The organism is Mesorhizobium sp. WSM4847, from assembly GCF_055811335.1.
This window is the reverse complement of the sequence record NZ_JBVVPY010000003.1, coordinates 225,102-282,772: the sequence shown is the minus strand read 5'-3', so window position 1 is coordinate 282,772 and position 57,671 is coordinate 225,102. Positions and strand designations below refer to the sequence as shown.

Annotated in this window: 49 protein-coding genes, 1 tRNA gene and 2 pseudogenes (2 of these 52 cut by a window edge); 22 read left to right on the top strand and 30 right to left on the bottom strand. The window is 64.0% G+C overall.

Translation table 11 applies throughout. The annotated features are described in order from the left end of the window. From AC0L28_RS05900 to AC0L28_RS05890, 3 genes are all read right to left on the bottom strand, one after another. On the bottom strand, nt 1-751 hold the 5' portion of the coding sequence (locus tag AC0L28_RS05900) for an SAM-dependent methyltransferase (protein ID WP_023800100.1). The gene continues 518 nt to the left of window position 1, outside the view; 751 of the gene's 1,269 nt are visible here — the first part of the coding sequence; its start codon is at nt 749-751; its stop codon lies beyond the left edge, outside the window. Between the two features lie 432 nt (nt 752-1,183). Then, entirely contained in the window at nt 1,184-2,545 is a 1,362-nt protein-coding gene (locus AC0L28_RS05895; protein WP_128168594.1) for a pilus assembly protein, read from the bottom strand. Nucleotides 2,546-2,888: 343 nt separating this feature from the next. Then, nucleotides 2,889-3,758 (bottom strand): transglutaminase-like domain-containing protein, encoded by an 870-nt coding sequence (locus AC0L28_RS05890; RefSeq protein WP_023800101.1) that lies wholly within the window; start codon nt 3,756-3,758, stop codon nt 2,889-2,891. Between the two features lie 172 nt (nt 3,759-3,930). Between AC0L28_RS05890 and AC0L28_RS05885 the strand changes: the two genes are divergently transcribed. Further along, nucleotides 3,931-4,596 carry an HAD-IA family hydrolase gene (locus AC0L28_RS05885; protein WP_023800102.1) on the top strand — a complete coding sequence of 222 codons (666 nt, stop codon included), beginning with the start codon at nt 3,931-3,933 and terminating at the stop codon, nt 4,594-4,596. A 180-nt stretch (nt 4,597-4,776) separates the two neighbouring features. Here AC0L28_RS05885 and AC0L28_RS05880 read toward each other — a convergent pair whose 3' ends face one another. Next, entirely contained in the window at nt 4,777-5,016 is a 240-nt protein-coding gene (locus tag AC0L28_RS05880; protein ID WP_473476150.1) for a DUF1674 domain-containing protein, read from the bottom strand. A 123-nt stretch (nt 5,017-5,139) separates the two neighbouring features. On the opposite strand from AC0L28_RS05880, the gene htpX reads away from it, so the two are divergent. The 4 genes from htpX to purH all read left to right on the top strand — a co-directional run bounded on the left by htpX (nt 5,140) and on the right by purH (nt 11,110). After that, a complete protein-coding gene (gene htpX / locus AC0L28_RS05875) occupies nt 5,140-6,153 on the top strand; it encodes a zinc metalloprotease HtpX (protein ID WP_023800104.1) in 1,014 nt (337 codons plus the stop codon). Continuing rightward, a complete protein-coding gene (locus AC0L28_RS05870) occupies nt 6,144-7,544 on the top strand; it encodes an RsmB/NOP family class I SAM-dependent RNA methyltransferase (RefSeq protein ID WP_473476147.1) in 1,401 nt (466 codons plus the stop codon). The genes htpX and AC0L28_RS05870 overlap by 10 nt, the downstream gene beginning before the upstream one ends. A 133-nt stretch (nt 7,545-7,677) precedes the next feature. Beyond that, entirely contained in the window at nt 7,678-9,402 is a 1,725-nt protein-coding gene (locus AC0L28_RS05865) for a heparinase II/III family protein (protein ID WP_128168599.1), read from the top strand. A 91-nt stretch (nt 9,403-9,493) separates the two neighbouring features. Continuing rightward, nucleotides 9,494-11,110, top strand: a complete 1,617-nt coding sequence (gene purH, locus AC0L28_RS05860; protein ID WP_473476145.1) for a bifunctional phosphoribosylaminoimidazolecarboxamide formyltransferase/IMP cyclohydrolase — start codon at nt 9,494-9,496, stop codon at nt 11,108-11,110. A gap of 160 nt (nt 11,111-11,270) precedes the next feature. Here the strand turns inward: purH and AC0L28_RS05855 are convergent, their stop codons facing one another. Continuing rightward, a complete protein-coding gene (locus tag AC0L28_RS05855) occupies nt 11,271-12,647 on the bottom strand; it encodes an MFS transporter (protein WP_023800108.1) in 1,377 nt (458 codons plus the stop codon). Between the two features lie 282 nt (nt 12,648-12,929). Continuing rightward, a complete protein-coding gene (locus AC0L28_RS05850) occupies nt 12,930-17,738 on the bottom strand; it encodes an NAD-glutamate dehydrogenase (protein WP_473476143.1) in 4,809 nt (1,602 codons plus the stop codon). A 135-nt stretch (nt 17,739-17,873) separates the two neighbouring features. On the opposite strand from AC0L28_RS05850, the pseudogene AC0L28_RS05845 reads away from it, so the two are divergent. Next, nucleotides 17,874-18,041 (top strand): annotated as a pseudogene (locus AC0L28_RS05845) (peroxidase-related enzyme); the annotation flags it as partial. A gap of 159 nt (nt 18,042-18,200) precedes the next feature. Further along, nucleotides 18,201-18,524: a YciI family protein gene (locus AC0L28_RS05840; RefSeq protein ID WP_023800470.1), complete on the top strand. Its 324-nt coding sequence runs from the start codon at nt 18,201-18,203 to the stop codon at nt 18,522-18,524. 9 nt (nt 18,525-18,533) lie between these two features. Here AC0L28_RS05840 and AC0L28_RS05835 read toward each other — a convergent pair whose 3' ends face one another. Further along, nucleotides 18,534-19,148 (bottom strand): LysE family translocator, encoded by a 615-nt coding sequence (locus tag AC0L28_RS05835; RefSeq protein WP_023800471.1) that lies wholly within the window; start codon nt 19,146-19,148, stop codon nt 18,534-18,536. Between the two features lie 300 nt (nt 19,149-19,448). Beyond that, on the bottom strand, nt 19,449-21,278 hold the full coding sequence (typA, locus tag AC0L28_RS05830) for a translational GTPase TypA (RefSeq protein ID WP_287241253.1): 1,830 nt from the start codon (nt 21,276-21,278) through the stop codon (nt 19,449-19,451). A gap of 200 nt (nt 21,279-21,478) precedes the next feature. Here typA and AC0L28_RS05825 point away from each other — a divergent pair, with 200 nt between their 5' ends. Next, nucleotides 21,479-21,754, top strand: a complete 276-nt coding sequence (locus AC0L28_RS05825) for a hypothetical protein (RefSeq protein ID WP_023800473.1) — start codon at nt 21,479-21,481, stop codon at nt 21,752-21,754. Between the two features lie 274 nt (nt 21,755-22,028). Here the strand turns inward: AC0L28_RS05825 and AC0L28_RS05820 are convergent, their stop codons facing one another. After that, complete coding sequence (locus AC0L28_RS05820) at nt 22,029-23,597, bottom strand: alkaline phosphatase D family protein (protein ID WP_128248086.1); 1,569 nt, start codon at nt 23,595-23,597, stop codon at nt 22,029-22,031. A 279-nt stretch (nt 23,598-23,876) separates the two neighbouring features. After that, nucleotides 23,877-25,160, bottom strand: coding sequence for an MFS transporter (locus AC0L28_RS05815; protein ID WP_128248087.1), 1,284 nt, complete (start codon nt 25,158-25,160; stop codon nt 23,877-23,879). Nucleotides 25,161-25,242: 82 nt separating this feature from the next. On the opposite strand from AC0L28_RS05815, the gene AC0L28_RS05810 reads away from it, so the two are divergent. Together AC0L28_RS05810 and AC0L28_RS05805 are read left to right on the top strand one after the other, a co-directional pair. Continuing rightward, on the top strand, nt 25,243-25,842 hold the full coding sequence (locus AC0L28_RS05810) for a TetR/AcrR family transcriptional regulator (RefSeq protein ID WP_027154597.1): 600 nt from the start codon (nt 25,243-25,245) through the stop codon (nt 25,840-25,842). 45 nt (nt 25,843-25,887) lie between these two features. Further along, nucleotides 25,888-26,481, top strand: coding sequence for a hypothetical protein (locus AC0L28_RS05805; RefSeq protein WP_128248088.1), 594 nt, complete (start codon nt 25,888-25,890; stop codon nt 26,479-26,481). A gap of 245 nt (nt 26,482-26,726) precedes the next feature. Here the strand turns inward: AC0L28_RS05805 and ppa are convergent, their stop codons facing one another. The 5 genes from ppa to AC0L28_RS05780 form a co-directional block, all read right to left on the bottom strand. Beyond that, entirely contained in the window at nt 26,727-27,260 is a 534-nt protein-coding gene (gene ppa, locus AC0L28_RS05800) for an inorganic diphosphatase (protein ID WP_023800478.1), read from the bottom strand. Between the two features lie 112 nt (nt 27,261-27,372). Continuing rightward, the gene (locus AC0L28_RS05795; protein WP_128168610.1) at nt 27,373-27,879 is read right to left on the bottom strand and encodes a GNAT family N-acetyltransferase; all 507 of its coding nucleotides are present in this window, start codon (nt 27,877-27,879) and stop codon (nt 27,373-27,375) included. A 116-nt stretch (nt 27,880-27,995) separates the two neighbouring features. After that, nucleotides 27,996-28,634 carry a TPM domain-containing protein gene (locus AC0L28_RS05790; RefSeq protein ID WP_128248089.1) on the bottom strand — a complete coding sequence of 213 codons (639 nt, stop codon included), beginning with the start codon at nt 28,632-28,634 and terminating at the stop codon, nt 27,996-27,998. Between the two features lie 8 nt (nt 28,635-28,642). Next, nucleotides 28,643-29,470, bottom strand: a complete 828-nt coding sequence (locus tag AC0L28_RS05785) for a TPM domain-containing protein (RefSeq protein WP_473476136.1) — start codon at nt 29,468-29,470, stop codon at nt 28,643-28,645. Nucleotides 29,471-29,555: 85 nt separating this feature from the next. Beyond that, entirely contained in the window at nt 29,556-30,188 is a 633-nt protein-coding gene (locus AC0L28_RS05780; protein WP_128168612.1) for a LemA family protein, read from the bottom strand. 161 nt (nt 30,189-30,349) lie between these two features. Here AC0L28_RS05780 and AC0L28_RS05775 point away from each other — a divergent pair, with 161 nt between their 5' ends. The 6 genes from AC0L28_RS05775 to AC0L28_RS05750 all read left to right on the top strand — a co-directional run bounded on the left by AC0L28_RS05775 (nt 30,350) and on the right by AC0L28_RS05750 (nt 35,606). Further along, nucleotides 30,350-30,592, top strand: a complete 243-nt coding sequence (locus AC0L28_RS05775) for a hypothetical protein (protein ID WP_128168613.1) — start codon at nt 30,350-30,352, stop codon at nt 30,590-30,592. Between the two features lie 7 nt (nt 30,593-30,599). Further along, complete coding sequence (pdxY, locus tag AC0L28_RS05770) at nt 30,600-31,484, top strand: pyridoxal kinase PdxY (RefSeq protein ID WP_473476133.1); 885 nt, start codon at nt 30,600-30,602, stop codon at nt 31,482-31,484. After that, nucleotides 31,481-32,236 (top strand): DUF429 domain-containing protein, encoded by a 756-nt coding sequence (locus tag AC0L28_RS05765; protein WP_473476131.1) that lies wholly within the window; start codon nt 31,481-31,483, stop codon nt 32,234-32,236. The genes pdxY and AC0L28_RS05765 overlap by 4 nt, the downstream gene beginning before the upstream one ends. A 154-nt stretch (nt 32,237-32,390) precedes the next feature. Beyond that, nucleotides 32,391-33,035, top strand: a complete 645-nt coding sequence (locus AC0L28_RS05760; RefSeq protein ID WP_473476130.1) for a carbonic anhydrase — start codon at nt 32,391-32,393, stop codon at nt 33,033-33,035. Nucleotides 33,036-33,044: 9 nt separating this feature from the next. Further along, nucleotides 33,045-33,455, top strand: a complete 411-nt coding sequence (locus AC0L28_RS05755) for a nuclear transport factor 2 family protein (RefSeq protein ID WP_473476128.1) — start codon at nt 33,045-33,047, stop codon at nt 33,453-33,455. Between the two features lie 96 nt (nt 33,456-33,551). After that, the gene (locus tag AC0L28_RS05750; RefSeq protein ID WP_473476125.1) at nt 33,552-35,606 is read left to right on the top strand and encodes a M3 family metallopeptidase; all 2,055 of its coding nucleotides are present in this window, start codon (nt 33,552-33,554) and stop codon (nt 35,604-35,606) included. A gap of 85 nt (nt 35,607-35,691) precedes the next feature. Here the strand turns inward: AC0L28_RS05750 and AC0L28_RS05745 are convergent, their stop codons facing one another. Both AC0L28_RS05745 and AC0L28_RS05740 read right to left on the bottom strand, forming a co-directional pair. Continuing rightward, entirely contained in the window at nt 35,692-36,021 is a 330-nt protein-coding gene (locus AC0L28_RS05745) for a DUF167 family protein (protein WP_473476123.1), read from the bottom strand. A 10-nt stretch (nt 36,022-36,031) separates the two neighbouring features. Beyond that, entirely contained in the window at nt 36,032-36,322 is a 291-nt protein-coding gene (locus AC0L28_RS05740) for a YggT family protein (protein ID WP_023800489.1), read from the bottom strand. 161 nt (nt 36,323-36,483) lie between these two features. On the opposite strand from AC0L28_RS05740, the gene AC0L28_RS05735 reads away from it, so the two are divergent. The 6 genes from AC0L28_RS05735 (at nt 36,484) to AC0L28_RS05710 (ending at nt 43,016) form a co-directional block, all read left to right on the top strand. Next, nucleotides 36,484-36,559, top strand: a tRNA-Ala gene (locus tag AC0L28_RS05735). Between the two features lie 513 nt (nt 36,560-37,072). Beyond that, nucleotides 37,073-37,987: a sugar phosphate isomerase/epimerase family protein gene (locus AC0L28_RS05730; RefSeq protein ID WP_023800490.1), complete on the top strand. Its 915-nt coding sequence runs from the start codon at nt 37,073-37,075 to the stop codon at nt 37,985-37,987. Nucleotides 37,988-38,033: 46 nt separating this feature from the next. After that, on the top strand, nt 38,034-39,068 hold the full coding sequence (locus AC0L28_RS05725) for an ABC transporter substrate-binding protein (RefSeq protein ID WP_287171807.1): 1,035 nt from the start codon (nt 38,034-38,036) through the stop codon (nt 39,066-39,068). Nucleotides 39,069-39,276: 208 nt separating this feature from the next. Beyond that, a complete protein-coding gene (locus tag AC0L28_RS05720; protein ID WP_473476120.1) occupies nt 39,277-40,815 on the top strand; it encodes a sugar ABC transporter ATP-binding protein in 1,539 nt (512 codons plus the stop codon). Beyond that, nucleotides 40,812-41,783, top strand: a complete 972-nt coding sequence (locus AC0L28_RS05715) for an ABC transporter permease (protein ID WP_473476118.1) — start codon at nt 40,812-40,814, stop codon at nt 41,781-41,783. Before AC0L28_RS05720 ends, AC0L28_RS05715 begins: the two co-directional genes overlap by 4 nt. A gap of 252 nt (nt 41,784-42,035) precedes the next feature. Continuing rightward, nucleotides 42,036-43,016 (top strand): ABC transporter permease, encoded by a 981-nt coding sequence (locus AC0L28_RS05710; protein WP_287137716.1) that lies wholly within the window; start codon nt 42,036-42,038, stop codon nt 43,014-43,016. Between the two features lie 357 nt (nt 43,017-43,373). On the opposite strand, the gene AC0L28_RS05705 is transcribed toward AC0L28_RS05710, so the two are convergent. From AC0L28_RS05705 to arsH, 13 genes and pseudogenes are all read right to left on the bottom strand, one after another. Then, nucleotides 43,374-43,808 carry an FKBP-type peptidyl-prolyl cis-trans isomerase gene (locus AC0L28_RS05705; RefSeq protein WP_287137720.1) on the bottom strand — a complete coding sequence of 145 codons (435 nt, stop codon included), beginning with the start codon at nt 43,806-43,808 and terminating at the stop codon, nt 43,374-43,376. Nucleotides 43,809-44,128: 320 nt separating this feature from the next. Continuing rightward, a pseudogene (locus AC0L28_RS05700) lies at nt 44,129-44,323 on the bottom strand (ATP-binding protein); the annotation flags it as partial. Between the two features lie 937 nt (nt 44,324-45,260). Continuing rightward, nucleotides 45,261-46,067 (bottom strand): cytochrome c oxidase subunit 3, encoded by an 807-nt coding sequence (locus AC0L28_RS05695; RefSeq protein WP_473476116.1) that lies wholly within the window; start codon nt 46,065-46,067, stop codon nt 45,261-45,263. Beyond that, the gene (locus tag AC0L28_RS05690) at nt 46,064-47,638 is read right to left on the bottom strand and encodes a cytochrome c oxidase subunit I (protein WP_473476115.1); all 1,575 of its coding nucleotides are present in this window, start codon (nt 47,636-47,638) and stop codon (nt 46,064-46,066) included. The genes AC0L28_RS05695 and AC0L28_RS05690 overlap by 4 nt, the downstream gene beginning before the upstream one ends. After that, nucleotides 47,635-48,459, bottom strand: coding sequence for a cytochrome c oxidase subunit II (coxB, locus tag AC0L28_RS05685; protein ID WP_091592347.1), 825 nt, complete (start codon nt 48,457-48,459; stop codon nt 47,635-47,637). Before coxB ends, AC0L28_RS05690 begins: the two co-directional genes overlap by 4 nt. Nucleotides 48,460-48,464: 5 nt before the next feature. Continuing rightward, nucleotides 48,465-50,078, bottom strand: coding sequence for a GMC family oxidoreductase (locus AC0L28_RS05680; RefSeq protein WP_473476113.1), 1,614 nt, complete (start codon nt 50,076-50,078; stop codon nt 48,465-48,467). After that, nucleotides 50,075-50,623: a sugar dehydrogenase complex small subunit gene (locus AC0L28_RS05675; RefSeq protein ID WP_128181332.1), complete on the bottom strand. Its 549-nt coding sequence runs from the start codon at nt 50,621-50,623 to the stop codon at nt 50,075-50,077. The genes AC0L28_RS05680 and AC0L28_RS05675 overlap by 4 nt, the downstream gene beginning before the upstream one ends. Nucleotides 50,624-50,945: 322 nt before the next feature. Continuing rightward, complete coding sequence (gene ampH / locus AC0L28_RS05670) at nt 50,946-52,076, bottom strand: D-alanyl-D-alanine-carboxypeptidase/endopeptidase AmpH (protein ID WP_287302763.1); 1,131 nt, start codon at nt 52,074-52,076, stop codon at nt 50,946-50,948. A gap of 487 nt (nt 52,077-52,563) precedes the next feature. After that, a complete protein-coding gene (locus AC0L28_RS05665; protein ID WP_473476111.1) occupies nt 52,564-54,063 on the bottom strand; it encodes a helicase HerA domain-containing protein in 1,500 nt (499 codons plus the stop codon). A gap of 105 nt (nt 54,064-54,168) precedes the next feature. Next, nucleotides 54,169-55,401 (bottom strand): arsenite efflux MFS transporter ArsK, encoded by a 1,233-nt coding sequence (arsK, locus tag AC0L28_RS05660; protein WP_473476109.1) that lies wholly within the window; start codon nt 55,399-55,401, stop codon nt 54,169-54,171. Further along, nucleotides 55,398-56,822 carry an NAD(P)-binding domain-containing protein gene (locus AC0L28_RS05655; protein ID WP_473476107.1) on the bottom strand — a complete coding sequence of 475 codons (1,425 nt, stop codon included), beginning with the start codon at nt 56,820-56,822 and terminating at the stop codon, nt 55,398-55,400. The genes arsK and AC0L28_RS05655 overlap by 4 nt, the downstream gene beginning before the upstream one ends. A 51-nt stretch (nt 56,823-56,873) precedes the next feature. Further along, a complete protein-coding gene (locus tag AC0L28_RS05650) occupies nt 56,874-57,194 on the bottom strand; it encodes an ArsR/SmtB family transcription factor (RefSeq protein ID WP_091592333.1) in 321 nt (106 codons plus the stop codon). A 77-nt stretch (nt 57,195-57,271) separates the two neighbouring features. Next, nucleotides 57,272-57,671, bottom strand: the 3' portion of a protein-coding gene (arsH, locus tag AC0L28_RS05645; RefSeq protein ID WP_473476277.1) for an arsenical resistance protein ArsH. It continues 317 nt past the right edge of the window; the window shows 400 of its 717 coding nt (coding positions 318-717); its start codon lies off the right edge, out of view — the gene reads right to left on this strand; the stop codon is at nt 57,272-57,274.

The following is a 57,671-nucleotide window of genomic DNA, read 5'->3' as shown; positions in this document are numbered from 1 at the left end:
CGGACAGCTCGGCATAGGACTTTATCTCGATGGTGATGCGATCCTCCAGTCCCTCAGCACGGATGCGCTCGCGGGCGAGCTGGGTCTGGGCTTCCGACAGCGAGACGCCATGGCCGACGACGCCGTAATTTTTCGCGGCATGGATGAGCATGGCTCCCCAGCCGCAGCCGATGTCGAGCAGCCTTTCGCCGGGCTTCAGCCGCAGCTTGCGGCAGATATGATCGAGCTTGTCCTTCTGCGCCTGGTCGATGCCATTGGCGAAATCGGTGAAATAGCCGCAGCTATAGACCATGCGTTCGTCGAGGAAGAGCCGGTAGAAGGCGTTCGAGATATCGTAGTGGTGCTGGATTGCCTGCCTGTTCGACCCGCTGACGAAGGGGTTGCGCCCGGAAAGGTCGGTCCGCGCCGTCATCTGTTTTCGCGAAAACAGCACGGCTGGCAGGTCGCGCAGGACCGCGAGCTTGGGCAACGACTTGAGCTTCGCCCTGAGCTTGCCCTGCGCAGGCAGAGCGTAGAAATCGAACAGCGACCCGTCTTCCACGTCGATGGTCTTGGAAATCCACATTTCGATCAGCGTCGAGAGGTTGGGCCGCCGCATCACCTGCCAGACGATGTCCTGGTCGTTGATGGTGACCACGGGGCCGGTGGCTGGGCCGATCCGCTCGCCGTTCCACAGCTTGACCGCGAAACCCGGCTTCAACGTCTCGATAACCGTTCGAACGATCCGTGCGGCTCTCTCGGCTGCCTCCATCCGCGTTCCTCCTGCTCAGCCCCTGGCGGTCCGGCAGCGACATTGCCTGTCCGATCGGATAGCCGCAAGCAGTTAGCGGCAAACGCGCACCGCATTTTCACGATGGCGCCTTGCCATTTGCAGATCGACACCCCATCATGAGGGCGTGTTCAACAAATCGAAAGGAGGTGATCCGATGTCGAGTGATTTCGTTTTCCAGAACGTGGCCTCAGCGGATTGCACTTTCGGGAAGCAGTCTTCCCGTTAAGGCGCGAGATGCGCGGCTGGCGACGCCTGGAGCGCCGCGCGTCCTTTGGATGCGCAAAGGACGCTCCAGCACTTTAAGTCACGTCGCTGCCATGAGCCGCGCCATGGACGGAAACACGGAAGGCCGCCGGCTTCGAAAGAAGTGGCGGCCTTTTCCTTGTCCGGATCCTGCCTGGTCAATGCCCTCTATTTGGTCAATGCCAGGCTTTCGATGTTGCGCGCTATATCCTGGAAAGCCTGGTTGAGCTCCGTCCCGTTCGCGGCCTGATAGAAGTGCTTGATCTTGCCGGTATCCGGGCTCGCGCAATTCTGCAGTGTCGCCTGGGCATTCTCCTCGTTGAGATCGAAACCGATGGTGAAGATTTCGATGCCCTTGTCGCGCATGGCGGTACAGAGCGTCTTGGCTGCCGTGCGGGTCGGTTCCTTGCCGGCATCATTGTAGACCTCACCGACAGTGCTGGCATCGAAATAGGACAGGTTGAACTCGCCGTCGGTCATCAGGATCGCGATTTTGGCGACCTTTTTCGGATCCGCCTTGGCCGGCCGCTGCGACGCGTTCATCACACTGCCCCAGTTTTCCGAAAGCATGTACCAGGTCCACTGCACGCCGATATGGCCCGCGGTGCCGCCCGATGCGACAAAGTTCTTGATGACGTTCTTGAGCGCCACGGCGTCCGCCGTCAGCGGCTTCAACGCGGCGACCGGGCAGGCAGCCGTGCCGGTCGGCCAGGCGAAGAACGACAACAGGTAATCGCGATTGATCATGCTGATGTCGGGACCTACATCCGAATATTGATAGGTGCCCTTGCGCTCAGTGGCGCAATTGTCCGGACGCGTTAAGCCGGAGACATACTGTATAGCGCCATTGCCGGGCGCCTGCTTGCGCTGGCTGGTCGAGGCTTCGACGTAGACGCTGCTGCCGGCAAGCGCGCCGGCATTCACCGAATTGGCGTAGGGCACGATGGAGACTCGCACTCGGGGGCTGGCGGGGTCCTGACCGCCCAGGAAGCTGTCGACCGCGTTCGCTGCGGCCGTCCTCAGGTCGATTATTTTCTGGCCGGCCATTGAACCTGTGACGTCGAGCATCATCGCCACTTCGATCGTCTTGTCCGAATAGACTGCCGTCGTCGATGCGGCAATGCGCTTCATGTCGCCCATGCCGAAGATTGGAAAATAGAGGCCAAGATCGACATGGATCTCCGCCTGAACCGTCTTGGCGATTTTGTCGATGGTCAATTTGTCGAGGACGATCCGATCAGCCTGCAGCATGCCCGCTCGGCTGTTGGCATCGAGAAACGCCTGCACCGACTTGTTGGCGTCGGCCTCGTTGATGACGCCGGTGGTCAGGTCGCGTGCCGTCGAGGTCACCGCCGCATCGACCACGCCCTGTAAGCTCGATTTGGTGTTGTAGAGCTGGGAAACATTGACGGCAAAGCCAACGCCAAGCGCCAGCACCGACGCGACCATGCCGAACAGAACCGCCAAATTTCCGCTTCGATCTCGGGCAAAGCCGCCGATCGCGTGAACAAGACCCCCAAAACGCCGCATGCTTTCGCCTCCATTCGCCACGACCTCGAAGCCGTGTGAAGGCCGCATTGCAGGATTCCGGCCGGACGGCGTCGTCAACGCAGCAAAAGCCAGCGGCTCATCGTCAAGCCATTGTTTTTGCTTTGTTTCGAAATGCGGCAATGTAAACAACTGGTAAACGACAAGCCGCTGCGGCAGTTTCGGGTTTACCAAGCGCTTACCATGATCCCGACGTCTGCCGTGGAGCACAACAGCCCGATCCCGATCCGGCACAGAGGGTCTGTGCCGAAGCGGATCAGGCGCATCATATCCGTAGGACAGCCCGATGATCGTAACAGCCGGACGCGCTGGACGCGCTGCGCCGCTATGTCAGCATCTGCGCGCTGGCCGTCCTGTCGACGCCGCGATGAGGCGGGTTGAACAGATTGCTTTCCTGCTCGTAGGTCCAGACCTTGAACAGGCTGAGCCGGTGCGGGCCGAAACTGTGCAGCAGCGGCACGTCGGTCGCGTCGCGGCCGCGCGCGATGACGACGCGGCCGATCCTCGGCATGTTGTGGCGGGGGTCGAACGTGTACCACTTGCCGTCGAGGAACACTTCCAGCCACGCCGAAAAATCCATCGGTGCCGGGTCGACCGGCACGCCGATGTCGCCGAGATAACCGTTCACGTAGCGGGCTGGGATGTTCATGCAGCGGCAGAGCGTGATCGCCAGATGAGCGAAGTCGCGGCAGACGCCGACGCGCTCCTCATGCGCCTGCGCCGCCGTGCGGGTCGGGCGCGCATAGCCGTAGCCGAACGACAGACGGTTGTGGACATAGTCGACGATCGCCTGCACCCGGGCCCAGCCGGATGGAACAGGCCCGAAAACCTGCCAGGCCAGATCGCTGAGATGATCGGTTTCGCAATAGCGACTGCCGAGCAGATAACAGAGCACCTCGTCGGGCAACTCCGCCACCGGCACTTCCCTGGCCAGCGTGTTGACCTCGTCGGTCTCGCCGCTGTCCTCGACGACGGCGTCGTAAAGAATGCGAAAGCCTCCGCCAGGCGCGGTGAAGCGGCGGCAGGTGTTGCCATAAAGATCGTGATAGAGCCTGGTTGGGACGGAAGGCGAGGTCAGCACGCGCGTTTGCCGCTTGATGTCGGCCTGGCGCTGCTTGTGGATCTCGAGCAGCGAAATCACCGGGGTGGATTCAGCACAGTCGATGGCGATTTCGTAGCCGAGCCGAATCAGCATTGCGGATCCCCTCTTGTGAGTGTCGTGGAAGACGATTGGATTAACGCGAGATGGCCGGCCGTGGTTCCCTGGTCTGTCGAAAAAGGCGATCTCGTGCCTTCCCATGCCGCCGGTGCGACGTTACGGTCGATCGACAGGCTTTGGTTCCTTCCGAAACAACTTGGGATAGCAGATGTTCGCAGGCAGAAAATTCGCAGCCTTGCTGTTCGATATGGACGGCACGGTGGTCAATTCGATTGCCGCGGCAGAAAGGGTCTGGGCAGATTGGGCACGCCGGCAAGATCTCGACGTTGCCGCATTCCTGCCAACGATCCACGGCGTGCGAGCGATCGAGACCATCGCTCGGCTGGCGCTTCCAGGCGTTGACCCGATGCGTGAAGCCGATGCGCTTCTGCAGGCCGAGGTGGCCGATATCGACGGCATCCTTCCAATCGCCGGCGCCGCGGCGTTTCTGGCGTCGCTGCCACCCGAGCGCTGGGCAATCGTCACTTCGGCGCCGCGCGAGCTGGCTCTGCTGCGCATCGCGGCCGCCGGCATCCCGCTTCCCGCCACCCTTGTCGCGGCCGAGGACGTTTCCCGCGGCAAGCCGGCGCCGGATTGCTTCCGGCTGGCGGCCGAGCGACTGGGCGTCGACGCGCGCGACTGCCTCGTTTTCGAAGATGCGCCCGCCGGGATAGCGGCGGCCGAGGCCGCGGGAGCCACCGTCGTGGTGATCAGCGCCACGCACCAGCATCCGTTGCAAACGCCGCATGCTGCGATCGCCGGTTATGACGGGATCGGCGTCACCGTCGACGACCGCGGCTGGATTGTCCTCGGCGCGGAGCGCGCTGCGGCTTAGGGTATGTTGAGATTCAGGTCAGGCCGAGCCGGAGTCGAAGACGGGCGCGAAGCGACCAGACTAGGTGGGTTCCGAGAACCGGAACGGAGCGGACTTTCAGGTCCGTGAGAAGCGCAGGAATCCGCTGTTCGCAGGCCGGCATCACCTGAATATCGACATACCCTTAGAAATCGCTGGCCCTTAGAAATCGCTGGTCAGGCCCTTCACTTCCCAATCGCCATAGCGGCCGGGTTCCCTGCCGCCACGGCCGCCGAGTTCCCGGGGCATCGCGGCTTCCCGCTGGCGATAGTGTTCGCGCCGTGCTTCCGCTTCCGCCAAAGCGCGGCGGGCTGCCGGTGTCAGCGTCCTTTGCGGCACGTCGTGACCGGGGCCGGCGTCTGCATTGCTGGTTTCGCCTGATATATTGGCTTCGTCGATCATGCGATATTCCCGGCGATTGAAACATGGCCCAATTGAAACAGGGCCACACGTTTCCCATCATATAGCGATGAGCCGACAAGGATCGACCCTTTTTGCGGAAGGCCGGCAGAAACGGAGCAGACAATGAACACACTTCGCACCGCCATGCTTTTGGCAGCGATGACCGCGCTGTTCATGGGCGTCGGCTATCTGATCGGCGGATCGGGCGGCATGGTGATCGCCCTGCTGATTGCCGCCGCCATGAATCTGTTCAGCTATTGGAACGCCGACAAGATGGTGCTGTCGATGAACCGCGCGGTCGAGGTCGACGAAAGGAACGCCCCGGAATATTACGCCATCGTGCAGAGCCTCGCCAGACAGGCCGGCCTGCCGATGCCGAAAACCTATCTGATCGACAACCCGCAGCCCAACGCTTTCGCCACCGGCCGCAATCCGGAGAATGCCGCGGTCGCCGCCACCACCGGGCTGTTGCAGCAACTGTCGCATGAGGAAGTCGCGGCGGTGATGGCGCACGAGCTCGCCCATGTGCAGCACCGCGACACGCTCACCATGACGATCGTCGCCACGCTTGCCGGCGCGATCTCGATGCTCGGCAATTTCGCCTTCTTTTTCGGCGGCAATCGCGACAACAACAATTCGCTTGGCATTATCGGTGTGCTGGTGGCGATGATCGTGGCGCCCTTTGCCGCGATGATCGTGCAGATGGCGGTCAGCCGCACCCGCGAATACGAGGCCGACCGGCGCGGCGCCGAGATCTGTGGACAGCCGCTCTGGCTTGCCTCGGCCCTTGACAAGATCGCTCGCGGCGCCGAACGCATCCGCAACCCGGATGCCGAGCGCAATCCGGCAACTGCCCACCTCTTCATCATCAATCCTCTTTCCGGCGAGCGCATGGACAGCCTGTTTTCGACCCACCCGAGCACCGACAACCGCATCGCTGCCCTGCAGGCGATGGCGCAGGACATGGCCGGTGGCGCATCCGCCTCCGCGCGGCCGCAAACGCCGATGCCGCGGCAGGCAGACGAACAGCGGCCTTCGGGCCCGTGGGAGAAAGCTGAGCAGCCGGCTGAACCGGCCAGGCCGAAGTCCAATCCCTGGGGCCGCAATCCGACCGGACCCAAGGGTCCGTGGTCGTGAGCGAAGCGAAACGCCGGCACCGAATTTCAGGCGATCATGAAAACAATGCACCGAGCCCCGGCGAACCTATTGCCGGCCTGGCCGCGCGCAAGGCCGCGGCACGATTGCTGGCCGCCGTCATCGATGCGAGGACGCCGCTGGACGGGCTGACCGACCACGAGAACGGCCATCCGCAATACAAGGCGCTCGACCTGCGTGACCGGGCGCTGGTGCGCGCCATACTGGTCACTGCGCTGCGCTTCCGCATGACCATATCAGGGTTGCTGGCCCGCCGCCTGGAAAAGCCGCTGCCACCCAACGCCACCGCGCTTTCGCATATTCTGCATGTAGCAGCGGCGCAGATCCTGTTCCTCGATATTCCCGACAGCGCCGCAGTCGACCTTGCCGTGACCCACGCCAAGTCCGATCCGCGCACGGTGCGCTTCTCCGGTCTCGTCAATGGCGTGCTGCGCACGCTGGCGCGATCCAAGCAGGCCGAACTGGCTGCAGCGCTTGCCGCCACCGACGAAGCGCCGAAATGGTTTTCCGACCGGCTGAAAGCCGCCTGTGGCACTGAAAAAGCCAGGCAAATCCTCGCCGCCCACAGATACGAGGCGCCGGTCGACTTCACGGTCAAGACCGATCCTGCGCTGTGGGCGGAGCGGCTCGGCGGCATCGTGCTGCCGACCGGCACTGTGCGCGTGGAGAAACTCAGCGCCTCGGTCACTGAACTGCCCGGCTTTGAAGACGGCGCCTGGTGGGTCCAGGATGCCGCCGCCAGCCTTCCTGCCCGGCTTTTCGGCGACGTGAGGGGTTTGCGCGTCGCCGATCTCTGCGCCGCCCCCGGCGGCAAGACCGCTCAGCTCATTCTCGGCGGCGCCACGGTCACCGCGATCGATTCCTCGAAGAACCGGTTGGCGCGGCTCTCGCAGAACCTCGAACGGCTCGGTCTGTCCGCAGAGGTTGTCCAGGCCGATCTGCTCAAATACGAGCCGGAACAACTGTTCGACGCCGTCCTTCTCGACGCGCCCTGCTCCTCGACCGGCACGGTGCGGCGGCATCCCGACGTGCCGTGGACGAAGACGGCGGCCGACATCGAAAAACTCGCCGATCTGCAACGCAGGCTGCTCGCCCGCGCCGTCAGCCTGGTCAGGCCTGGCGGGCGCATCGTCTTTTCCAACTGCTCGCTCGACCCGCTCGAAGGCGAGGCGCTCCATCGCGCCTTCCTCGCCGGGACGGCTGATGTCGTCGACGACCCGCTCCGCCCGGGCGAGATCGCCGGCATCGATCCGTTCCTGACGCCGCAGGGCACTCTGCGCACCACGCCCGCAGATCTGGAGCTCGGCTCACCGGAACGGTCCGGCCTGGATGGCTTCTTCGCCGCCCGCATGCGCAGAACCGGCCAACGCTGAAAATTTGAAGACTGTTTTAGGAAGAATCCTGCGGAAAACAGGCTGAATTTCAAGGCCTCCGTGGAATTCACCTTCGCATAAGTTCTTGAATCACATAAGCTTGTCTTCGGATTGGGCGCTATGAGGAGGGCTTTTGGCGATCGCTGCCGGCAGCACGACGCGTCTATGGACGCTTGTCGCGAAGGAGTTCTGGCGCAAGACGCGCCGGCGCCTGCGTGGCGGGCCGATCCATCGCTGGCGCTACTCCGGCCGCACACCGGAACGCGTGTTGATCGCTCCGCCAGACCTGCGCCTGGCCGACCGACAGATTGCGCTCGAGATTTATTATGGCCGCTATCCGCTGTCGGGACATCTGGTAGAGACCGGCGGCAAGTCGCCCTTCCAGATTGCCGTGGCCAATCCCGGCTGGCAAAAGGCCCTGCACGGCTTTCGCTGGCTGCGCCATATGCGCGCCGCCGGCACCGAGCTTGCCGCCGCCAATGCCCGCGCGCTGGTCTCCGACTGGATCACCATCCATGGCAGCAATATTTCCGGTGTCGCCTGGGAGCCCGGCACGACGGCCAAGCGCGTCATTGCCTGGCTGCAGCATTCCTCGGTGGTGCTGCAGGGTGCTGAATTTCCCTTCTACCGGGCCTTCCTGAAATCGCTGGCCATGCAGATCCGCTATCTCAGGGCGATGGCACGCGAGATGCCGGACGGCAAGGACAGGCTGCGCGCCCGCATCGCGCTTGCCTTTGCCGCTCTGTCGCTACCGGCGCCGGCATCGGCGCTGCGCGGCGCGACCCGCAACCTCGCCGAGGAACTCGACCGTCAGATTCTCCCGGATGGCGGCCATATTTCGCGCAATCCGATGGCCGTGCTTGAAATCCTCGCCGACCTTCTGCCGCTGCGCCAGACCTATGCCAATCAGGCCGAAACGCCGCCGGCGGCGCTGATGGGCGCCATCGATCGCATGCTGCCGGCGCTGCGTTTCTTTCGCCACCAGGACGGCAGCCTCGCCCGCTTCAACGGCATGGGCGCGACCATCCACAACCGCATCGCCACCATTCTGCGCCACGACGACACCGCCGGCGCGCCATTGCTGCACGCACCGCATTCGGGCTACGAGCGCCTCTCCATGGGCGGCGTCACCGTGATCGCCGATACCGGCCCGCCACCGCGCATCGATGTTTCCAACGCGGCGCACGCCGGATGCCTTTCCTTCGAGCTGTCTTCCGGCCGCCGCCACTATGTCGTCAACGCCGGCGTGGACACCTATGGCGCCGCCGAATTCCGGCCGCTTGCCCGCGCCACGGCCGCCCATTCGACAGCCACCATCAACGACACCTCGTCGGCGCGTTTCAGCCACTCGCTGCGCGTCAACGATCTGCTCGGCACGCCGTTGATCGGCGGCCCGCAGCATGTGCCTTGCAAGCGCACCGACCAGCAAGGCACACAGGGTTTTCTGGCTCGCCATGACGGCTATGTCGCGCGCTTCGGCTTGCTGCATGAGCGCGAACTGAAATTGTCGACGAACGGCAATGTGCTCGCCGGCAGGGATCGCCTTCTGCGGCCGGGCAATGCTGCAATCCGCAACAACGGCCGCGATTTCGTCACCGTGCGCTTCCACATCCATCCCGACATAGGCCTGCTCAAGGACGAGCACGACCGTCTGGTGCTGACCGCCGATGAAGCCGACACATGGGTGTTCACCTGCACCGAGGTGGCGCCCGAGGTCGAAGAATCCATTTATTTCGCCGGTCTTGGCGGCCCGCGCCGCAGCCGGCAGATCGTGCTGGCCTTCAAGGCGTCAGAGATTTCCGAAGTCCATTGGCAACTGACACGGACGGCCATCGCCGGTCATCCGGCAAAAAGCTGAGACTGCGGTTAGTCCCGCAGTTTGATTTCCAGGCCTCATGTGCTACGGCGCGCGGACACTGTCCCAACCAGCCGTGAAAGGCCGCCAGCCCATGGCCGTCGCCGCCAAGAACATTCCCGCGCCCGACCTCGTTCCCGTTCGTCGCGCGCTGCTTTCCGTTTTCGACAAGACCGGGCTCATCGATTTCGCCAGGGCGCTGGCCGCGGCCGGCGTCGAGCTGGTCTCCACCGGCGGCACGGCAAAGGCGATCGCCGAGGCAGGCATGGCTGTGCGCGACGTCTCCGAACTCACCGGCTTTCCCGAGATCATGGACGGCCGCGTCAAGACCCTGCATCCGTCCGTGCACGGCGCGCTGCTTTGCGTGCGCGACGATCCCGAACACGCCGCGGCGATGCGCGATCATGGTATTGAGCCGATCGATCTCGTCGTCTCCAATCTCTACCCTTTCGAGGATGTCCGCCGCTCCGGCGCCGCTTACGCCTCGATCGCCGAGAACATCGACATAGGCGGCCCGGCGATGATCCGCGCTTCGGCCAAGAACCACGCTTACGTCGCCATCGTCACCGATCCCGAGGACTATGCCTCGGTGCTCAACGCGCTGGAGATGAATTTCGGCTCGCTCTCGCTGGATTTCCGCAAGAAGCTGGCGGCCAAGGCCTTCGCCCGCACCGCGACCTATGATGCGGCGATTTCCGGCTGGTTCGCCGAAGCGCTGGAGATCGAACATCCCACCTGGCGCGCCTTCGGCGGCAGGCTCGACCAGGTGATGCGCTACGGCGAGAACCCCCACCAGGGCGCCGGCTTCTACGTCGATGGCGACAAGCGGCCGAGCGTCGCGACGGCGCGCCAGCTTCAGGGCAAGCAGCTTTCCTACAACAACATCAACGACACCGACGCCGCCTTCGAACTGGTCGGCGAGTTCGATCCGGCCCGCTCCGCCACCATCGCCATCATCAAGCACGCCAATCCGTGCGGCGTCGCCGAGGGCGCTTCGCTGAAGGCGGCCTATGCCAAGGCGCTTGCCTGCGATCCGGTGTCGGCCTTTGGCGGCATTGTCGCGATGAACCGGACCCTCGATGCCGAGGCAGCCGAAGAGATCGTCAAAACCTTCACCGAGGTCATCATCGCGCCGGCCGTTTCCGAAGAAGCAATCCGCATCGTCGCCGCCAAGAAGAACCTGCGCTTGCTGGTCACCGGCGGCTTGCCCGATCCGCGCGCAGCCGGCTCCACCGTGAAATCCGTTTCCGGCGGGTTGCTCGTCCAGGGCCGCGACAATGCGGTGATCGACGACCTCGACCTGAAAGTGGTGACCCAGCGGGCGCCGACGCGGGCCGAAATGGCCGATCTCAAATTCGCTTTCCGCGTCGCAAAGCACGTCAAGTCGAACGCCATCGTCTATGTCAGAGACGGTGCCACCGTCGGCATCGGCGCCGGCCAGATGAGCCGGGTCGATTCCTCGCGCATCGCCGCGCGCAAGGCGCTCGACGCGGCCGAGGCAGCCGGCCTGGCCGAGCCGCTGACCAAGGGTTCTGTCGTCGCCTCGGACGCCTTTTTCCCGTTCGCCGACGGGCTGCTGTCGGCGATCGAAGCCGGCGCCACCGCCGTCATCCAGCCGGGCGGCTCGATGCGCGACGACGATGTCATCGCCGCCGCCGACGCCCACGGCATCGCCATGGTGTTTACCGGCGTCAGGCATTTCAGGCATTAGGCGCCTCTCCCTCCCCCTCGTGGGTCCCTCGTGGGGAGGGTCGGCAAACGATCTTTGCGAAGCAAAGTTCGTGAGACGGGGCGGGGGCAGCGCCGCCCCCACCCCGCTCCGCTTCGCGGATCGACCCTCCCCACAAGTCCCCACAAGGGGGAGGGTAAGCTCACTCCGCCGGCTGGTCCGCCGGATACGGCGTGCGGATCAGGATCGCCAGGCCGACGCCGAGGAACAGCACGATTGCCGCCATGCCCAGCCGCGACGAGCCGCTGGCCAGGGTGATCGTGGCCACCAGGAATGGCGCAGCAAAACTGGTCGCCCGTCCGGCCAGCGCGTAGATGCCGAAATAGCGGCCCGATTCGGCCGCGGTGACGCTGCGCGCCATGTAGGAGCGCGACGATGCCTGCACCGGCCCGAAGCCAAGCCCGATCAGCAGACCAAAGAAGATGTAGGCTTTTTCCGCCGGCGTACCGAACAACCCGCCGCTATCGGCTCCGGGCATCATCCAGACACCGAACAGCGTGTAGCCTGGCCCGGTCGAGACGATGCCGATCGTGGCGAGGCTGAGCAGGACAAGCGCAATCATCACTATGGCCTTGGAGCCGAGCGCCACGTCGAGGCGTGCGGCCATCAGGCAACCGACGATGGCGACGACGTTGAGGATGATGCCGAACAGGCCGATCTCGGTGATCGACCAGTGGAACATCGCCGCCGCAAAGGCACCGCCCAGCGCAAGCAGCGCGTTGACGCCGTCCTGATAGATCATGCGGGCGACGAGAAAGCGGAAGATGCCGCTGCGCTGGCGTATTTCGCCCAGCGTCGATTTCAGTTCCGACAGTCCCTCGCGCACCGCCGGTCCAAGCGGAATGCCCTTCACCGCATCCGGTGTGAAAAAGAACATCGGCAGGATGAATAGAAAATACCAAGCCGCCGACAGTGGGCCGGTGGCGCGCGCGTCCTCGCCGAGCTTCGGATCGAGCCCGAAGAGCGGGTCGAGGCCGGCGATCGTCTTGCCGGTTTCCGGCGAACTGGCCATGAAGGCGACGACGAAGATCAGCGCAATCATCCCGCCGAGATAACCAAGCCCCCAGGCCATATTCGAGATGCGGCCGATTTCGCTCTTCGGCACCAGACGCGGCATCATCGAATCATTGAACACGGTCGAGAATTCCGCCGCGACCGAAGCCAGCGAGAAGAACAGCACGACCAGGAAAAGGTTCGAACCGGGAGCAGCGAACCATAGCAGGCAAAGACTGGTGATCTTGACCGCGGCGAAGAGTGCGATCCACGGTTTTCGCGGGCCGGTCTGGTCGGCGATCGAGCCGAGGATCGGCGATAGCACGGCAATGGCCAGACCCGCCGCGGCGATGCCGTAACCCCATGCCGCCTGGCCCGTTTCGGGATTGCTCGCCATGCGCGAGACGAAGTAGGGACCGAAGATGAAGGTGGTGATGACTGTGAAGAACGGCTGCGCCGCCCAGTCGAACAGCATCCATCCCCAGATGCCGCGTTCCGGCGCTCGCTGCACTGCTACCTCGGCCATATGCCCTCCTGCCCCGTTCGCTTGGCCCGCGACCGGCGCCATGTCTGCATGTTTCCGGTGCTCACGCAAATGACAGGGGTCGCGCCGCCCCTCATTGCCCTGCCGGGCATTTCTCCCCGTATAGGGACGGGGAGAAAGACATTGTCATCGGCGGTTTCGCGAACGGCTGCCGTTGCAGAAAAGGCGCTGGCGTTGCAGCAAGTTCCTTCTCCCCGTCACTATACGGGGAGAATGTGGCGGCAGCCGGATGAGGGGCAGCGCCGGCCTTGTGAAGCGAACAGTTCACAGCGCCGTCAGGTCGCTGATCAGCCCCGATGCCACCGACAGCCGCGACACGGTGATGTCGCCGCCCTCGGTCAGCGCCTGCAGCCGCTCGCGGATGCGCCCGACCCTCTCGCCGCCGGCCTCCAGCCATGCCGCCACCGGGTCCGCCGCCCCGGCATGGCCGGTGAGCGCCGCCACGGCGATGCCGCGCCTGGCTGCGCCGATCGTGTCGGTGGCGCGGAAAAGCGCCAATTGATCGTAGTAGTCGGACGGCGCGATCGAGCGCGCCGCATCCTCGACGCGCGGAATGCGGAAGGCATCGCTGACCGCGAAAAACGCCTTCGCGGCGGCGATGATGTCGGCATTCGCCGTTCGGGCCGTCAGCGCGATGTCAGGCACGACGCCGGCCACATCGGTCAGCGCCAGATGTTCTGCCAGCTGTTCGGGCGCGCCGCCCTTGGCCAGACCATGCCGCCGCTCCTCTATCCGCTCGCGCGAGAAGGCCGGAAGCAGCGAAGGGAGCTTCGGCTCCAGTGCCTTGCGGGCGTTCTGCAATTCGGCGATCCGTTGGCCCAGCGGAGCGGTGCTGGTATCGTTCTTGAGATACCAGCCGCTGGCGACATAGGTAAGCCGACTGACGGCTTGATAAAGGTCGAGCTGCACCTGCCCGTCGATCTGGTTGTCGAGCGCGTCGATCTGGCGATAGAGCGCCGGCAAGCCAAAGCCGTCGCGCACCACAGCGAAGGTCCGGACCACGTCGGCCGCGCTGCGACCGGTTGCTTCCTGCAGCCTGTTGACGAAGGGTGGGCCGCCGCGATTGACCAGATCGTTGGTGACGACACGGGCGATGATTTCGCGGCGCAGGCGATGGCCATGGATTTCGGCCGCGAATTTCTTCGTCATCCGGTCCGGAAAATAGCCCATCAGGTCACGGTCGAAATGCGGATCGTCCGGCACGTCGCTGGCGACGATGTCGGAAAACAGCACGATCTTGGCATAGGCCAGCAGCACGCCGAGCTCGGCCCTGGTCAACGGCTCGCCGCGCGCCTCGCGCTCGGCAAGGCCTGCCGGCGACGGCAGAGCTTCGACATTGCGGTCGAGCAGGCCGCGCGCCTCGAGCGCTGCCATGAAACGGCTCTGATGGGCGATATCGGCAAGGCCGCGCTTGCGGGCAAGGGACAACGCCAGCGTCTGCTCGTAATTGTTGGACAGCACCAGCGCGCTCACCTCGTCGGTCATTTCGGCGAGAAGCTTGTTGCGCGCTGGGCGGGTCAGCGCCCCCTTGCGCATGGCGGAAGCCAGCGCGATCTTGATGTTGACCTCGACGTCGGAGCAGTTGACGCCGCCCGAATTGTCGATGGCGTCGGAATTGCAGCGCCCGCCATTCAGCCCGAACTCGATGCGGGCCCGCTGCGTCGCGCCAAGATTGGCGCCCTCGCCGATGACCTTGGCGCGCACTTCGAGCGCAGTCACCCGAATGGCATCGTTGGCGCGATCGCCAGCGTCCTGGTTGGTTTCCGTCGATGCCCTGAGATAGGTGCCGATGCCGCCGAACCACAAAAGGTCGACCGGCGCCTTGAGGATGGCGCTCATGATCTCGACCGGCGAGGCGGTCGTCTTGCCGAGGCCGATCGCCGCGGCCGCGGCCGGCGGCAGCGTGATCGATTTCTGGCTGCGCGAGACGATGATGCCGCCTTCGGACAGTTTTGTCTTGTCGTAGTCCTGCCAGCTCGAACGGGCGAGGGCGAACATGCGCCGGCGCTCGGCCATCGAAACCGCCATGTCGGGAGCGGGATCGATGAAGATGTCACGATGGTCGAAGGCGGCGATCAGCCGGGTCTGCTCGGACAGGAGCATGCCGTTGCCGAACACGTCGCCCGACATGTCGCCGACGCCGACAACGGTGAAGGGTGTGGTCTGGATATCGCGGTTCATCTCGCGGAAATGCCGCTTGACCGCTTCCCAGGCGCCCTTGGCGGTGATGCCCATCTTCTTGTGGTCGTAGCCGGCCGAGCCGCCGCTGGCGAAGGCGTCGTCGAGCCAGAAGCCATGCTTCTCGCTGATGGCGTTGGCGGTGTCGGAGAAGGTCGCCGTGCCCTTGTCTGCGGCGACGACGAAATAGGGGTCGTCCTGGTCGCGCCGCACGACCTGAGCCGGCGGAATGACGCCGTCCAGGCCGATATTGTCGGTGATCGACAACAGGCTGGAGACGTAATTCTTGTAGGCGGACGCGCCGGCTTCGAAGATGGCGTCGCGGCCGGCGCCCATCGGCAGCTTCTTCGGATAGAAACCGCCCTTGGCGCCAACCGGCACGATCACCGCGTTCTTGACCTGCTGCGCCTTGACCAAACCGAGCACCTCGGTGCGGTAGTCCTGGGCGCGGTCCGACCAGCGCAGGCCGCCGCGCGCGACCGGGCCGAAGCGCAGATGCACGCCCTCGACCTCGGAGCCGTAGACGAAGATCTCCCGCCACGGCCGCGGCGCCGGCAGGCCGTCGACCGCTTGCGAATCGAGCTTGATCGCCAGCGACTGGCCCTTCTCCTTCAGATCGGGAACGAAATGATTGGTGCGCAGCGAGGCTTCGATCAGGTTGAGGTAGCGACGGACGATGGTGTCGTCGTCGATGTTGGGAACCTCTTCCAGCGCATCCCTGATCTTGGCCTTGAGGTGCCTGGCCGCGACCGCCCCGTCCGTCTGCGCCGTCGGTCCGAGGCGGGCGACGAACAGCTCATGCAGGCCACGCGCGATCTCCGGATAGCGGTTGAGCGCGGCGGCAATGAAATCCTGGCTCTGTGGGATGCCGGCCTGCTGCAGATAGCGGCCGTAGGCGCGCAGGATGGAAATCTCGCCCGACCACAGGCCGGCGGTCTGGGCAAGGCCGTTATAGCCGTCATTGTCGATGTCGCCGCGCCAGACGGAAAGGAACGCGTCTTCGAACAGCGCGCCGCGGTCGCCAAGGTCGATTGGCTTGCCGTAGCTGTTTTCGAGTTCCATGTCGTGGATGAAGACCATGCCCGGCTGATCACTATTGATCATGTCGGAAGCCTCGTCCCCGACCTCGAAGGTGCGCTCGCTGATAACGCGGAAACCGATGTTCTCCAGCACCGGCACCCGTCGCGACAGCGCCACCGGGCTGCCATGGTGATAGATCTTCAGCGCCGCCTGATGCGGTTCCTGGTTGGCATGACGATAATAGTCGATGGCGATCGGATTGGCCGCGCTGATCCTGGCGATGCGCCCGGCATCGGCCAGCGCCTCCGCCGGTGAGAAGCTGTCGCGATAGCTTCCCGAGAAGCGCGAGGCGATCGCCGTGAGCGCCGCATCGGCGCCGGTCTCTTCGGCGGTCTCGCGCAGAATGTCGTCCCAGGTCCGCACGATGGCGCGGATCGCTGCCTCGATCGTCGCTTGGTCGACCTTCGGCGTCCTGCCGCCGGAACGGCCGATGATGAAGTGGACACGAGCCAGCCCGCCTTCCGGGAAGGCCGGGTAGTAGGCCGAAAGCCGGCCCTGGAACATCGTCTTCAGATAGGTGCCGATCTTCTCGCGCACGACGCTGTCGTAGCGGTCGCGCGGCACGAAAACGAGGATCGAGACGAAACGGTCGAACTGATCGGCGCGCACCAGCGCCCTGACGCGCGGCCGCTCGATCAGCCCCAGAATGGCTTCGGCGTGCTTGCGCAGGATCGGCACCGGAACCTGGAACAGCTCGTCGCGCGGATAGCTCTCCAGCACGTTGATCAGTGCCTTGCCGGAGTGGTCTTCAGGGTTGAAACCGGATTTGGCGATGATGGTTTCGGCTTTCGACCTGAGATAGGGGATCTTCATCACCGAGCGCGTGTAGGCGGTCGAGGTGAACAGGCCGACAATGCGCAGCTCGCCGGCAAGCACGCCCTTGGAGGTGTAGGTCTTGACGCCGATGTAATCGAGATAGATGCGGCGGTGCACCGACGATTTGGCATTGGCCTTGGTGACGATCAGCGGTTCCGGCCCGTGCAGGAAGGCGCGGATTTCCGGCGTCGTCGACACCGCTTCGGTGCCGCGCCGCAGCACCAGCACGTCGGGATCGGAGAGGATGCCGAGGCCGGGCTTTTCGGTGCGCTCCAGGGTGCCGCTCTTCTCGCCGCCGGTATATTTGAACTCGCGCATGCCGAGGAAGGTGAAATTGTCGTCGCGCAGCCATTCGAGGAGGGCGATCGCTTCGGTGACGTTGGCCTTGTCGAGCGGCACCGGAGCGTAGCGGAACTCGGAGATTGCCTGGTCGAGGCGGGCCAGCATCGGCTTCCAGTCGGTGACGGCGGCGCGCACCTGGCCCAATATTTTCTTCAGCCGGTCAGCCAATGCCTCGGCCTGCTCGGACGAAACACGGCCGATATGGACGTGGATGACGCTCAGCCGTTCATGACTGTGATCGCCCTTGGCGAAGCCGCCATCGCCGAGGATTTCGTCGACGCCGCTCTTGCCGTGCCTGACGACGATGACCGGATGGGTAACCAGCAGCGGTTCGCCAGCGCTCTCGGTGATCTCGCCGAGGATGGAATCGAACAGGAACGGCATGTTGTCGTTGACGACGGTGATCACCGTCATCGGCCTGCCCTGGCGCACGACACCGGAATCAACCTCTATGGCGACGACGCAATCGCCCTTCTTGTGCCTGGCGACGGCGCGTCCGGCGAGATCGGCGGCGCGTTCGAGGGCGGTGACCTCATAGGCGGCGACATCTTCGGCCGGCGCACGGGCCAGCAAGTAATCGGCAAGCCTGCCGGGTTTCTCGCTGCCCTTGGCCGTGCTTATCTTTTTCAACTGGCTTGCAGATTTCAGGCCGGCCATGTCGCTAAATCCCTCCCTCATATGTTTTGCGACTATGGTAGCAGATGACCGATATTTGGCGACAAAGGTTTGACCGCTTGCGACGAAATGTCGGGATTCGCCGGTGGGTCACCGAAAATGAGGAGAAAATCCGCCATAAAAGACAAAATCATCGCACTTGACCTCGCGCCTGCGGAACTGAGCGAAGCGACGAAAGCCTATTTCGCCAAATGCGAGGAGAAGCTCGGCCTCGTTCCCAATGTGCTTTTGGCCTACGCTTTCGATGAGACGAAGCTGCGCGCCTTCACCGACATACCACGCGATGGCGCGGTGAGAGCATGGCGGTTGCGAGCCAACCGGACCTCACATTAGTGATTCGCATTCTCGTTGCTTGTTTTTCGGTTTGGTCCGATGATCGCCCTGCGGCGTGACCGCATGTCGGTTCGACGCCCGCCGATCAACGGAAGATCAACGGAGGAGAACATGGCGAAATTTCTCTATGTCTATCACGGCTCCGGCAAGATGCCGACCGACGACGCCGAACGGCAAGCGGCGATGGATGCCTGGAACGGCTGGTACGGCAAGCTTGGCTCGGCCGTGGTCGACGGTGGCAATCCGGTCGGCATGTCGAAGACCGTGCTGCCCGGCGGCAAAGTCGAGAACAATGGCGGCAGCAATCCGACCGCCGGTTACACAATCATCGAAGCGAACGACATCGACGATGCCGTCGCCAAGGCCAAGGATTGTCCTATCCTGAAGGACCCGGGTTTCAGCGTCGAGATCGCGCCGATCATCGAAATGGGCTGACGCACCGGCTCAGGATCGAGCCGCAATCGCCGCCGCGGCACCGGCCATGGTGGTGGCGCTGACGCGGTTGGCGATCTTCATCGCCCGCCTGCTCTTCAAGAGTTTTCGCGCCTGCGCTGCCGCCAGCACCCAGGCCAGATCGATGGCGACCAGAACCACGGCCATGGTCAGCGTCAGCTCGATCCAGCCGACGACCGTCACTGAGGCGAGATCGATGATGGTTGGCAGCAGCGCCAGGTAGAACATCATGATCTTGGGATTGCCGAGCGTCACCGCCATGCCGGCAAAGAACAGTTTGACGGCCGACTCCTCGCGCGGCATCTCGCCTTCGCGCGCCTCGACCGGGGCCGTCCACATCTTCCAGGCGAGGTAGGCGAGATAGGCGACGCCGACCCATTTCAGCACGACGAAGGCAAGATGGAAGGTCTGCGCCACCACCGCCAGCCCGAACACCGCCAGCGACAGCCAGATGGCCTCGCCGATCCACATGGCGAGCAGGAATGGAAACACGTCGCGAAAGCCCTTTGCGATAACCCGCGCCACCAGGGCGGCAATCGAGGGGCCGGGCGAGCCCGCGGCGACGAAAAGGGCGGCGGCGAAGATCAAAAGCGAGGTGACGTGCATGTGAGTGCCTTCGAGCGTCAGAGAGCCCAAGGATACCCGATCAGCGGCGGTTTGGCACCCCTGCAGCTTGCAGAGAACTTTGCCCTCTGAACAGGCGTCGGCGCTGCCCCTCATCTGGCTGCCGCCATCTTCTCCCCGTCAACGGGGAGAAGGGCGCTGTCATCGACGGTTCCGCCAATTACCAGCGTTGCAAGAAATGAACGCCGAGGGTGCGCTCAGCGGTCTTCTCCCCGTTCACGGGGAGAAGGTGCCGGCAGGCGGATGAGGGGCAGCGCCGATCCCCTTCAATGAGACGTCGCCTTACGCCGCGCCGACCACTTTCGCCGATTTCTCAAAACGCTTGCGCTCGTTCGGGTCGAGATAGAGCTTGCGCAGACGAATGGTCTTCGGCGTCACTTCGACCAGCTCGTCGTCCTGGATCCAGGCCAGCGCGCGTTCCAGCGTCATGCGGATCGGCGGCGTCAGCTTCACCGCCTCATCCTTGCCGGCGGCGCGGATGTTGGTCAGCTTCTTGCCCTTCAGCACGTTCACTTCGAGGTCGTTGTCGCGTGAATGGATGCCGATGATCATGCCCTGATAGACCTTGACGCCCGGATCGATGACCATCGGGCCGCGGTCTTCCAGGTTCCACATGGCATACGCCACTGATTCACCCTGTTCGTTGGAGATCAGCACGCCGTTGGTGCGGCCCGGCAGCTCACCCTTGTAAGGCTCGTAGGCATGGAACAGCCGGTTCATGACGGCGGTGCCGCGGGTGTCGGTCAGCAGTTCCGACTGGTAGCCGATCAGGCCGCGCGTCGGCGCGTGGAAGACGATGCGCTGGCGGTTGCCGCCTGACGGGCGCAATTCGACCATCTCGGCCTTGCGCTCCGACATTTTTTGCACGACGACGCCGGCATGTTCCTCGTCGACGTCGATGACGACTTCCTCGACCGGCTCGAGCAACTCGCCGTTCTCGCCCTTCTGCATGACGACGCGCGGCCGCGACACGGCAATCTCGAACCCTTCGCGGCGCATCGTCTCGATCAGCACGGCAAGCTGCAATTCGCCGCGGCCGGAGACGAAAAACGAATCCTTGTCAGGCGATTCCTCGATTTTCAGCGCGACATTGCCTTCGGCCTCGCGCAGCAGGCGGTCGCGGATGACGCGGCTGGTCACCTTGTCGCCCTCGGTGCCGGCCAGCGGGCTATCGTTGACGAGGAACGACATCGTCACCGTCGGCGGATCGATCGGCTGCGCATGCAGCGGCTCGGTCACCGACGCGTCGCAGAACGTGTCGGCGACGGTGCCCTTCGACAGGCCGGCGATGGCGACGATGTCACCCGCCTGCGCCTCGTCGATCGGCTGGCGCTCGAGCCCGCGGAAAGCCAGGATCTTCGAGATACGGCCGGTTTCGACCTGGGTGCCGTCATGATGCAGCACCTTGACCGCCTGGTTGGATTTCAGCGTGCCGGATTCGATGCGGCCGGTGATGATGCGGCCAAGGAACGGATTGGCTTCCAGGATGGTGCCGATCATCCGGAACGGGCCGGGGTGGACGGTCGGCGCCGGCACATGCTTGATGACGAGGTCGAACAGCGGCGCCAGACCCTGGTCCTTCGGACCTTCGGGGTTTTCCGACACCCAGCCGTCGCGGCCCGAACCGTAAAGGATAGGGAAGTCGAGCTGCTCGTCGGTCGCGTCGAGCGCTGCAAACAAGTCGAACACTTCGTTGACCACCTCGACGTGGCGGGCGTCCGGCCGGTCGATCTTGTTGATGACGACGATCGGCTTCAATCCGACCTTGAGCGCCTTGCCGACGACGAATTTTGTCTGCGGCATCGGCCCTTCGGCGGCGTCGACCAGCACGATGGCTGAATCCACCATCGACAGGATGCGCTCGACTTCACCGCCGAAATCGGCGTGGCCGGGGGTGTCGACGATGTTGATGCGGGTGTCCTTCCAGTCGACCGAGGTCGCCTTGGCCAGGATGGTGATGCCGCGTTCCTTTTCGAGGTCGTTCGAATCCATGGCGCGTTCGGCAACGCGCTGGTTGTCCCGGAACGAGCCGGACTGTTTCAGGAGCTGGTCGACGAGGGTGGTTTTCCCATGGTCGACGTGCGCGATGATCGCGATATTACGAATTTTCATGTTGTGGTCTCGGGAGCGTTGCAGGCAGCAGGCCAAAAGGCGCTGCCTCTTTCGGTTGGGCGGCTCATACAGGGTTTTTCGCAATTGCGAAAGAGGAGGCGTGCCACCAAATAGATGGTCACCAAATCTTAAGCGTCTTGGTGTGAAATTGAATTATTAACCAAAGCGGAACCTTTCACGGTCGGGACAGTTCAAATTTCATGAGCAAAACGGGCATCAGATACCGGCCAATCCTTGCATGGGCTGCCCTCGCCGTCCTGCTTGCGGCAGGCGTGGCACAGTCGGCCGCGACGTCGACGGAGCCTGCCCTGCCGTCCGACACCCGAACGGCGGAGCAGTTGTTTGCCGACGCTCCCGATGGCGTCGACCCGGTGGTGACCGGGCCGGTCAGCGCCGCCTTCAAGCAAAGGCAGGAGGCCGCCAACTGCGACAGCGCTGTTTGGCCCAATATTCCAACCGTTTGCTATCCGGATTAGGACTGCTTTCCGCACATTGTCGGAAAGGTCGGATCGACCCTTCCTGAAGTCTTGCCAACGCCGGCGCAGCCCCCCATCCGCCTGCCGGCACCTTCTCCCCGTAAACGGGGAGAAGCCCGCTGCGCGAAATGTCGGCTCTCCTTCTGCAACGTTCGCGATTAGCGAAATCTTCGATGCGGGCCACTTTCTCCCCGTTTACGGGGAGAAATGCCCGGCAGGGCAATGAGGGGCAGCGGGACGTCACCCAGGATTGATACAAAGTGACCCAGTCCCCTCACGCCGAATGCACCGGGTCGAGCGTGATCTTGTAGAGTTCATTGTCGTCGCGATCCATCAGCCGCACCGTCATCTGTTCAGTGGCGCCGTCGATGTCGACGAGGCCGAAGAACTGCAGGCCGGCCGAGGGTGGCAGGTTCTGCCCCTGCTCGGCGGTTGGCGCCTTGATGAATTTCAGCTCCGGGCCGAAGGTCATGTCGAAATCATTGGGTCCATAGGTGCCGGCATGGAGCGGACCCGAGACGAATTCCCAGAACGGATTGAAGTCCTGGAACTGCGCCTTGTCGGGATTGTAGTAATGCGCCGCCGTGTAGTGCACGTCGGCGGTCAGCCAGACGGTGTTGGTGATGCCGGCATTCTTTATGTAGCGAAGGAGGTCGGCAATTTCCAGTTCGCGGCCCTTGGCCGGGCCATTGTCGCCATTGCTGACGGCCTCGGCGCCGGCCTTGTTGGTGGCGTCGTTCCAGACGACGAGACCAAGCGGCATGTCGGCGGCGATGATTTTCCAGGTCGCGTTGGAGTTTGCCAGTTCGCGCTTCAGCCACTTCATCTGCTGTTCGCCGAGGATGCGCGATTGCGGCGTCACCGTATCCTGCATGCCAGGACCGTTGGCGCCGCGATAGGAGCGCATGTCGAGGAAGAACACATCGAGCAGCGGCCCGTAGGCGATCTTGCGATAGACGCGGCCCGGTTCCGACGGCTCGTAGCGGATCGTCGTCATCTCGTGGAAGGCGCGTGCCGCGCGTGCCGCCAGCACATGGATATTTTTTTCCGAGTAGCGGTCGTCGGCGCTCAGGTCCTTCGAATCCGACCAGTTGTTGACCACCTCGTGGTCGTCCCACTGGTAGAAGGTCGGGCAGATGGCGTTGAGCCCCAGCACGTTCTTGTCCATCATGTTGTACTTCCACTGGCCGCGGTACTCGTCCAGCGTCTCGGCAACCTTGCGCTTTTCGTCGATGAGGACCTTGTTCTTCCACTTGCTGCCGCCGGGCAGCTCGACCTCGTCCTTCATCGGGCCGTCGGCATAGATTGTGTCGCCGGAATGCAGGAAGAAGTCGGGCGTATGCTTGCCGATCGTGGCATAGGTCTTCATGCCGGTGTCGTCGATGCCCCAGCCCTGGCCGGCGGTATCGCCCGACCAGGCGAATCGGATGTCGCGTTTCGAGGCCGGCGCCGTGCGGAAGCGGCCGATGATCGGCTCGGAGACGGCGTTGATGTCGGCAAGATCGGCCGCGACCATGCGGTAGAAGATGTCCTGGTCGGAGGTGAGGTTGGTGAGCAGCCGCTTTACCGTGTAATCGCTGGCCGGCGACGTATCGAGCGGCGCAAGGCGCAAGGGATTGGCGAAATTCTCCGTCGACGAGAGTTCGAACATGACGCGCGAAGGGCGGTCGGTCCGCGTCCACACCACGCCGCTGGTTGCGTCGACATCGCCCGACTGGACGCCATGGCTGAAGGCGGGCCGCTGATTGGCGCGCGAATAATAGGGAAGCGCGAGGCCCGATACGCCGACGAGGCCGGCGGCGCTCGCCGACGTGACAAAAGCGCGGCGCGAAATCTTGTTCATGGCTGTCTCCTGGATGGCTTAAACGTCGCCGCTAAGGTCCAGCCTCAATGTTTCACGCACATCTCGAAACCATGAAGGTTTTCTGACGATCAACAGGCTGGCGAATCTCCCCCCTCGAGGGCGAGATGTCGCCGAAGGCGACAGAGGGGATCGTGTCGCGTGGAGCGCCAACCTCCTGCGTCTGCGATAAGGGGCCGAGCCCGGTCGGACCGACCCCCTCTGGCCGCTTCGCGGCCATCTCCCCCTCAAGGGGGGAGATTAGCGCTCGGCCGTCACAGCTCAAGCCGCCTGCGGGTTCGGCTCGAAGGCCGGACGGCTGGTGTTGATCAACAGCGAGATGCAGGCTGCGGCTATTGCCGTCATACCGGCGATGAGGAAGGCAAGTTCGTAATTGCCCTGCAATTCACGCATGGTGCCGCCGAAGAAGGCGGCCGCCGCTGCACCCACCTGATGGCCGGCGACGACCCAGCCGAAGACGATCGGCCCGCTGCGGTCGCCGAACGCCTCGTTCGACAGCCTGAGCGTCGGCGGCACGGTGGCGATCCAGTCCAATCCGTAGAGCACGGCGAAGATGATCAGGCTGGTCGACGAAAAGCCGGAATAAGGCAGATAGATCAGCGACAGGCCGCGGATGCCATAATAGACGCCGAGCAGCTTGCGCGGGTCGAAACGGTCGGTGAGCCAGCCCGACAGCGTCGTGCCGATCAGGTCGAAGATGCCCATCAGCGACAGCAGGCCGGCGGCTTGCACCTGGCCGATGCCCATGTCGCCGCAAAACGCGATCAGGTGCGTTCCGACCAGTCCGTTGGTGGTGAAGCCACAGATGAAGAAAGTGGCGAACAGATACCAGAACACCCGCGTGCCGGCGGCACGACGCAGCGTGCTGAACGTGTGGGAGAGGAAATTGCCCTGCGAGGCCGGCGGAACCGGCGGCACGTCGTCGGCCTCAGCGCCGTAGCGCACTATGCCGATCGCGGACGGCCGTTCCGGCACCAGCAGCCAGACCAGCGGCACCAGGCAGGCGGTGGCGACCGCAATGGCGATGGCGACAGGCTTCCAGCCGCCCGACTGGGCGAGCGCGGCGAGCAACGGCAGGAACACCAGCAGGCCGGTGGCGGCCGAGGCCGACATCAGCCCCATCACCAGGCCGCGATTGGTCTTGAACCAGCGATTGACGATGGTGGCGCCGAGCACCGTGGCGACCGCGCCGGAACCGACGCCGGAGAATACGCCCCAGGTGAGAAGCAGGTGCCAGGGCTGGGTCATCAACAGGCTGAGTGCCGTCGAGCCCGACATCAGCACCAGCGACGCCAGCAGCGTGCGGCGCAGCCCGATCCGTTCCATCAGTGCCGCGGCAAACGGCCCGGTCAGGCCGTAGAGGAAGATGCCGATGGCCGCGGCGAGCGAGACGACATCGCGCCGCCAGCCGAAACTCTCCTCCAGCGGCAGCATCATGACGGCCGGCGCCGACCGCAGGCCCGCCGCGATCAGCAGGCACAGGAAAATGACGGCGACCACGACGAAAGCATAGCGCTGGCCAAACGGGCGGGATCGAGCTATCATGTTACTGACCGGTACGTTTCAATGCATGGGAGCATACGTACCGATCGGTAACATTGTCAAGCAGGCAACGGCACGTCCAAGAATGAAAAGCATTGAACCAGCGATCAAAGCGGATGAACGGCCCCGCGCGGGCGAAAAAATCCTTCGCGTTGCCCGCGACCTGTTCTACCGGCAAGGCATCAGGGCGATCGGCGTCGACGAGATCGTGCGGCGCGCCGGCGTCACCAAGCCCAGCCTCTATCGCAGCTTTCCGTCCAAGGACGAATTGGCCGCGTCCTATCTGCGGCAATACGACCTCGAGTTCTGGGCCCGCTTCGACGCGGCGGTGGCTGCCCATCCCGGCGATCCGCGCGCGCAGATCGCCGCCTTCCTGACCCGCATCGGCAAGCGCACGCAAAAGCCCGACTATCGCGGCTGCGGCATGACCAATGCGGCCGTCGAATATCCCGAACGTGGCCACCCGGCCCGCGTGGTGAGCGAGGCCAACAAGCAGGAATTGCGCCGACGCCTGCGCGCCATGGCGGCGGCAATGGGTGCCGGCGACGCCGATACGCTGGGCGACGGGCTGCTGCTCCTGATCGAAGGCGCCTATATCAGTGGCCAGCTGTTCGGGGCCGGCGGACCGGCGAAGTCTGTGGCCCGCAACGCCGACCTGCTGATCGAAGCGAGCTTGAAGAAATAGCGATTAACGATACCGTGCGGCAGCCCCGAAACGGAGTTGCCCGCGATGCGTGCTCTTTTGCTGATCCCGCTTGCCCTCGCCGGCCTCTGCCAGCCTGCCCGGGCCGGCGACATTTCCAGCGCCTACACCGATCTCGACTGGAAGAAGGACTGCGTGACCTACGCGCAAGCGGAGGAAGGCGACGGCGACTGGGCCAGTCTCGCCTGTTCGGGCTATCGCGGCTACCCGGTGCTGATCGCCTACGACGACGCCCGCGAATCGCTGTTTTATGGTTTTCCGCCCAGCGACATGACCGCAGTCTGGGAAAGTTTTGTCGCCTTCAACACGGCCGCATCCAAACTCGAGTGGCGCATCGAGACGAACGGCGATCGCGCCGTCCCGTTTGCGGTCATCCATCGGCGCTCGATCAGCAATCCCGAGGTGGAGAACAAGCCGACCGACGTGCTGATCGTCGCCAAGGTCGCCCAGCCGGAGACCTATGAAGGCTGCACCGTCGGCCTGGTGCTGGCCACCGGCAACCCCGGCGCCAACGACCAGGCACGCAAGCTCGCCGACGAGAAGGCGCGGACCTTTGCCTGCGGCAAGGACAAGCGCGTGGTTATCGGCAACGCGCCCGCTTTCGGCCGCGTCGACAATTAGGAGCGCGTCGCATTGAAAAGTAACGTCGGTCAGCGCTGCCCCTCATTGCCCTGCCGGGCATTTCTCCCCGTATAGTGACGGGGAGAAAGACGCAGCCATCAATGGTTTCGCCAATTACCACCGTTGCTGAATGGGCGCCAAGGTCGAGGTCAGCGGGCTTCTCCCCGTTCACGGGGAGAAGGTGCCGGCAGGCGGATGAGGGGCGGCGCTACGCCAGCAGTTTGCTCGCAAATTCAGGCGCTGGGCTACTTGCTTGCCTTGGCCCGTTCGATCGCCTCGACGATCATCTTCTTGGCGTAGGCGGCGTCGTGCCAGCCCTCGATCTTGACCCATTTGCCGGGTTCGAGATCCTTGTAGTGCTCGAAGAAGTGCTGCACCTGCTGGCGGGTGATGTCGGGCAGGTGCGTGTATTCGGTGACGTTCTCGTAGCGCAGCGTAAGCTTGGGCGACGGCACCGCGATGATCTTTTCGTCGAGGCCGGAATTGTCCTCCATCACCAGCACGCCGATCGGCCGCACATTGATGACGCAACCCGGCACCAGCGCGCGCGTGTTGCAGACCAGTACGTCGATCGGGTCGCCGTCACCCGACAGCGTGTGCGGCACGAAGCCGTAATTGCCGGGATAGCGCATCGAGGTGTGCAGGAAGCGGTCGACGAACAGCGTGCCGGCCTCCTTGTCCATCTCGTACTTGATCGGCTCGCCGCCGATCGGCACCTCGATGATAACGTTGATGTCCTCCGGCGGGTTCTTTCCGATGGCGATGGCTTCGATACGCATGGCTTTTGTCCCTCTTTCGATTGGAAACCGATAGCGGGCAGCGGCGCATGGTGCAATGCGGCGAATGGTACTGAAATCGGCTGAGGGTGCTGGCGAGAGGCGTGTCGAGCCGTCATTCCCAGACGAAGGCGACCTTCTTCAGAGCCTTCTGCTCGAAAACCTCGACTCCCTCGGCGACGTCGCGGCCGCCGGCGCCGGCATAGAAGGTGAGCGCGTTCTGGTTGTCCTCCAGCGCCCACACCACCATGCCTTTCAGCCCGTGGTCTGCCAGTCGCGCCCGTGCTGCCGAGAATAGCCGGCTGCCGAGCCCGATGCCCTGATATTCCGGGCGCACGTAAAGTTCGTAGATCTCGCCCTGCTGCTTGAGCTCGCGGGCACGGTTCTTGCCGATCGTGGCGTAGCCGGCAACCTTGCCGCCGATCTCGACAACCAGGACGGTGGCGGCGCGGCGGATGGCGTTCGCCCACCAGTCGGCGCCGCGGCGGTTGATCATCGATGTCAGCGTGCGATGCGGGATGATGCCGGAGTAGGCGCCGCGCCAAGCCAGCAGGTGCACGTCGGCGATGGCGCCTGCGTCGCGCGGCTCGGCTTTCCTGATGTCGATGCTCAACGTCTTCATGATTGGTTAACCATAAACCCGCATCGCCCGATTGCAAGAGTCCGGTCAGCCGCTCCCAAGCTTTCGCACAGACGATAGACGTGCCGTTGAGTGCTGAAAAAACCGTTCGTAGCGACTCAGATTTCGACCAGATGGTCGTCGAGTTCGTTGCTGTCGCCGGAAGAAAGCGGGAAATGCTCGGCCAGCACCGCAGCCGTCGCTTCGATCGCCTTGATGAAGCCGTCGGCGAGACGATCGTCGCGGGCATGCGCGGTAAGGTCGCGGACGACGCCGTCCCAGACATCCTGGCCGACGCGGCTGTCGATGCCGCTGTCGGCGATCACTTCGGCGTAGTGCTCGGCAATCGAAACGAACACCAGCACGCCGGTGCGCGCCGTGGTGCGGTGGACGTTGCGGGCGAGGAACTGCTTTATCGCATTGGCGTGCGCGGTCTGGTAACGCAGCCGTCTCGGCACCAGGTGGATGCGCAAGCCGGGCAGCGCCCACAACAGCACAAGCATCGAGGCCATCGCCAGAAGCTGGGCGATGACGAAATGCGGCACGCGGATCGACAGCCACCACGCTTCCAGCCCGTAGCTGACGGCGAGGCTGACGACGAGCATCGCCAGCGTCGCCATGAAGGCCGCCGGAAAGAAATAGCCGTCGCTGGCATAGGCGACCACGCAGTAGATTTCGCCGTCGGTCTTCGATTCGGCGACGCGGATCGCTTTCGCGATGCGGTCATGATCCTCGGGGCTGATCGGTCGAGTTGCCATGTCGTGTCTCACCAGCTTCCTGAAGATCCGCCGCCACCGGACGAGCCGCCGCCGCCCGAAAAGCCGCCACCGCCTGAGCCGCCTCCGCCCGACGACCAGCCGCCCCCGCCGGACGACCAGCCGCCAGAAGATTGCCGGCCCGGCTCGAAAATCATGCCCAGCCAGCGATAGCGGCCGGGGCCGAGTTTCCGGCCGAAGATCGGCGGCAGGATGGAGGCGGCGATGCTGCCGAAGAAGATGATCGCCCAGATGCTTATGAAGATCGCAAAGAACAGATCGTCGGTGTTGAATGGCGGCTGCTGGTTGCGGGTCCCGCGCGCTTCCAGCTCTTCCGGATTGCCTTCCAGCACCATGACCATGTCGTCGACGGCCTTCATTATGCCGCCGGAGAAATCGCCGGCGCGGAAGGCCGGCACCATGTCGTTTTCGATGATCAGCCTGGTGTGCAGGTCGGTAAGCGTGCCTTCCAGCGCGTAGCCGACCTCGATGCGCATCTTGCGGTCGTCTTTGGCGACCAGCAAAAGCACGCCATTGTCCTCGCCGGCCTGGCCGAGCTTCCAGGCGCGGAACAGCCGGTTGGCGTAGGGCTCGATTTCCTCGCCGTCGAGGCCAGGAAGCGTCGCGACGACGATCTGGTCAGAGCTCTTGGCCTCGAAATCCGCAAGCTTGCGGGTCAGCGCCGCTTCGGTTGCGGCGTCGATGATGCCGGCATTGTCGACGACCCGCCCGGTTAGGGCAGGCAATTCGGCGGAGAAAGCGGTGAGGGGGAGGAAGAGGGCTAAGTAGAGAAGGGCTAGAGCAACCGGCAGGAATGCAAGGCTTGCGTTCCGTCCCACCCCCCTTGAGGGGGAGATGTCCGGCAGGACAGAGGGGGGTGGGACGGAGTACAAGGTCAATGGAACTGCGCTCGCTAAGCGCCGATCACCCGCCCTGCTGCGTGCCAAAATCGACCTTCGGCGTCTGCATCTTGTCTTCCTCGATGGTGAAATTGGCGAATGGCTGATTGTCGCGGAACCACAAGGTCGCCCAAATCACCGACGGGAAGGTCCTCAACGTCAGGTTGTACTCGCGCACCGCCTCGATATAGTCGCGGCGGGCGACCGAGATGCGGTTCTCGGTGCCTTCGAGCTGCGCCTGCAGCGCCAGGAAATTCTGGTTGGCCTTGAGGTCGGGATAATTCTCCACCACTGCCAGCAACCGCGACAGCGCGCTGGTCAGGCCGGCTTGACTGTCCTGGAATCTCTTGACCGCTTCCGGATCGCTCAGCGTGTCGGGCGTCACCGTCACCTGCGTCGCCTTGGCGCGCGCCTCGACCACGGCATCGAGCGTATCCTTCTCATGCGCCGCATAGCCCTTGACCGTCTCGACCAGGTTGGGAATGAGATCGGCGCGGCGCTGATACTGGTTCAGCACCTGGCTCCATGAGGCCTTGGCGTTTTCCTCTGCCGTCGGAATGGTGTTGTAGCCGCAGCCGGCCAGCAGCGGCAGCACGATCGCCATCATCAGCAAGGCTGGCAGGTTGCGGAAGACGAAAGGGGAGGAAAGGGCAGGCATGGAAAAATCCCTCAACAGACTGACGGGCGAAGCATTACCACAATCCGCGCGCAAGAACATGACCTCAACCTGGGGCGCTGCTGGTGCTTTGGCATTCACTGTCAGGCCCTGTAACTGGCCGGGCGAACAGGTTAAAGTCGCTGCGAAAACAGGGCATAGCCATGGCGGGACGCCAGGACAGCGACGACGAATCGCGCCGCATCATCGAGCGCGTGGCAAGTGAAACCGACCCGGCCTCGTCCGTTGCGCGGACCGCGAAGGGTGCGCGCGATGACGTCACTGCTGCAGACGCCGACCGGGCGGACCCGATCGAATATTGGGGCACGCGCATCGGCCGGGCGCTGGGGCTCATTGTCGGCATTGGCCTGTTGATCTGGCTCGTGCTTTTCATCATCCAGAGTTAGGAACCTCGTGAGCACCGAAGAATACGACGCGCCGCGCGCGGTTATCGTCATTTCCAGCCATGTCGCGCGCGGCTCGGTCGGCAACCGCGCCGCGGTCTTTGCGCTGGAGACGCTGGGCTTTCCGGTGTGGGCGGTGCCGACCGTCATCCTGCCCTGGCATCCGGGCCATGGACGGGCGACGCGCATCGTGCCGCCGCTCGATCAATTCAGGGCGCTGATGGCCGATCTCGAGCGCGCCCCGTGGCTCGGCGAGGTCGGCGCGGTGCTGTCCGGCTATCTCGGCGAAGGCGGCCAGGCCGACGCCGTCGCCTCGCTGGTCGGCGCGGTCAAGGCGAAGACGCCGGACGCCGTCTATATCTGCGACCCGGTGATGGGCGATTCGGGCGGGCTCTATGTGCCGGAGACGACCGCCATTGCCATGCGCGACCGGCTGATGCCGATTGCCGACATCGCCACGCCCAACCGCTACGAGCTGGAATGGATAGCGGGAGCGCCGCTGCCCGACCTCAAAGCGGTGATGGCGGCCGCCCTTCAGGCCGGGCCGTCGACCATGCTGGTCACTTCGGCGCCGGCGATGATGGCCGGCGGCACCGGCAATCTGCTGCTCAACGGCAACCAGGCGCTGCTCGCCGAGCATCGCCTCATCGACAAGCCGCCCAATGGGCTCGGCGACCTGACGGCGGCCGTCTATCTGGCGCGCATCCTGTCCGGCCAACCGGCGATCAAGGCGCTGCAGTCGACTACGGCCGCGGTCTACGAGATCCTGGCGCGCACCGCCAAGCGCGGCGGCGACGAATTGCAGCTCGAAACCGATGCACAGAGCCTGTCGCACCCGATGGCGATGGTGCAGCTTCGCCATCTCCTGCATCCGGGGCGGGACAAAAGAGCGTGACCGTTGTCGGCGTCGACGGCTGCAGGGCCGGCTGGATCGCCGTTCGCCGCGATCCGGGCGCAGCTCCCTCGGCAGCCGTTTTTCCAAGCTTCGCAGCACTGCTCGACGCATTGCCGGCCGATGCGACCGTCGCCGTCGACATGCCGATTGGCCTGCCCGATGTTTCGCAAAAGGGCGGCCGCGGGCCCGAAGCTCTGGTGCGGCCGCTGCTTGGCAACAGGCAATCGAGTGTCTTCGCCATCCCCTCGCGTGCGGCGCTTTACGCGCATACGGACGGCTTCACCACGATCGACGCGTGGCATGCCGCGCATCGCCAGGCAAGCGAAGTGGCCAAGGCGACCTCCGATCCGCCGCGCGGCGTCTCGATCCAGGCTTTTGGCATCTTTGCCAAGATCCGCGAGATCGATGCCGTGTTGATCGCACGTCCCGAACTGCGCCGCCACGTCTTCGAATCGCATCCGGAAGTCGCCTTCTGCCGGCTGAACGACGACCAGGCGATGCGCCTGCCGAAGAAGATCAAGGGCGCCGTCAACCCAGCCGGCATAGCGGAACGCAAGGCGCTGCTTTGCCGGCACGGTTATGTCAGGGGCTTTCTCGACCGGGCGCCGCCGCCAGGCGCTGCTGCCGACGACTTTCTCGACGCCGCAGCGATGATGCTGATAGCCGGCCGCATCGCCAGCGGCGAGGCAAGGCCGTTTCCGGATCCGCCGCTCGCCGACCGTTTTGGCATCCCTGTGGCGATCTGGGCGTGAATTTCGTTGCCCCGTCTATCGGCGAGACGATCGCATTGGCGAATGGCAACCACGTCCTTCGCGATTCGGCATTGCTCGCGACCGGCTTTTGCCGCTAGAGCCTTCCTGACCTAAAGAGCTGCCGCCTAACCCCGAAAGGCTCCAGACGCCGCCAATGCCTCATCTCCCTGACCATCTGCTCACCGGCTACCGCAATTTCATGAGTGGCCGCTATCTCGCCGAAAGCGGACGCTATCGCTCGCTTGCTCGCGAGGGCCAGGCCCCCGAAACGATGATCATTGCTTGCTGCGACTCCCGCGCGGCCCCCGAGGCGATCTTCGACGCTGGCCCCGGCGAACTCTTCGTGCTGCGCAATGTCGGCAATCTGGTGCCGCCCTATGCGCCCGACGACCAGTTCCACTCGACCTCGGCGGCGCTCGAGTTCGCCGTGCAGAGCCTCAAGGTCAAGAACATCGTGGTGATGGGCCATGGCCGCTGCGGCGGCATCCGCGCGGCACTCGACAGTACCGCCGCGCCGTTGTCGCCCGGCGACTTCATCGGCAAGTGGATGAGCCTGATTGCGCCGGCCGCCGAGACCGTGTCGTCCAGCACCTTCATGACGGCGACCGAGCGGCAGACCGCGCTCGAGCGCATTTCGATCCGCTATTCGATCGCCAACCTCAGAACCTTTCCCTGCGTCTCGATCCTGGAAGGCAAGCGACGGCTGTCGCTGCACGGCGCCTGGTTCGACATCTCGACCGGCGAACTCTGGGTGATGAACAAGGACACCGGCGACTTCGAGCGGCCGGAGATGACGTAGGAGGGTTGCATGGCATGCCGTTCGATCGCTTTGGCCGCAGCGGCGCTGCTGTTTTCAGTCATATCCGCCGGCGCCGACGACGGCGCGCTCATCGGCCGCTGGTATGCGGCGCTACTGGTCGCCGATCGCACGAAACTGTCGGATCTGCTTGCCGACGACGTCCGGATAAAACTCGACGATCTCGGCGTCGTCCAGACCAAACAGGAATTCATCGCCTCCATCGACGACTGGGAGGGCGCCGTCGCCGGGGCTGAAATCCGGCATCGGATCGAGAAGACCGAAGGCGGCGTCATCACGGTGATCGCCTGTTATGATTTCCCCAATAACGACGTGCTGATGCAGGAAACCTTCGCGATCGCCGACAACCGCATCACTGCCAGCTCGCAGGCGGCGATCGCAGAAAACTGCGATAGCTACTGACCAGCCGCGATATTGCGTGCGGCAAGCCGGCGCCTTACATCGGTGACGATCCGCCTCATCCCGCCACGCAGCGAAAGCCCCTCACTTAACGGAAGAATGCCCATGCCGTCCGCCGTCGACCTCGCCGCCCATCCGCTGACCACCTGGCAAGGACCGCTCGGCCTGCCCGATTTCACCCGCATCGGCGACGGCGATTTTTCCGGGGTTTTCGATGCGGCATTGGCGGCGCATGAGGCCGAGATCGAGGCGATATCAGGCAATGCCGAGACCCCGACCATCGAGAACACGCTTGCAGCGCTCGAGCTTGGCGGCGAGGCGCTCGACCATGTCTCGTCGATCTTCTGGTGCCGGGCCGGCGCCCACACCAACGAGGCGATCCAGGCGCTTGAGCGCGACATCTCGCCAAAGATGTCGCGGCATTTCTCGGCGATCTCGATGAACGAGAGGCTGTTTGCCCGCATCGACGAGCTCTACCAGCGCCGCGACGCCCTGAAGCTCGATGCCGAAACGCTGCGGGTGCTGGAAAAGACCTGGAAAAATTTCGTCCGTTCCGGCGCCAGGCTCGACGCCGCGGGCAAGAAGCGGCTGGCGGCGATCAATGAGGAACTGTCGTCGCTCGGCACGAATTTCGGCCAGAACCTGCTTGCCGACGAGCGCGACTGGGCGCTGTTTCTTGACGAGGCCGACATTGCCGGCCTGCCGGAATTCCTGAAAAGCGCGATGGCCGAGGCCGCCGAGGTGCGCGGCCAGAAGGGCCGCTATGCCGTCACCCTGTCGCGCTCGATCTACGAGCCGTTCTCGACCTTCTCCGAGCGCCGCGACCTGCGCGAAATCGCCTTTCGCGCCTTCACCATGCGCGGCCAGAACGGCGGCGCCACCGACAACACCGCCGTGGTGCGCGACATGCTGCGTCTGCGCGCCGAAAAGGCGAAGCTGCTCGGCTATGCTTCCTATGCCGCGCTGAAGCTCGACGACACCATGGCAAAGACACCGGAGGCGGTGCATAAGCTGCTCGACCCGGTCTGGGAAAAGGCGCTGGAAAAGGCCGCAAGCGATCAGATCGAATTGCACCGGCTGGCGGCCGAGGCCGGCAGCAACGAAGAATTCGCCGCCTGGGACTGGCGCTTCTATCAGGAGAAGCTGCGCGCCGAGAAGTTTGCCTTCGACGAGTCCGAGCTGAAGCCCTATCTGCAGCTCGACCGCATCATCGACGCCTGTTTCGACGTGGCGACAAAATTGTTCGGCATCAGCTTCGAGGAGAAGCAAGGCATCGCCACCTGGCATCCGGACGCGCGCGTTTTCATCGTCAGGAATGCCGACGGCAGCGAGCGCGGGCTGTTCCTGGCCGACTATTTCGCGCGGCCCTCAAAGCGCTCCGGCGCCTGGATGAGCGCGCTGAAGTCCGGCTACAAGCTTGGCGATGGCTCCAGGCCGGTGATCTACAACATCATGAATTTCGCCAAGCCGCCGGAGGGCGAGGCAGCGCTTTTGTCGGTCGATGAGGCCAAAACCCTGTTCCACGAATTCGGTCATGCGCTGCATGGCATGCTGACCGAGGTCACCTGGCCGTCAGTCGCGGGCACCTCGGTCAGCCGCGATTTCGTCGAGCTGCCCTCGCAACTCTACGAGCACTGGCTGACCGTGCCGGCGGTGCTGGAAAAGCATGCGCTTCACGTGACGACCGGCAAACCGATGCCGAAGGCGCTGGTCGACAAGATGCTGGCGGCGCGCACCTTCGGCGCCGGCTTCGCCACGGTCGAGTTCACCGCCTCGGCCTTGGTCGACATGGCCTACCACGCGCGGCCGGATGCCCCGGAGGAGCCGCTTCGTCTCGAAGCCGAAACGCTCGAGAAGCTCAACATGCCCGACACCATCGCCATGCGCCACCGCACCCCGCATTTCGGCCACATCTTTGCCGGTGACGGCTATTCGGCCGGCTACTATTCCTACATGTGGTCGGAGGTCCTCGACGCCGACGCCTTCGCCGCCTTCGAGGAGACGGGCGACCCGTTCAATCCGGCGCTGGCCGAGCTGCTCAGGAAAAACATCTATGCCGCCGGCGGCTCGAAAGACCCGGAAGAGCTCTACACCGCCTTCCGCGGCAAGATGCCGTCGCCCGAAGCGATGATGGCCAAGCGCGGGCTGGTGTAGAGCGAGGGCCAACGGAGGACCAATCGCCAACCTCGGCGCCGCGGACCGACGATGTCTGATCAAAAGCACCTCGCAGCAGGCCACCTCACCGCGGCGCGCTTGGGCGGCCATCCAGCGCCTCGATGGCTTTCGCCAGCGCAGCCGGATCGCCTGATATGCGCAGCGTCTTCAGCCGCGCCGTGCCGCCGGCGACGACCGAGACGGCCGACCGCGGCACGCTCAGCGCCTTGGCGACAAGCCGTTCGAGCGCCTGGTTGGCGGCGCCGTTTTCCGGCACGGCACGGACGCGGGCCTTCAGGTGGCTTCGCCCGTCTGCCGAGATCTCGATGCCTTCGAGCCTGTCCATCGCCGCTTTCGGCGTCAGCCGGACGAACAGGTCGACGCCGTCGTTACGCGGGCGAAACGGCCCGGTCATGGAACCGCCGTCAGACGACCAGCGGCGCCACCGTGGTGAGCAGGAACTGCCGCAGGAAGAACAGGATCAGAAGCAGGATGATCGGCGAAATATCGATGCCGCCGAGATCGGGCAGGAAGCGGCGGATCGGCCGCAGCGCCGGCTCGGTCAGCCGGAACAGCATGTTGCTGACGCTATCGACGAACTGGTTGCGCGAGTTGACGACGTTGAAGGCGTAGAGCCAGGAGAAAATCGCCGAAGCGATGATGATCCACCAATAAATGTCAAGCGCCAGGACAATGGTCTGAATGAGGGCTATCATGCCGGTCTCCGATTGTTGCCGACATGTAGCCATTGCAGGCGGAGGCGGCAAGAGCCAGCTTCGCGGCACGGCAGGCCGGTCGCTGGCCGCCCGGCTTTTGGGCAAAACGCCGTCTTGACAGGAAACCGCCGCGCCCGATAAATGCGCCCATTCCGCTGGACGGGGCTGTAGCTCAGCTGGGAGAGCGCGTCGTTCGCAATGACGAGGTCAGGAGTTCGATCCTCCTCAGCTCCACCAGCGGAAATTTTAGAATCAAGAAGATAGCTGTAGCGGCGCACCCCGAACGCGCTCTGGCGGGCTTTGAGCTTGGGGCTTTTAAACCTGGCCATCAAGCCATTCTCGCAGATCGGGGTCCTCGTGACCTTCAGGGATAGGCGGTCTCGTTCTGACGTACCAGATCACGCCAAATCCAACTGCCGCCCACGCACCAGCAACCACGAATGTGATGATGTCAGTCACTTCAAACCCCTAAGCCCGACACATCATTAGCTCGACCGAAATCGCCCCACAAGAGCAGAATCAGGTCGTTGCGGGAGTGGGCTGGTGCCTAGCCAAGGGAAGTCCTGCTGTTGTCAGACGCCTAACTAAATCCAGCCGTTCCGCACGGCTGTCACAGCCGCTCACGATGGCCTGCTCTGCGACGATCCGATGGCATTCGTCAGACAGGTTTGCGCATTGCCGGCGGCGACACGGTTGAAGCGGCCTGCACAATCGGCATAGTAGGCCGGTCGTGAACCACGGGAGGGCCACATGAAGCTCGGATTGCTCACCGCACCGTTTGCCGACACCCCGCTTGGCGAGGTCGCCGACTGGGCAAGTTCTGCCGGCTTCGAGGCGCTGGAGATCGCCTGCTGGCCGAAATCCTCAGGCGCAGCCCGGCGCTATGCCGGCACCAGCCATATCGACGCCGCCTCGACCTCGACCTCGCAGGCCAAGGAAATCGCCGCCGCACTGGCGGAAGAGAACCTGTCGATCTCCGGCCTCGGCTTTTATCCCAATCCGCTGCATCCCGATGCCGCCCACCGCAAGGCCGTCGTCGATCATTTGAAGAAGGTGATCGTGCTGGCGAGCCATATGGGCGTGCCTGTCGTCAACACCTTCTGCGGCGGCGACGCCTCAAAAACCATCGACGCCAACTGGCAAGAGGCACTCAAACTGTGGCCCGATATCATCGCCCATGCGCGCGACAACGGCGTCAAGCTGGCTTTTGAGAACTGCCCGATGATCTTCAGCTACGACGAATGGCCGGGCGGCCACAACATCGCCTATTCGCCCTATATCTGGCGCCGCATCCTCGAGGCATGGGGCGGCGACGTCGGCATGAACTTCGACCCGTCGCATCTGGTCTGGCAGATGATCGACCAGGCCCGCTTCATCAGGGAATTCGGCCCGTACATGCTGCATGTCCATGCCAAGGACCTGATGATCGATCATGATGGCCTTTACGAGCGCGGTATCCTCTCGGCCGGCATGGGCTGGCAGGTGCCGCGCATGCCGGGGCTTGGCGATGTCGACTGGAATGTGATCTTCTCCGGCCTCTACCGCGCCGGCTACGACGGAGCCATCATCATCGAACACGAGGACCGGCGCTTTGAGGGAAGCGACGACGACGTCAAGCGCGGCTTTCTGCTCGCCCGCGACGTGCTGCGCCCCTTCGTGAAATGAGGCCCCTTTTCGAACTGAACTGAAAACAAGGTGGAGGAAGACTGAAATGAAAAAATATCTGGCAATGGTCCCGCTGCTTGCCGGCGCGGCGTTTCTGGCTTCGGTGGGCATCTCGTCCGCTGAAGCCAAATACACGATCGGCGTCTCCAACACGGTGCAGGGCAATGGCTGGCGCGAGGAGATGATCTGCGCCATCAAGGCGCAGGCGCTTGCCTCCGGCGAGGTCACCAAGCTCAACATCGCCCATCGCAACACCGACGCCGCCGGCCAGCTCGAGGATATCCGCAACCTGATCAGCGCCAAGGTCAACGCAATCGTCGTCAACCCGGCCGATCCCGCCGGCATCAAGTCAGCGCTTGAGGAAGCCACCAAGGCCGGCATCGTCGTCGTCGCCGTCGACCAGGCGGTCACCGAGCCTTCGGCCTACATCATCTCCAACAACCAGGAACAGTATGCCTATCTCGGCGCCAAATGGCTGTTCCAGCAGATCGGCGGCAAGGGCGACGTCGTCTATATGCGTGGCGCCGCCGGCGCCTCGGCCGACAGCGACCGCGACAAGGGTTTTAAGAAGGCGCTTGCCGAATTCCCCGACGTCAAGGTCGTGCATGAGGTCTTCACCGGCTGGCAGCAGGACCAGGGCAAGCAGCAGATCCTCGACTTCATCGCCACCGGATCGCCGTTCAACGGCATCTGGACCTCGGGCATCGACAATGTGATCGTCGATGCGCTGGTCGAGTCGCAGACGCCGCTGGTGCCGGTGGTCGGCGCCGACAATGCCGGCTTCGTCGGCCAGCTGAACTCGGTCGAAGGCCTTGTCGGCGCGGCGGTGACCAATCCTGGTTCGATCGGCGGCGCTGGCGTGACCCTGGCCCTGCAGATCCTGAACGGCAAGAAGCCGGCGGAGCAGACCGTTCTCGTCGAGCCGCAGCTGTGGGAGAACGCCACCGAAGAGGGCAAGGCCAAACTGAAGGGCGTCGCCGATCCGTCGCTGAGCCCGGAATGGCCGGTCTCGATCTCCATTCCGGAATGGACCACCTACACCAAGGAGCAGATCATCGCCTGCAAGGGCCCTGGCGAGTAATCGCTGCCGCGCTTCTGCCTTCTCCCCTTGTAGGAGAAGGTGGATCGGCGCGCAGCGCCGAGACGGATGAGGGGTGCTGGAAGGAATGAGAAGTTGGTGTTCCCTGGAACACCTCTCATCCGACCTCGCTTCGCGAGGCCACCTTCTCCCACAAGGGGAGAAGGCAGGATCGCCATTTTAGACAACTTGCAACGAGAGCAACGCGATTTTGACCACCAACCCTCTCCTGGACGCCACCGGCGTCGTCAAGACTTACGGCGCAGTGGTGGCGCTGCGCAACGCGTCGCTGTCAGTTCTGCCGGGTGAGGTTCACGCGCTGATGGGCGCCAACGGCGCCGGCAAATCGACGCTGGTCAAAATCCTGACCGGCGCCATCCGCGCCGATGCCGGACGTATCCTGATCCGCGGCGAGACGCGCGACGTGCGCTCGCCCGCCGATGCGCGCCGCGCCGGCCTGCTTCCCGTCTACCAGGAACCGTCGCTCATCCCCGATCTCGACGTCGCCTCCAACCTTCGCCTGACCGACACGCCGGTCGAGCCGTTCCGCGCTTGGGTGCGCGAACTCGGCATTCCCGACCTCGACATCCGCGACATCGCGCGCGACATCCCGCTGGCCGTGCTGCGCGTGCTCGATCTGGCGCGCGCGCTGGCGGTCGAGCCCGACGTTTTGCTGCTCGACGAGATGACCGCAGCACTGCCGGCGAACCTGGCCGAAAAGGTGCTTGAGGTCGTTCGCCGCCAGGGCGACAGCGGCCGATCGGTGATCTTCATTTCCCACCGTTTTGTCGAGATATCGGCGCTTTGCGACCGCGCCACCGTGCTTCGCGACGGCGAGACTGTCGGCGTCGTCGACATCGAGCCGGGCGTCGAGGAGCGCATCGTCGAGATGATGCTCGGCGCCAAGGTCGAGAAGACGCGCGTGGCGGCGCGCCAGGCGAGCCAGGCCGCTTCGCCTGGGGACAGCCGTCCACGCCTCGGTGTGGCGAACCTTCGTGTCGGCACCAAGCTCAACGACGTCTCGTTCGATCTGGTGAACGGCGAAGTCGCGGGCGTCGTCGCGCTCGAGGGGCAAGGCCAGGACGAGCTGTTCGCCGCGCTTGCCGGCTCGATCCGGCCGTCCGGCGGCACCATCGAAGTGGACGGGCAGCCGGTGAAATTCGCGCATCCGGCCGATGCGATCCGCGCCGGCATCGCCTATGTGCCCGGCGACCGCACCGAAGCGCTGACCATGCAGCGCTCGGTGCGCGAAAACATCGCGCTCCCGTTCAGCGCCGCCTTGCGCAACTGGGGACCGATCAACATGGCGCAGGAACGCTCAAGGGTCGTCAGCGCGATCGAGCGTCTGCAGATCGACACCCGCGCCCAGCGCGAGGTGCAGCGCCTGTCCGGCGGCAACCAGCAGAAGGTGACGATCGCCCGCTGGATCGCCGCTGAAGCACAGACCATTCTCTGCTTCGACCCGACGCGCGGCATCGATGTCGGCACCAAGCAGGAGATTTACAAGCTGCTGCGCGAACTCGCCGACCAGGGCAAGTCGGTGCTGTTCTATACATCCGAACTCGAGGAGGTGCAGCGTGTCTGCGATCGCGTCATCGTCATCTTTGGCGGGCGTGTCGTCGATGTCTTCCCCGTCGAACTCGCCGACGAACCGGCACTGATGCGCGCCGCCTACGGCTTGCCGCACGGCGCCAAGGTGGACGTCGGCATTCTTGCCGACATCCACTCGAGCCCGGTGGCGAAACCTTGACCCGCCTCGTCCGCCGTCAGGGCTGGGTCGCCGGCCTGCTCGTCCTGTTCGTGGTCCTGTTGGTGATCACCAGGCTCATCCAGCCGGGCTACGGCAGCGGCGATTTCGGCTCGCTGGTGCGCGCGGTGCTGCCCTACGCCTTTGCCGTGGCCGCCCAGACGATTGTCGTCATCGCCGGCGGCATCGACCTTTCCGTCGGCGCGATGATGGCGCTGACCAGCGTCACCGCCGCCACGATGATGGACGGCGCCAACGAGGAATACGCGCTTTTCGTCGTGCCGTTCGTGCTGGCCATGGGGTTGGTGCTGGGCGCCGTCAACGGCATGCTGATCGTCGTCACCCGCGTGCCCGATATCGTCGTCACGCTGGCCACCCTGTTCGTCCTGCAGGGCGCGGCGCTGCTGGTGCTCGGCGCGCCCGGCGGCGCGGTCGCCGAATGGCTGCGGGCGACCATCGTCGGCACCGTCTCGATCCCGGGCTTGCCAGAAATCTCTGCCTGGATTCCGAAGGCGCTGGTGCTTCTGGTCGTCTGCCTGTGCATCATCTGGATACCCCTGAAGCGCTCAAAACTCGGCTTGTCGATCTACGCCATCGGCAGCAGCGAGCTCGCCGCATTTCGCAGCGGCGTGCCGGTCGCGCGCACCAGGATCATTGCCTATGCACTGTCGGGGCTTTTCGCTGCCATGGGCGGGCTGGCGCTGACCATGAGCACCGGCATCGGCGCCCCCATTCCCGGCCCCTATCTTCTGGCCAGCGTAGCGGCGGTCGTGCTCGGCGGGGTCGCACTTGGCGGCGGCAAGGGCGGACTGCTCGGCCCGATCGTCGCCGTCTTCGTGTTGCGGTTGGTGCGCACCGACCTGACGCTGCTGGCCATCGATCCCAACGTCACCGCAATCATCGAGGGCGCGATCATGGTCGCCGTCGTCATGTTCGGCGCCTTCATCACCATGCGGAGCCGCCAATCATGAGCAATGGCGTGAGGCTGGTTTATGGGGTCGGTGCTCGACGGCGCCCCCCTCTGTCCTGCCGGACATCTCCCCCACTTGGGGGGAGATCGGACGGCGCGACGGCTTTCGCCAATTGTCGGCGTTCCAAGAATAAGCGAGTCGCCGAAGCTGCCAATCTCCCCACCCGTGGGGGAGATGTCCGGCAGGACAGAGGGGGCGCCGTAGAACGCCATCCTGTCCCGGCATCGCGCCACCCCAATCGCGAGCAACCTCATGAGCACAACCGCGATCCAACCCGTCCCCTTCGGCCGCCGCCTCAAGCGCTTCATGGCCGACCGGCCCTTGATCCCGCTGATCATCCTGCTGGTCCTCCTGGTGCTGGTGCTGCAGATCCTGCGCCCCGGCATCGTCAACGAGCGCTGGCTCGCCAACACCGTCAAATTCGCCATTCCGCTGGCAATTCTCGCCGGCTGCCAGACAATGACCATGCTGACCGGCGGCATCGATCTGTCGGTCGGGACCGTGGCGACGATGAGCGCCTTCATCATGGCGACGCAGGTCGTCAATCATGACCCGGCGGTGGCGATCCTCATCGCCTTGGTGCCGGCGGTGCTGATCGGCCTGGTCAACGGCATCGGCGTCGGCGTGTTTCGCGTGCACCCGCTGATCATGACGCTCGGCACCAGCCTGATCGGCACCGGCTGCCTGCAGGTCTATCAGCGCACCGTCATCGCTTCGGGCGCCAAGATTCCGCCCTTCCTGGCCTGGCTCGGCACCGGCCTCACCTATGGCGTGCCCAACGCGCTTCTGTTGTTCGTGCCAATCGCCGTCCTCATCGTCTTCACCTTGAACCGCACCGGCTTTGGCCGCCTGCTTTATGCAGTCGGCGATAATGAAGGGGCAGCACGCCTGTCCGGCGTCCGCTACTGGCAGGTCATATCAGCGCTCTACGTCATATCGAGCGTGCTCGCCGGCATCACCGGCCTGCTCTACGTCGGCCTGATCAAGGCGCCGTCGCTGTCGCTGGCCGAGCCGCTGGTGCTGCCTTCGGTGGCAGCCGCGGTGATCGGCGGCACCTCGATCTTCGGCGGCCGCGGCGGCTACACCGGCACCATCATCGGGGCGCTGATCCTCACTGTGCTGACGACCCTGCTGACCATCCTGCAAATGCCGGAAGGCGCGCGGCGGATACTGTTCGGGCTGATCGTGCTGTTCGTCACGGCGGCTTATTTGAGGATTATTGAGGATCGGTAGGGGTGGAGGCTGTAGCCGGGGGCTGCTTTTGACCGAAGCAGACTCTCGCAAACGGAGCCGTGCATGACAGCTTTGCGCGATGAAGCCGTTCAACACGCATCATTGGAACGTCTGCTCTTGGCGCTACCTGTGCATTCCGGGAACGAGAAATTCGAAGGCTGGCCACTGACATCCACTGAGCGACTCGTGGCCGGAAAGTCGCATTAGATGCAGTGTCGAACCTTACGAAAGTCGGCACGGTTTTGGCGATCGCCTAAGCGCGGAAAGCAGGCGGCAGGTGGCACAAACCGCCGAAACCTCCGGCGGAAGTCCGCCACCCGAAATCATAGCCACCACGGCCTTGGCCGCATGGATACCCTACGCCGCCTGAACGATCTCGACCAGTTCAACGTCGAACACCAGATCCTTTCCGGCAAGCGGATGATTGCCGTCGAGCTTGACGCTGGCGTCGTCGACGCCGACGACCGTCACCTGCATGGGGCGCCCTTCGGAGGTTCTGGCCTGCAATCGAGTACCGATATCGACGTTGATGTTGTCCGGCACCCTGGCGCGGTCGACGGTCATGACCGCTTCGGGGCGGTGGGGGCCATAGGCGGCGTCGGCGGGAACGGTGACTGTGCTTTTCGCGCCGACCTCCATGCCCTCGACATGGGTCTCAAGGCCGGGGATCACTTGCCCTTCACCGAGCTTGAATTGCAGCGGTTCGCTGCCGGAAGAATCGAATTGAGTGCCGTCGGCTAGACGTCCAGTATAATTGATGCGCACGGTGTCGCCATTCTTGGCCTGTGTCATGGCAGTCATCCTTTGGGAGTTTTTGAGGGACCGGCCAGAGTTCTCGGTCCGTTTTCGATCATCCACGCACTAAGGTGCGCGGCGCGAAACTCTAAAACTAGGGGCTTGTCTGCCGATGTAAACCCACAATGCCGATTGAGCCCCCTGCGTAAAGACAGGTCGCGGAGGAGGACGGGGATCTGTTCGCCAAGGGCGCGCATTTTTCGAGCATGTCGTGGCGACAGAGATTGCGAAGACTCTGATCGGCCACCCACCCCGGCGGCTCTTGGCGCTTTGCTGATGTTGAGCGACGTCAGTTTTCGCCCAAATCGCATCAGCCTTCACACAGCCAAGCTCCCCTGCTCCACCTCCTCCGCATTAGGATCCCCCGGTGCAGTCGCCCAGGCCAATTCCACCAGCGTCACCGTCCGCCTTCCAACCCCGTCGAGCTGGCAGACGATCAGCCCCTGCTCCTCGATATAGGTCAGTAGGCGCCGGGCGCGGCGCAGCGAGTGCGAGCCATAGGCGCGGGCGATCGGCCAGCTTCTCGCGCCACGCGTCCGTGCCCTCTGGCGTGTCAAGTTCCTCGCCATAGTCGACGCGCCGGTCGGGGGCGACAGGTGTCGTTGCATCGATAATCACCTTGGACGAAATGCCGTTCGGCACGCCGGCCGGGTCGAGCAAGTTTTCCGACAGGTTCGGAATGGTCACGATGCCGCCCGACGGGTTGACCTTCACCGAGATCGCCCACATGGACAGGCGCGGGTTTGCCGCTCTCGACGAAACGTTTGAGCTGGAACAGCATCGCGCCCCACAGCGTGTTGCACTTCTGGAAATAGCCCCCGCGGTGCGGCCAGCCGCCATGCTTGAGCGAGATCGCGCGTTCGCCCGTCCGGCATGTCCTCAAATACGTATTCCACCATGGTGCCGACCGAGTCGCCTGGACCCTGCGTGCAGGTCCACAGCACGCCCGACGCGTCGCTACGGTCAACGCGCCAGCTGAAGTCCGGCGCACCTTCATAGGACAGCGTCCATTCGCTCCCCACTTTGCCGTCGCCGGTCATCTGGCTCGTGTTCCCTCCGCGCAAGCCATGGCGAGTCGCTATGGCATCGTGCACGGAAGACGCCACCGCCTTTACGGCAAGTTCGTGATCAATTGAATGACCCTCTGCCATTGTGGCCCTCATCCTGAAGCGCAACTTGCCTTTAGGCAAAGCCACGGCCGCAATTCTTTTGCGACTACAGCTTGAGATATGCTTGGCCGATTGATGATCGAGGACGGGAGCCACTACACTACTTGATCCTGCAGGAAACTGATCGACTATGGAGTAAGATCACTTCCGCCAGAGGCAGCTCTTCTGGGTGCTTTTGAGTTTGCTTCTATGCAACTTTGAACCGCGAAGGCCGCCCTCAGCCGGCTCCCAGATATGTTTCCGCAATGCCGATGCTAGTCGACGTCGCGTCGGTACGCTCCTAGCTGGCCCAGGCGTAGAAGACGGCGAACAGCAGAAGCCACACCGCATCGACAAAATGCCAGTACCAGGATGCCGCCGTCGCGATGAAGCCGGCGCCGCCGGCTGAGCGCGCGCGGATCACCCGATATGCGGCGATCGACAGCAACAAGATGCCGATAACGACGTGCAGGCCGTGGAAGCCAGTCGTAAGGAAGAAGATCGAGGGATAGACACCGTCGCGGAATCCCACCGAGGCGAGGCTGAATTCCCGAAGCTGAAGGCCGACGAACACGCCGCCGAGCGCGATCGCCACGGTAAGCCCGATAGCCGAAAGCTGCCATCGCTCTTTCAGAAGCCAGTCATGCGCCGCTGCGACGCAGACCCCCGACGCGACGAGGATCACTGTGTTGAGAAGCGGGCCGCCCCAAGGGTCGTCGGGGCGCATCGGCGTAGGTGGCCATGAGCTGAACCCCGCGATCTCCGGATAGATCGCGTATCGTAGGTAGACGGCGGACAAGGCGGCGAAGAACGCTACCTCGGACGCGATTAAGGCGATGATCGCGATCCTCGGACCAAAGGTGTTTTGCGGACCATTCGCACGCTCACCACTCGTCGCCCGTGACCACGCTGTCAGAGCGATGAACAATGGCAGAAGCCCCGCCGCGATCACGAGCGGACCGAGTACCGCGATGCTGCCGGCCAGCGTGCCGAACAGCGACGGGTGGAAGAGCGCGAGACCGGCGCACGCTAGCAGGAACAGCGAGACAGCAATAGCGACAGGCCATCGGCCATCCGTGCCGCCGACCTCGGTGACAGTCTTGCTCACGCGCCTGCCTCCGCGCCCGCCGTGCCACGCGGACGCGCCATCTCGGGATCGTTATCCCATTCATGCGTGAAAGCCGGACCCCACACGTCGCGCGGGGCCGGCGCGCCACGCCGCAGCGAGACCGCAAGCATCACCAGGAACAGCAGCGTGGAGGCGAGCGCGAGCACAGCGCCGAGCGACGCAATCATATTCCAGCCCAAGAAACCGTCCGGATAATCCGCGATGCGCCGTGGCATTCCTGCCAGTCCGAGGAAATGCATCGGGAAAAACAGAACGTTGGTGCCGATGAAGAAGCACCAGAAATGCAACCGTCCAACCCACTCCGGGAACATGCGTCCGGTCATGCGCGGGAACCAGTAATAGAAGCCGGCGAAGATCGCATAGGTCGCGCCGAGGCTCAGCACATAGTGGAAATGCGCGACGACGTAGTAGGTGTTGTGCAGCACTTGATCCGCGCCGGCATTGGCAAGCACGATCCCCGTCGTGCCGCCGACCGTGAACATGATGATGAAGCCCAGCGCCCACAGCATCGGCACGGTGAGGCGGATCGACCCGCCCCACATAGTGGCAATCCAGGCGAACACCTTGATGCCGGTCGGCACCGCGATCACCATCGAGGCCAGCGTGAAGAAGGCACGCGGCGCGAAGCCGACACCGACGGTGAACATATGGTGCGCCCAGACGATGAAACCCAGCGCCGCAATTGATGCCATCGCCAGCACCATGCCGGGATAACCGAAAATCGGGCGACCTGAGAACCGCGAGACGATCTGGCTGATGATGCCGAAGGCCGGCAGGATCATGATGTAGACCTCCGGATGGCCGAAGAACCAGAAGAGGTTCATGAACAGCATCGGGTCTCCGCCGCCGGCTGGATCGAAAAAGGCGCCGCCGAAATTGCGGTCGGCAAGCAGCATCGCCAGCGCGGCCGCCAGCACCGGCATGGCGAGAAGCAGCATGAGCGACGAAATCAGGATCGACCACACGAACAGCGGCATGCCGAACAGCGGCAAGCGATCCTCGCGCATGTTAAGGATGGTAGTGACGAAATTGATCGCGCTGATCACGGAAGAAATGCCGGCCAAGTGCAGCGCGAGGATCGTCATGTCGACCGACGGTCCGGGCTGGCTGTCTATGCCCGACAGCGGCGGATAGAGGCTCCAGCCGGTACCCGTTCCGTCGCCGACCAGCAGCGACCCGATCAGCAGGATCAAGGACAGCGGCAGCAACCAGAAGCCGAGACTGTTCAGTCCCGGAAAGGCCATGTCGCGCGCACCGATCATCAGCGGGACGAACCAGTTGCCGAAGCCGCCGATCAACGCCGGCATTACCATGTAAAAGATCATGATTAGGCCATGCGCGGTGATCAGCGCGTTCCAGGACTGGCCGTTGACGACATAGTCCATGCCCGGCTGCGCCAGTTCGAGCCGCATGTAGCCCGAGATCGCGCCGCCCAGCGTCCCCGCCATGATCGCGAATCCGAGATAAAGCGTGCCGATCGCCTTATGGTCGGTGGTGAACAGCCAAGCCGCAATCGACCGGCACGCGCGCCTATGTTCGGTGGCGCTCATTTCGCCACCTGCGCTGATATAGTCGCGGCGCTGACCACCGGATATCGCGTTGCAGCGTCCCGCACCCAGGCGTCGAAATCAGGCTGCGCCATGGCCTCGATCGCGATCGGCATGAAGGAGTGATTCAGACCGCAGATCTGGTTGCACTGCCCGTAATAGACGCCCGGCTTCTCGACGCGTGTCCAGGTTTCGTTGAGGCGCCCGGGCATGGCATAAATCTGTAGGCCCAGTGCCGGCATGAAGAAGGAGTGCACGACGTCCGACGATGTCACCTGTATGCGCACGACAGCGCCGACCGGGACAACCATGCGATTGTCGACCGCTAGCAGACGCGGTTCACCGGCCGGAACGGAGGCCGGCGGCAACATGATGGAATCGTATGCGAAGCCGCCATTGTCGGGATAGGAATAACGCCAGAACCACTGATGGCCGCTGGCCTTTATCGTCAACTGTGCGTCGGGAATATCGCTCTCATAGGCGAGCAGCTGGAGCGACGGCGCGGCGATCGCGCCCAGCACCAGCACCGGCGCGATCGTCCAGCCGAATTCCAGCCAGGGCATGCGCGTGACTTTTGACGCCGTGGGGTGCCGGCTCGCCCGGAAGCGCAAGAGCGCGAAACCGATCAGCATGGCGACGAGCGCGACGATGCAGACGCCGATCAGCAATATGTGGTCGTGCAGCGCAACGATCCGCTCCTTCGTCTCCGAGGCCGAGACGCCGAAACTTGTCTGCCAGTTCGCCGGCGCCTGCGCCAAGCCGTGCCGTGCGTCGAGCATCATTGCGGAGACAAAACCGAGGAAAACAGTGCCCCGCCCGCGCATGACATTTACGCCTTCAGCAGGGAGATGAGATGCGCGCCGAGGCGCGCACTGAGCGCCGCAATGGTGAGCGTGGGCGCATTCGCCGTGATGGACGCGAAGACGGACGAGCCGACGATGTAGAGGTTTGGATGGTCGTGGCTCTTCAGGTCCCTGTCGACGACCGAGGTGAGCGGGTCATCTCCCATGCGTGTCGTGCCGCCCATGATCGCGCTGTCGGCGATCGGGCCGAGCTGCTTGATCTGCGTGGCGCCGAGTGCAGCCATGAGCTTGTTCTGCACATCGCGCGCGACCGCCAGCCCGCGCGCCGTGTAGTCGTCAGACTTGAAGGCGATGTTCGGCCGCGGAATGCCGATCCCGTCCATCTGATCGCTCAGTGTCACGCGATTGTCCGGATTGGGAAGCATTTCGGCAGAGCTGCCAATGATCAGCTCCCGCGCGACGTGCGAACGGACTGCCGCCTTCAGCGCATCGCCGCGCAGGCCCTGTTTGATGAAGGTCGTCGCAGCCTGGAACGGACCGACCGCCCGCGCCCAGCCCTCATTGGAAGGCGAGATGCCGATGGCCGCACGCTTGTTGCGGAAATCGCCGTCCCGAAGCTCGGCAATGCCACCGGTCGAGACCGGTCCGCGATAGGTGAACACGGGATCCCTGGTCAGTCCCTGAATGCCGACATCGATCTGCGACAGCAGATTGCGGCCGACCTGGTCGGAACTGTTCGCCGCGCCCGTCGGCGCATTGTCTCCCGTCGAAAGCAGTAGCAGCTTTGGCGTTTCAATGGTATGCGCCGCGATGACCACAATTTTTCCGGTCGCGCTGCCCTCGCTGCGATCCGGGCGACGGTAACGCACTTCGGCAATGCGTTTGTCCGGACCGACGACTAGCTCGTGCACCACGGCCTGCGGCTCGACATGCGCGCTGGCGCGCTCCGCGATGGCGAGATGATGCGTCGCGTCGTACTTCGCCTGGATGGGGCAGATCGGCACGCAGCTCGCATTGCCGCAGCATTGCGGGCGGCCATCCCGCCACACCGAATTGCGCGCCTGTGGAAATGGCAACACCGAGTAGCCGAGCGCCTTGGCAGCGATGCCGACCTGCTTGTCGGCATAGGTCATGGGGATCGGTGGCATCGGAAACGACTTTGAGCGCGGCGCGCCGAAATCGGCGGTGTCGTCGCCTGCGACGCCGATCTCTTCCTCGGCGGCCTGATACCACGGCTCCATGTCGCCATAGGCGATAGGCCAATCGACGCCGACGCCGAACTTCGAGTGCATCTTGAAATCGTTTGGCCGGAACCGCGCGGCGAGCCCGCCCCAGTGCCACGTGGTGCCGCCGACGATCCTCGCCTGCTGTCCCCTAAAGGTGTCCGGCCCAGCCTCGACATAGTAGGCGGAGAAGTCGGATTCTTCCGGCTGCGGCGCATAGGGCTGGTCGGGGTAGGGCGAGTTCTGGCCCTTCGCGGACGAGTACTGGAATCGTGTCACAGCGGTGCCGCGATCGACGCGCGGTCCCGCCTCGAGGAACAGCACGCTGAAGCCTGCTTTCGCGATAGCCGCGCCGGCAAGCGCCGCGGCTACGCCTGAACCGACAAACACGACATCGGCGGACGCCGGCGCGGTCATTCGGAAAACCGTCCGGGCGGCGGTGCGTTCGCCCACGCGCCAAAATTCGTGTCGCATCGCGTCGGCGGCTTGGTGTAACCGCAGGCATGCCAGACGAACGCATCGAGATAGGTAAGGACGCGTTCTTCCGAGCCGTGCATGATGCTACCCGTATACCAGGCTTGGATGAGCGATTCCGACAGCGGTTTCAGCCCCGCCGACACAATCGCGCTGTCCCATTCTGTCTCGGGCTGTTCCGTCACGATCGCATGCAGTTTTCCGAGATCGGCCGCGTCAGCAGAGAATGCCTGCAGGAACAATTCCGACAGCGTGGCGTCGCTCGGCGACATGCCCGTCAGTATGCCTGTCAATTCGCGAAACGCGCCGGGGTCGATCGCGCTGCTCAAGGCGACCTGACTACGGGCCGCGGCGGGCAATCCGAAGAATGCGGCGAGCGTCGAGACGGCAATGAGAAGCTCGCGTCGCCGCACTGTTGCCGGCGCAGAATGATGCGGCGCCGGCTCACCTACCTGCTTAGGCAGACGCGCATCGTCACTGCCAGCCATCGGTATCCTCAAGGCGAGCCTCTGCTGAAACAACGAGGCCGCACGCTTATCTGAAGCTACGGCTCAATCTGAGTTTGGTCAATCGACCCTTTCAAGCTCAGAACAGTCGAACCAGAGAGCTCCACATTTGAGATAAAAAGCGCCGCTTGGGCCTGACCTGCACGCGGCGACCTATCCATGCGGTGGTCGTCCTCAGGAGGGGATAGCCAAGCCGTCGGCCGGAAATAGCCGATGTCGAGCTTGCCTTGCCACCAAACATGCCGTCCGTCAGGCCCCTCCACAGCATTAATCATCGCGCACGTTCCCCCGATCAGCGCGGAAATCAGCGTGGAGCGATCTCTGCGACGAGATCGTTCGTCGTCTTGACCCCAGCCATGAAGCCGGCGGCATTGAACTCGTTCATGACGAAGAAAGCGCCGACGCCGCGTGTCGGTGCAATCGCAACATAGAGAAACATCCCTTGCAGGCCGCCGCTCTTCTGGAGGATGAGCGGGCGATGCTCGGTGGGGAGCATGATGACCCATCCGAGACCCATGGCGTCCATCGGGCCGCCGTCATCCAGCCCCACCACCGACGCGAGCCCGTCCCGGTACAAAAAAGCCGCGTGGTTCACTAGGCGGAACTCGGCGTCGGCCGCGGAAGGCTTGTTGTCGACATGCCAGTTCATCCAGCGCAGCAGGTCGGCCGCGGTCGAGTACAATCCACCGGCGCACTCCATGGCTGTGCTTGTCGGCACGATGGGCATGGCGCTGCCGTCGAAGTTATGGCCCTGCATCAGGCGCGGCTCGTCCTCCGGTCTTGCGTTGAAAACCGTGTCTTTCATGCCGAGAGGATCGAGGACACGCTCCCGAAGGAGCTCGGCATAAGGCTTTCCAGAGACATTTGCGAGCGCCGCTCCAAGGAGGTCGTATCCGAAGTTCGAATAGAGAACGGCGGTGCCCGGCGCGAACAGCAGCGGATTGTCCTTGAGGGCGGCAATCTGCGCCTCTTTGGTGTTCGTAGAGAAGGGGTCGGAGGGGGGCGCCTCGGCCACTGGCACCTCCCGCGGAAGGCCGGAAGCTTGCGCGACGAGATCGATCAGGCGGAGGGCGCGGCCATCCTTCTCAGGGAGCGTGACGTCCCAGCCAAGGCGATCCTGCAGTCGGTCGGTGAGCTGTACCTTGCCGTCGATCGCCAGCGAGGAAAGCACACTGCCGCAGAACACCTTGCTCACGGATGCGATGCGGAACATTGTGTCGCCGTCGGGCACTTTTTCACTCCCGTCGGCAATCTTGCCGAAACCGGCCAAGGCCGTCTCGCCGTTGCGCACGGCGCCGAAGATCAGGCCAGGCACTTCGGTGGAGAGATACAGGATCGTACCGTTGAACTGCACCGCTTCCGTCAGCAGCTTGTCCTCGGCATGTCCATAAGAGGGAAGGGTGACGGCTGCGATTGCCGTCAAAGCGATGGCCATAAGTCGGCGCGATTGAGACAAACGCATTGCCGAAATCCTTTGATGAAGCTGCAGAATAAAATCTTCGGAAAAAGGGCCGCCGCGTAGTATCTTACCATCTCTCCAGAAGCAGGAGATGTCAACAGAATGAACCGAAGGGGGTAATCGGCGGCGGTAGCGTAGTTTCGGCGGCTATTTGCGCTACAGTCCTGCCGTATTTCTTGTCCTTCGTCAGTTGATCGGGGCTGATCTCTTCATTAGCAAACCGACCCGCGGGTAATTTAGAAGATATGTGAAGCGCCGTCGGCAGGAGGGAGTGCTGTAGCGTCGAACAACTTACAATAGGCGGATCTGCGTCGCGCCAATCGTCGTCGTATAATGAAGACCGGGCAGAAGAGCTGTGGCGGGCCAAGGCCCTATCTGCGCAAAAAGACTCGCCGCTGTACCTGCCGCTTGGCCATACATCGCCTTGATGCGTGGCATCTCCCTTGCGCGCTCGGCCGCCGCCTCACACAGCCAAACGCCCCTGCTCCACCTCCGCAGCACCGGGATCGCCCGGCGCCGTCGCCCAGGCCAATTCGACGAGCGTCACGACCCGCCGGCCGAGACCGTCGAGCTGGCAGACGATCAGCCCCTGCTCTTCGATATAGGTCAGCAGGCGCCGGGCGCGGCGCAGCGAGTGCGAGCCGTAGGCGCGGGCGATCGCCGCGTCGCTCGGGCAGGGCCAGCCCTCCTTCGCCGCGCGGGCGATCATCATGAACACGCCCTGCATATCCTCGGGCAGCAGCGAGGCGCGCGCCGAGACGTCTTGCCAGGCGTCATCCCCTGCCATGTCGGAGCCAAGGCCGGCGCGGGCGCGCGTCAGCATGCGGCGAAAGGCGGGCAGGTCCGGCACCACCGAGGCGAGGCCTTCTATCCGGCAGCGGACCACGAACTCCTGATAAAGCACGCCGATGACCCGGAAGCCCGCGTCGGGCTGCGCCAGAACGGCGTGCAGGACACGGTCGACGCGCTCACGCCGCTCCGCCAGATCCTCGGCGCTGATCGGCGGCTCCGACGGTTCGGGGCGGATTTCCAGCGCCGCCGACTTCGCCGCCATCAGCTGATCGAGAAGGTCCGGCGACGACCGGCGCTGCGGCCGGACAGTTTCCGGCGGCGGTGCTGCCAGGATGATGGCGCGGGCGTCCTCCAATGCCGCTTCCGGCAGCGGCATCAGCCGCGGGGTGCCGTTGCGCGGACTTGTATCGGTCGGGCCGATGCGCAAGCCGAGCGGACGGCGCGACAGCGCCGGGCCGAGCGCCATGAACTGGCCGCGCTCCAGGTCGCGAAAAGCCTCCGCCTGTCGCCGCTCCATGCCCAAAAGGTCGGCGGCGCGCGCCATGTCGATGTCGAGAAAGGTCCGCCCCATGAGGAAATTGGAAGCCTCGGCGGCGACGTTCTTGGCGAGCTTGGCCAGCCGCTGGGTTGCGATGATACCGGCAAGCCCGCGTTTGCGGCCACGGCACATCAAATTGGTCATAGCGCCGAGCGAGAGTTTGCGCGCCTCGTCGGAAACCTCGCCGGCCACTGCCGGCGCGAACAGCTGCGCCTCGTCCACCACCACCAGCATCGGATACCAGTGGTCGCGGGCGACCTCGAAAAGCCCGCCGAGGAAGGCGGCGGCGCGCCGCATCTGGTTCTCAGCGTCGAGCCCCTCGAGATTGAGAACCGTCGAGACGCGGTGGATGCGAGCCCGCTCGCCGGCGCTCTGCAGGCCGCGCTCGGTATGCTCCTCGGCGTCGATCACCAAATGGCCGAAACGGTCGCCCAGCGAGACGAAGTCGCCTTCGGGGTCGATGATGGTCTGCTGCACCCAGGGCGCACTCTGCTCCAGCAGCCGGCGCAGCAGATGGGATTTGCCGGAGCCCGAATTGCCCTGCACCAGCAGGCGCGTCGCCAGCAGCTCCTCAAGATCCAGTGCCGCCGGAGCGCCTGCGGTCGTATGGCCCATCTCGATCGCAACGGTCATGTCTCGACTCTCCTTGAGGAGAGGGCTTATCAACCGCATCACAGCCCGTCGAGCGCCGATGGCCGGCGGCTCGGTGTTGCGCACAGCTCGACGCGGCGCGCGGCGTCAGTTCGTTGACGTAAGCATCACAGGCGCGAGGGGCTGCCGTCTGATCAGGATGATGGCGAAAAAAGCCAGTATGCCGAGCATGCCTGCTGCAGCGGTGAACCAGAGCGATGGCTGGACGCCCAAGCCTGCCATCGCCATGGCAAGGGCAAATGGCGCAAGGGCTGAAGAGAACTGACGCGCGGCCGTCACCCAGCCGAGCCGGGCGCCGTAGCGCTCCCGTCCGAACAGTTCCAGCGGCAGCGTGCCGCCGACGATGCTGGCGAGGCCCGAGCCCAATCCAAACAGGATGACGAAGGCGATGGCGCCGGCCACCGACGGTGTCGTCGCCAGCAGGACGACAAGGCCGAGCGGCAACGATGTCGCGCCGATCACCGCGAGCCAGGTCTGCGCAAGCCGGCCGCCGAACAGCATGTTGATCAGCCGGCTTGCCACCTGGGACGGGCCGAAAAGCGTGGTGACGACAAGCCCGGCGGAGCCAAGCCCGAGCGCCGCCGTCAGCGGCACCATGTGAACGAGGATCGACGACAGCACGAAACCCTCGATCGCGAAGCCGCCAAGCATGAGCAGAAACACTCTGCTGCGGTCGCGCGCGGTGAAGGCAACCGGTCCGCCCGCCGGGCCGGCGGCAGCAGGTGTCGCCGAAGCGTTTTTGTCCGCCCGACGAGACAGCCGCGCCAGCCAGGCATGGATGGGCAGGCAGATGGCGACATTGATGAACGCAAAGGCCAGATAGACCTCGCGCCAGCTCAGGTATTCGTGCAGTGCTGCCGTCAGCGGCCAGAACAGGGTGGAGGCGAAGCCGGCGATCAGCGTCAGATGGGTGATCCTGCGCTGCGCCCTGGCGCCGCCGATCTGGACGATCGCGACGAAAGCGGCGCTGTAGAGCACGAAGGCAGACGCCAGTTCCATCGCCATCAAGGCCAGCACGAAGCTCACCCGGCCGGGTGCAACCGCGCAAGCCACAAGCGCTGCTGCGGCAGCAAGCGAGCCAAAGGTCATCACGCGGCCGGCGCCGAAACGATCGGCCCAGCGCCCCGCTGTCGGCGCAAACAGTCCACCCACCAGCAGCGACGCCGACAAGGCGCCGAAAACCCATTGTTCTGGCCAGGCGAGCTCACGCGCGATCGACGGTACCAGGATGCTAAAACTGTAATAGAGCGTACCGTAGCCGATGATCTGCGTCAGCCCCAACGCCCAGAGCGCGGCAGCCGGGATTTTCCGGTCGCTCATTGAGCGGCGATCTCGAGATCGTCGCTGCGCACTGCTTGCGTGCTGCCGCAGCCGCAGCCCGACTTGCCGCTCGCCTTTGCCTTGGCATCGTCGGCACAGCAGGCGTCGACAGCTGCCGGCGCTGGTCCGCCACAGCAACCCTGGGACGACGAGCCTGAAAGTGACACCGGCACCGTGCAGACGCCGGTTTTGGGCAACACCAGCTGCACGGCATCGGCGGCAGCCATGTCGCCGGCGAGCGCCGCGGCGACCGAGCGGACCTGCTCGTAGCCGGTCAGCAGCAGGAATGTCGGCGCCCGGCCGTAGCTTTTGACCCCGACCGTGTAGAAATCGGGCTCGGGGTGGCTGAGCTCGCGATGACCATGCGGCGGGACATCGCCGCATGAGTGCTCGTTGGGATCGATGAGCGGTCCGAGCGCCTTGACGCCTTCGAGCCACGGATCGAGGTCCAGCCGGAGCTCCCGGGTCAAGGCGAGATCGGGCCGCTGCCCCGTCGCGGCGATGATCCGGTCGACGGGTCCGAGCGTGCGCAACCCATCCTTTGTCCGGCCTTCGACAGCGAGGCGGCCGTCGACCTCACGGATTGCAACAATGGCAAAGCCGGTCACCAGCCGCACGCGGCCGCTCTCAGCGAGTTGTCGTACATCGGAGCCAAGCTCGCCCCGCGCCGGCAGGGCGTCGGCATCGCCGCCGCCGTAGATGCGGACAAGGTCGGTGCTGCGCGTCACCCATAGTGCCGAAGTGCCCGGTTCGGTTTGCGCAAGCTCCGCCAATTCCAGCAAGGCATTGGCAGCGGAATGGCCGGCGCCGACCACCAATGTCGTGCGACCTGCATAGAAATGACGGTCGCGGCCGAGAACATTTGGGATGCCGTAGGCGAAGCGGTCGCCAAATTCCCTCTCGCCTTCGGCCGGCAAGCCGCCGGCGCCAAGAGGGTTCGGCGTCTGCCAGGTGCCGGACGCATCGATGACGGCACGCGCGCTGTCCCGGCGCGTGCCGTTCGCCGTTTCGACCAGCAGCATGAACGGCCGCGTCTCCCGCGACTTGCTCAGAACCTTGTCGGCTCCCCAGCGGGAAATGGCGACAACGCGGGCACTGGTCTCGATCGACGGCGCCAGTTCGGCAAGCTTTGCCAGCGGCGCGAGGTACTGGTCGACAATTTCATTGGCGGTGGGGAACGCCTCCGGCTCCGGCATTTGCCAGCCGTGGCTCTCGAGAAGTTTTCGGGCGACCGCATCGACACAATAGCGCCATGGCGTGAAAACCCGGACATGACCCCAATCCCGAAGGTTCGAGCCGACAGAAGAACCAGCCTCGTAAACCCTGACCGGAAGGCCACGGCTGACCAGTTGGGCGGCCGCCGCCAGGCCAACAGGTCCGCCGCCGATGATAGCGATCGGGAGATCGTTTTCAGAAACCATGACACCCCTTCTATGTTTCTAGGATTATAGAAATACCAGTCAAAAAAAGAGTTATGCAGCCGCCTCCCCGACAGCCGGGCCGCATGCGGCATCGGCACAACATTCATCGGCAAGAAAGCCAAGGAGATCGTTCATCACAGGGTAATTGGCACGGCAAATCAGCGTCGTTGCCTGGCGTTCCTGGGTGACCAGGCCGGTCAGGATGAGCCGGTGCAGATGATGCGACAGCGTCGACGCAGCGATGCCGAGGCTTTCCTGCAGATAACCGACCGGTCTCCCGGTTTCGCCTGCCCGCACCAGCGTGCGATAAAGCTTCAGCCGCGTCGGATTGCCGAGCGCTTCGAGCTGTTTTGCTGCTTGTTCGAGTTTCATGAAAATAAGGTAGCGCTGAGACAACGCCGCGTCAATAACTATTTCGAAAATTATCGAATTAGCAACCACACCCGCTCTCAAATCGACCGCTGATTGACCCGCTCGGCAACCGCTTCGGCGCTTTCGACACGCTCTGAATAACGGTCCGTGAGATAGGCGGACCGATCACGCAAGAGCAGCGTGAACTTCATCAGCTCCTCCATCACGTCGACGATCCTGTTATAGTACGACGACGGCTTCATCCGGCCGGCCTCGTCGAACTCGTTGAAAGCCTTGGCTACCGACGACTGGTTGGGGATGGTGACCATTCGCATCCAGCGGCCGAGGATACGAAGCTGGTTGACGGCGTTGAAACTCTGCGAGCCGCCAGACACCTGCATCACCGCGAGCGTGCGGCCTTGCGTGGTCCTGACGCCGCCGGCCGAGAGCGGCAGCCAGTCGATCTGCGCCTTCATCACTCCCGTCATCGAGCCATGC

Bases quoted from the DNA above. Each gene is read 5' to 3' on its own strand.
- AC0L28_RS05655 (WP_473476107.1), bottom strand. From the start codon at position 56,822: ATGGTTTCTGAAAACGATCTCCCGATCGCTATCATCGGCGGCGGACCT.
- purH (WP_473476145.1), top strand. From the start codon at position 9,494: ATGGCCGTCGCCGCCAAGAACATTCCCGCGCCCGACCTCGTTCCCGTT.
- AC0L28_RS05740 (WP_023800489.1), bottom strand. From the start codon at position 36,322: ATGATAGCCCTCATTCAGACCATTGTCCTGGCGCTTGACATTTATTGG.
- AC0L28_RS05725 (WP_287171807.1), top strand. From the start codon at position 38,034: ATGAAAAAATATCTGGCAATGGTCCCGCTGCTTGCCGGCGCGGCGTTT.
- AC0L28_RS05855 (WP_023800108.1), bottom strand. From the start codon at position 12,647: ATGGCCGAGGTAGCAGTGCAGCGAGCGCCGGAACGCGGCATCTGGGGA.
- AC0L28_RS05665 (WP_473476111.1), bottom strand. From the start codon at position 54,063: ATGACCGTTGCGATCGAGATGGGCCATACGACCGCAGGCGCTCCGGCG.
- AC0L28_RS05710 (WP_287137716.1), top strand. From the start codon at position 42,036: ATGAGCACAACCGCGATCCAACCCGTCCCCTTCGGCCGCCGCCTCAAG.
- AC0L28_RS05880 (WP_473476150.1), bottom strand. From the start codon at position 5,016: ATGATCGACGAAGCCAATATATCAGGCGAAACCAGCAATGCAGACGCC.
- AC0L28_RS05680 (WP_473476113.1), bottom strand. From the start codon at position 50,078: ATGACCGCGCCGGCGTCCGCCGATGTCGTGTTTGTCGGTTCAGGCGTA.
- AC0L28_RS05815 (WP_128248087.1), bottom strand. From the start codon at position 25,160: ATGATAGCTCGATCCCGCCCGTTTGGCCAGCGCTATGCTTTCGTCGTG.
- AC0L28_RS05795 (WP_128168610.1), bottom strand. From the start codon at position 27,879: ATGAAGACGTTGAGCATCGACATCAGGAAAGCCGAGCCGCGCGACGCA.
- AC0L28_RS05730 (WP_023800490.1), top strand. From the start codon at position 37,073: ATGAAGCTCGGATTGCTCACCGCACCGTTTGCCGACACCCCGCTTGGC.
- AC0L28_RS05890 (WP_023800101.1), bottom strand. From the start codon at position 3,758: ATGCTGATTCGGCTCGGCTACGAAATCGCCATCGACTGTGCTGAATCC.
- htpX (WP_023800104.1), top strand. From the start codon at position 5,140: ATGAACACACTTCGCACCGCCATGCTTTTGGCAGCGATGACCGCGCTG.
- arsK (WP_473476109.1), bottom strand. From the start codon at position 55,401: ATGAGCGACCGGAAAATCCCGGCTGCCGCGCTCTGGGCGTTGGGGCTG.
- AC0L28_RS05675 (WP_128181332.1), bottom strand. From the start codon at position 50,623: ATGGCTGGCAGTGACGATGCGCGTCTGCCTAAGCAGGTAGGTGAGCCG.
- AC0L28_RS05780 (WP_128168612.1), bottom strand. From the start codon at position 30,188: ATGCCTGCCCTTTCCTCCCCTTTCGTCTTCCGCAACCTGCCAGCCTTG.
- AC0L28_RS05895 (WP_128168594.1), bottom strand. From the start codon at position 2,545: ATGCGGCGTTTTGGGGGTCTTGTTCACGCGATCGGCGGCTTTGCCCGA.
- AC0L28_RS05820 (WP_128248086.1), bottom strand. From the start codon at position 23,597: ATGAACAAGATTTCGCGCCGCGCTTTTGTCACGTCGGCGAGCGCCGCC.
- AC0L28_RS05850 (WP_473476143.1), bottom strand. From the start codon at position 17,738: ATGGCCGGCCTGAAATCTGCAAGCCAGTTGAAAAAGATAAGCACGGCC.
- AC0L28_RS05840 (WP_023800470.1), top strand. From the start codon at position 18,201: ATGGCGAAATTTCTCTATGTCTATCACGGCTCCGGCAAGATGCCGACC.
- typA (WP_287241253.1), bottom strand. From the start codon at position 21,278: ATGAAAATTCGTAATATCGCGATCATCGCGCACGTCGACCATGGGAAA.
- AC0L28_RS05805 (WP_128248088.1), top strand. From the start codon at position 25,888: ATGCGTGCTCTTTTGCTGATCCCGCTTGCCCTCGCCGGCCTCTGCCAG.
- AC0L28_RS05750 (WP_473476125.1), top strand. From the start codon at position 33,552: ATGCCCATGCCGTCCGCCGTCGACCTCGCCGCCCATCCGCTGACCACC.
- AC0L28_RS05705 (WP_287137720.1), bottom strand. From the start codon at position 43,808: ATGACACAGGCCAAGAATGGCGACACCGTGCGCATCAATTATACTGGA.
- AC0L28_RS05650 (WP_091592333.1), bottom strand. From the start codon at position 57,194: ATGAAACTCGAACAAGCAGCAAAACAGCTCGAAGCGCTCGGCAATCCG.
- coxB (WP_091592347.1), bottom strand. From the start codon at position 48,459: ATGCGCGGGCGGGGCACTGTTTTCCTCGGTTTTGTCTCCGCAATGATG.
- AC0L28_RS05885 (WP_023800102.1), top strand. From the start codon at position 3,931: ATGTTCGCAGGCAGAAAATTCGCAGCCTTGCTGTTCGATATGGACGGC.
- AC0L28_RS05760 (WP_473476130.1), top strand. From the start codon at position 32,391: ATGCCTCATCTCCCTGACCATCTGCTCACCGGCTACCGCAATTTCATG.
- AC0L28_RS05775 (WP_128168613.1), top strand. From the start codon at position 30,350: ATGGCGGGACGCCAGGACAGCGACGACGAATCGCGCCGCATCATCGAG.
- AC0L28_RS05835 (WP_023800471.1), bottom strand. From the start codon at position 19,148: ATGCACGTCACCTCGCTTTTGATCTTCGCCGCCGCCCTTTTCGTCGCC.
- AC0L28_RS05825 (WP_023800473.1), top strand. From the start codon at position 21,479: ATGAGCAAAACGGGCATCAGATACCGGCCAATCCTTGCATGGGCTGCC.
- AC0L28_RS05755 (WP_473476128.1), top strand. From the start codon at position 33,045: ATGGCATGCCGTTCGATCGCTTTGGCCGCAGCGGCGCTGCTGTTTTCA.
- AC0L28_RS05690 (WP_473476115.1), bottom strand. From the start codon at position 47,638: ATGAGCGCCACCGAACATAGGCGCGCGTGCCGGTCGATTGCGGCTTGG.
- AC0L28_RS05790 (WP_128248089.1), bottom strand. From the start codon at position 28,634: ATGGCAACTCGACCGATCAGCCCCGAGGATCATGACCGCATCGCGAAA.
- AC0L28_RS05810 (WP_027154597.1), top strand. From the start codon at position 25,243: ATGAAAAGCATTGAACCAGCGATCAAAGCGGATGAACGGCCCCGCGCG.
- ampH (WP_287302763.1), bottom strand. From the start codon at position 52,076: ATGGCCATCGCTTTGACGGCAATCGCAGCCGTCACCCTTCCCTCTTAT.
- AC0L28_RS05745 (WP_473476123.1), bottom strand. From the start codon at position 36,021: ATGACCGGGCCGTTTCGCCCGCGTAACGACGGCGTCGACCTGTTCGTC.
- ppa (WP_023800478.1), bottom strand. From the start codon at position 27,260: ATGCGTATCGAAGCCATCGCCATCGGAAAGAACCCGCCGGAGGACATC.